We start from the raw sequence: 57671 nt of genomic DNA, 5'->3' as shown, positions 1-57671 counted from the left end.
TTATCATGGTGCCCCTTGCATAAAAACCATAGCCGAACTCCAGAAAGGAATGCCGTTCCACCAAACTAAAGGTCTGATCCACAAAGCCGACTTCCAGCTTCTTATCCTTTGCGGAAGAATTCCAGGCATATTCTGCACCTCTCCCGAACATCGACATCTCCATGACTTTACTGATGTTGCCTACGGTATACTCATTATTGGTATTGCGATACGTAACATATGTATTGGTAATCACAGGCTCCCCCTGACCGTTCAGAGTATAGATATTCCCTCTCATAAAAAGATATCCCGAAAGCAGATTAACACTTCCGGCTCCTCTAAGCTGGTACATGTTTAGATTTTCTCCTACTCTTCGGTAGGATGCCGTAATGCTGTTTTTTTTATAATCTGACAACACTATATCCTGAGGATCATGGTAACGTTGTGAAGAAGCGACATTCTGCACGGATACCGATGCGTTTCCGAAAATTTCTTTTTCAGGATTCCTGAATCCGGCAATACTAACACTGAACTGGGAAGTCCTTGCCAATGGGCTTGAAGGCATGAACCTGAAGATAAATACCGAATCTTTCTGCATTGCAACGCTGCCTGTTTTCTCAACGAAAATATTCTCTTGGGTAATTTCCGGAATCTTAAATACCACTGTAATATTCTGCCGGGTATTACCGAGATTGGAAACCCTGGCCCTGACTTCTAACGAATCTTTCATGTTATTGATATACAGCACAGGATTTTCCGCAAGTATTCTCAGTGATGTATTTTCAGCAACTTTAAAAGTGGTGGATTTCTCCGACACTGTATTGTCCTGAAGATCGCTGAGACTCAGGGCAATTGTTTTCTCTCCGGCAACCGCATTATTACTGACAATAATTTTTACCGGCAGAAACACCGTTTCTCCTGCAGTGAGCTCGGCTGGAATTCCATTGGCGGCAGCAACCCGGATGCCCTCCGGAGCATGGATATTAATTTTACCTTTAAAAGGAAACTGTTCTTTATTTTTCAGGACAACCGTAAGATCGATAATATTATGTCCTTCGGTACCCGATTCACTCCTGATCTCCATATCCACAGCAGGAATGCGCTGTGCTGAAACCGTTATAAAGGTAAGCAGTATCAAAAAAACGAACGTTATTTTTCTGAAAAGGACGTTAGGCATTACGAATATTACTGTGGGGTTATCTCAAACTGCAATGTGGTAGAATAGTCTGCTGCTTTTGCATTAATAAACCGCTGATCATTGGCATCGGTTGAATAATTCATATTGTAATATACATCGGAACCCTGGGTGTAAGCTCCTTTTGCCACAAGCTGCGACCAGGAAGCCAATGAAATGGGATATACCGCTGCATTGTTTCCGTTAACCGGAGCCAGCGAAAATTTTACGGCATCCAGGGGAAGTGTGTGTCCGGCAGCAGAAGTAAAATTATTCTGCAACGACCGTATTTTAATCTGGTAATTGATATTGCTGCGTACTGTAAGGGCGCTTTGATAAGAAGTACTCACCCCATTATTATAATCGTTCGTGCTGTTAAATTCCAGTAATCCGTTCACGGCATTTGCGGAAAACTTCAGAGACATTTCCGGAGTGTCCGGAGGATTTCCCGAAAGCGTACCGATCTGGAACTGGAATACATGATCCATTCTCCCTATAACGTTATTATAACGGTCATAAGCAGTAAACTGCATAGGTGCCGAAAAGGTAGTCCACGCAGGATAATTGCCGAGGTAGGCACCGCCGGCCAGCATAAGGCTGTATTTAAGCTGAAGATTATAGTAGTATCCGAAAAATAAAAAAGGAAAATTATAGAGCGCCGCATTAGACTGAGGAACCAGAAATACCTCCTGCCCTTGCTGCATGATTACATTAAGCGGCATACCGATCTGTGAAATCGTAGGAACGGCATACGGATAAGCATTTCCGGAAGAAGATACCGGACTGAAGGAAATCTTGTTGGCAGGCAGCGTATAATTTCCGTCTGCAGAAGTTACAGGCTGTTTCAGTTTTACAGATAATCTCCAATACGGAACATTCAGGTAGCCATTTGCCGAAAAATTGGCTGTGTAAGCATCCGGTATGGTATTGCCACCATAAGAACTTACTGACATATAACCGTTGATCCAGGAATTATATGCTACCTGGGCCGGACCATAGATCCAGCACAACAGCAATATTATCAACAGAAACTTTTTCTTATTACTCATACGTAAAATTTAATTCGCCTAATTCCAGATTATCCCGGTCACCGTAATCTATGATTACCGAAGCCGTATATTTCCCTTTTTCCAGACCGGAAGGAAGCGGGATGCCAAGTTCTCTTTTATTGCCCGGCATCGTATAAAAAACAATGGTTTCCAATGTTGTTTTCTTACCGTTTTTGGTATTTACAAGCTCTGCAGATATTTTACCGTCTGCCCACACATCTCCCACATTATCAAAGGTAAGGTCCAGCATTCCTTTAGATTTCCCGTACGATAAATTCTGTATTTCCAGCTTTTTATTTTTGGCTGCCGGAAGCCTGTGAAATATCTTAATACCCGATCGGATGCTTACTTTAATATTGGCGCCCTGGCTGTCTACATCATCTACAGGGTTCATCTGGCTCACATACAGTACTGCGGTATGGGTAAATAACTTATCCGGCAGCGTTCCCGGAACGGTAAGCGTTACATCAATATCCTTTTTCTGCCCCGGGGCAAGGGTAAAGTAATTGTCTTCCTTTTTTACGGAAATCCAGGCCGCACAGGAGCCGGGAAAGGTATTGGCTGCGGCCATTATATTTTCACCTTTTTCGTTGTACTGCCAATCTCCAAGACTTACGGCAAGATCCAGAGAATTCTTGGTACTCACATTGGTTACCGTTACTTTCTGGCTGCTGCTGTTCCCAAGGCCCGACTCAAAGTAGACCCTCGGCGGAGACACAGAAACCCCGGTCTGGGCATTCAGATGATAAAAAAAACAGGCGAATAAATATAGAAAGCTAATACAGAGTTTTTTCATTACTTAGATTTAATACTAAAATACATAAAAAGTGTTACAATGGATGTTGTAACACTTTTATATTTAGTATTTCAGTAAGTATTTTCCAATTAGTGAGAAATAATAGTATAAGTAAGTTCTGCAGTATATACCGATGGATTCTGACCTGCCACGTAGTTATCAAGGTAAGCATTTGCTCCTGATCCTTTATAGTCTACGCTGATTTTTTTATCCACCCCCCCTACTGACGAAGTTACCAAAGTGGTTTCAGTATTTGAAAGCGGTGCCATTGCTGCATACTGTGCTCCGTTTACAGGATCCGTTCCGGCACTTGCTTTTACCTGGATGCTACTTGCCTGGATGGTTTTGGCGCCGTTCTGCAAAGCAGCATTTCCGCTTTTTACTTTTACCTCGAATCCTCCGGTACTATAAATGGTCAAATGATCTGCATTTGCCGAAGTAACTCCATTTGCATAATCATCTCTTGTGGTATAGTCTAAATTAACAGTTTTTTGTGCCGTATTTACGATAAGAGTCTGAATCGGCTTTAATCTTACGTTTAAAGTAACAGTCTGTGCGCTTAATACACTAAATCCAACCAGCGATAAAGCAGTAAAAATGAATTTTTTCATGAGGGGGAATGATGTTTTATTTCTTATTAGTTGATTAATTAAATCTCTAATTGCAAAGTTACATACATCATCACGAAGCCCATTTGTAAAAAAATGCGCAAAATTTGCAAATATGGTTTTGGTAAAAATAATGAAAAAATTATTGCATAATCTGAAAAAATGCAAAAAGTAGAATTACATAATTAATAAAAATTACAAATATCACAAAAAAATTAATTATATATTAACAATAAATTAATTCTTAACCTCTATTTAACAAAGAAAAAAGTGTTTTTTTCATGTTCAGGACATAATTAAACACCTTATTTTTCATTAAAAATTTTATTGAGAAATTAGAGTTAAGATCAAATCGGCTGGTTTTAGGGATGCGTCTGCATACATTTCCCTGGTTCTGTTATTTGTATTATAATCAATAACGAAATCTCTGTAAACAGTTCCTTTGTTACTGTTAATTATGCTACGGTTTCCAAATTCACTCGCTCTGCGGTGTATACTGATTTCAAAGCCGGTGGTACTGGACACAGTAACATATTTCTGCTCTGCATAGCCCGCAGATTCACGGCCCGTATCTCCTCTACCGACTGAGAGTATCTGTACAGGATATAAATTCATCCTGAGATGAACCCCATCCATCTGACCTGAAATTCTTAAAAAAGAAAACAGCAAAATACCTAATAAAAAAAATCTGCCCCCCATAGCAATTTATTTTTCACCGACAGGTTACTTAGGTAAATGTACAATATTTTTTCTTATCTATTTCATTTCTGACGGATTTTTTCCGGTATGTTTTTTAACAAAATTACTGAAGTTTCCTTCGTCACTGAAACCCAGGTCAAAAGAGATCTCAGAAATGGTAGAATTGGTGAAAGCCAGAGTTCTTTTGAATTCGGTGATAATTTTTTCGATAATAATATTCTTTGCTGTTTTTCCCAAAACATATTCAGTCATCTCTGTCAGCCTTCTAGACGTAATATTGAGCTCACTTGCATAATGGGATACTTTTTTTTCTTTTTTATAATCCCGCTGAAGTAGAATCTTAAACCGGTTTACATAATGTAGATAATCGAATTTTACATCTTTCTTGATTTCTTCGTTGGGAATATACAGAAAAGCATCCAGAATCAGTCGTTCAATTGCATTATGTGCTGCCGATACATACAGGTTTTCATCTTTCTGCCGGAAAGCATCCATCCGTTCCATGAAAATCACCCGCATATGTTCGGTATTCGAGAAAGGAGCAATAAAAAAATCGGTGTGGTAATTAAAGAAAAGCTGGGAATGGAGAAAAAGACTGTCTTTGGAAGATCTTTCATAGAAACTTGCTGAAAATGCAATGCACAGGATATTCGATGCGCTGGCCTTTCCAAAAATAATCTGTTTCTGAGGACCTAAAAAAGCGATGTGGCCTGCTCTTATAGAATAAGGTATATTTTCCACTTCGACCTCTATGTTTTCGAGAAATATATAGATACAATAATATTCAAGAGTACTGAATTGGCGGGTAAAATTATTCCTTTCAATAAGATGATCCATACGGTTCAAACTGACACCTAAATTTCTTAACTGATCCGTTATGACATACATAATACAACAATAAAATTTTTACATATTCGATTAAAAAAAATGTTTTTTTAATTATAAAAACATCAGCGAATAGATTATATCAATAATATTTGTAAATAATTAAATATATTTATAAGTGTTGCGAATATACTTTAAACAATTAATCAGTGCAAAACTCGATTGCAGAAAATATTAATTTAAAGTTTCCGGCACACTAAATTTTGATCACGATCTCTTATCATACTAAAGTCATCACTTAATGGTTCGGAAAATTCTGTCCGGCTTCTGTATTATATTTATATAAATTATTGATATTTATCTTTCGGCTATTGATATGCAATTAGATAGCCACACTGTTGTATTTTTAATGATTTATAAAAATCTAAATGAATTTCTGCCTGCAGCTGAATATCCGATCCTTTAAGTGTCCTGTAATGGCCATAAATAATTTATTCCATAAAATAGTTGAATTCTTTTCTGTATTGTGACGGGCTTTTCTTGATATATTCCTTAAAAGTCTTATTGAAATAACTGAAATTGTTAAAACCCGATTCAAAACAGACTTCCGTAATACTTAAAGGCTGTTCCGCCAACAGTTTCAGAGAATGGGTTATGCGGTACTCATTGACGAAATGGGTAAAGGTCTTATTGGTGATCTTTTTAAAATAACGGCAGAAAGAAGGTACTTTCATATTGGCAAGGCCTGCCACTTCTTCCAGGGTAATCTGCTCTCTGAAATGATCTTTTACATAATTAAAGATGATATTAATTCTTTCATTATCCTCTACCTGGGTCTGAAGATAGTATTTTCCGGCATTCAGAATCCGGTAGTCCTGTGTAGTGGCCAGATCTTCAAGAATCTCCAGAAAACAGATCAGCCTTCTGAAAGATACCGCTTCATGCATGGCTGCAATTTTTTCCCCGATCTCTTTTTTTACCTTTTCACCGAATACAATCCCCGCCTTGGATTTTTCCAGGAGACTGGTAATTTTCTGCATTTCCGGAGTTTCCCACACAGGTTTGCCTAAAAAATCAGGTTTGAATTGCAACACCATCTCATAGTCGTTGTTGGTATTTTCATTGGTCATCCCGCAATGCGGAAGATTGCTGCCGATTAGTACAAGATCACCGTCCGAAAAATACGAAATGTTACTTCCGATCTGTCTCTTCCCCGAGCCTTTACAAACAAAAATGAGCTCAATTTCAGGATGATAGTGCCAGACATGGGATTTGATATTTTCGTTTTTCAGAAATTTCAGACTCGTAAAACTGCTTCCGATATTAGGCTTCACCGCTTCAAATGCCGGATTTGAATGTTTCATATATTACCATTTAACTATACAAAATTAACAATTAATATTCAATTAATACGAAGCTAATGTTAAAATAGAACATACATGTGAAAATTATATTGTAGAATCCAACCGATAACTGCTGTAGATTTGCAGTATAAAATTATTGGTAACAAAAACTTATCTCTATGACTACATTATTAAAATCCGGTTTTCTTGCAGGTTTCTTATTGATCTCTTCAAGTCTGATGAGTAAAGACAAAGACTTTTCTATTTCGGTAGGAAATGTAACGGCAAAAACGTTGAACTTCGAAATTGCCAATGCAAAAAATGTTTCCCTATTCGTATACAACGATATCGATGGTGAACTTTTTTCTGAAAAACTTGATGCTGAAAATCTAGTGATAAAGTCATATAACCTACAGGATCTTGCTTCAGGAACTTATTACCTGGTAGCGGAATCCGATACGAAGGTTGAAAAATACAGAATAAGCATCAACAACCTGAACGGAATGGAGGTTGAAAAGGCCCCGGTAAGTTCGGTAAGCAAACCCGAATACAGCATTTCCGGAAATATGGTGCAGCTTCACCTGACGGATGTAAAAAACCCGGTGAATGTTTCGGTATATGATTTTGCCAATAACCTGTTTTATACGGCCAACAAAAATGCTGAAGACGGTGAGCTGAACATGACGTTCGATCTAGATCCCAAAACGTCATCCAATTACATCATCAGGGTTGAAGAAAACGGAAACGTTTTTAATAAGATTATTCCCCTGAAATAAATCTGAAATATATTTTCACATATATACTATTTTTATATAGACGTTCCGGATCATACCGGGATAAAATTTTACGTACAGTTATTTTTTTGAGGCATCTCTTTTTTGTAATCGCGAAAAATAGGTGCCTCATTTTTTTCAGGTTCAAGGTTCAAGATTCAAAATTTGACTCTATCTGCTTCAATTTGAGTAGATTAAAAAAAATCTTATCGATAAGCTGCTGATTAAAAAAAGGGTAAGCTTCAGTAATTCTCACTTCCTTTCCTTCATTGCAGCAAATTCTCATCGTCCTTTTAAGTATTTTTTGCAGCGCAGCGGAGAAATGTATCGAGAAGTGCTGATTAAAAAGCCAGGGCTGATCTGTCGCAGATTCCTGATACCTTCCCGCGCCATGGTAAAAGCCTTCGGGGTTCAGTACTTAAATATTCAATAGCAACTTTTGAATAAATCCATATAAAAAAGCATCGTCAGTTGACGATGCTGTATCATTTATTTTTTGCTTCAGATTATGATCCTTTCGCTTTTTCATCGGTGAAAAACATCAAGCCTTCCTTCGGGCGGATCAGCTGCAAAGGGTAAAGCTGAGGATTATATTCTCCATTTACCACTTCGTTCAGTGCATGCTTTTTAGATTCCCCGAATGCTACTACAAGGATATGTTCCGCTTTGCTGATGATCGGCGCCGTCAGCGTAATCCTGAACATTTCCTGAGGCTTTAGGTAATAAGCATCCACCCACCTTTCTTTTTCCTCCAAAACTTTTTCTCCGGGGAATAAGGACGCGGTGTGACCATCATCCCCCATTCCCAAAAGGATAAAATCGAAAATCCCTTCTTCGCCCAGAACATTCCGGATCTGCTGTTCATATTTCTTTGCATAATCTTCCGGCTCTATTCCGGCTTTATACATCGGGAAAATCTGGTCACCGTTCACAGGAACCCTGTGCAAAAGGGTTTCAAAAGTCATTTTGGCATTGCTCTTTTCATCATCCAAAGGCACCCAGCGTTCATCCACCCAGAAAAAATAAACTTTATTCCATTCTACTTTCTGCGAATATTCCTCCGTGGCCAGAAGGCTGAAAATTGCTCTCGGGGAAGAGCCTCCGCTTAATGCGACCGCAAAACGGTTTCTTTCAGCAATTGATTTTCCGGCAAGCTCCACGAAAGTATCGGCTGCTTTTTTATATAAAATATCTAAATCGTTAAATACGGTAATCTCCATTTCTTTTTATTTAAATCATTATTTTACACCCAGCTGTGCCCCTGTCTTGCAACCAGGGTAAAGCTGTCTTTCGGACCCCAGGTTCCGGCCTCGTAATTCGGGAAAAATACGTCTTTGTTGTTTTCCCAGGCTTCCTGTATGGTTTTTACCACATCCCACGCCTCTTCTACCTGGTCGGAACGCATGAATAACGTAAGGTCACCCATCAGCGCGTCCAGCAATAAGGTTTCATATGCTTCCGGAGTATCTTCTTGGCAGGCAAAATTATCGAAGATCATTTCCACAGGTTTCAGCACAAGAGATAGTCCCGGCTTTTTCGTCATAAACTGCAGCCTGATATCCATCAGAGGCTGGATGTTGATGATCAGCCTGTTGGCAGACAGATGCTGTTGGCTGTCCGAAAACGTAGAATGCGGAAGCGGCTTAAACTGGATGGTAATGTAGGAATGCTTTTCTTTCATTCTCTTTCCGGTACGTACATAAAACGGAACACCCTGCCATCTTTCGTTATCCAGGTAGAATTTTACTGCGGCAAACGTTTCCGTATTGGAGTTCGGTGCAATACCTTCTTCCTGCCGGTATCCTTTCACTTCCACCCCATTTAGGGCTCCTTTTCCGTATTGTCCTCTTACCGCATAATGGTCCACTTTATCAGGAGTGATCCGGCGGATGGATTTCAGCACATCCACTTTACGGTCCCTAATCTCTCCGGCTTCCAGCGAAACCGGCGGTTCCATAGCCACCATACAGAGGATCTGCAACAGGTGGTTCTGGATCATGTCCCTTAAAGCTCCCGTCTGTTCATAAAAACTTCCCCGTGTCTCCACACCTACTTCTTCAGCAACCGTAATCTGTATCGATTCAATATGTTTGTAGTCCCATAAAGGTTCAAAGATAGAATTCCCGAATCTGAAAGCGAGAATATTCTGTACCGTCTCTTTCCCCAGATAATGGTCGATGCGGTAGATCTGCTCTTCCTCAAAGGTTTCGGCCAGAAGACTGTTCAGCTCAATCGCCGACTGCTTATCATGTCCAAAAGGTTTCTCGATGATGATGCGATCTTTTTGAGGATCCGGTGCCAGTGATGAGTTCTTGATGTGGTTTGAAATCGTGGCCACAAAATTCGGGCCGATGGACAGGTAGAAAAGCCGGTTTCCTCTCATTCCATATATTTCATCCAGGCTGTTGAGCTTTTGCTGAAGACTCTGATAAGAGCTTTCCTGGTCGAGCTGATGCTGGAAATAAGTAATATGGGCCTGGAAGCCTGCCCAATCCTGCGAAGTTACTTTTTTTCTTGAAAAGTTTTCCAGGTTTTCCTTGATATAGCTTTTAAAATTTTCGTCGGTATTTTCCGATCTTCCCAAGGCTACGATATTGAAGCCTTTCGGCATTCTTCCGTCGATATACAAATTATAAAATGCAGGAAAAAGTTTTCTCTTGGCCAGATCTCCCGTAGCACCGAAAATGATAATGGTGGTTGGCTGCAAATTTTTATTGTCGTTCATTTCTGTTACCTGAATTTTAATTATTTACACTTCCCCATGAAGTATGGAAAATACCTTCCCGGTCGATTCTCTGATAGGTATGTGCCCCGAAATAATCCCTTTGCGCCTGGATCAGGTTTACCGGAAGCGATTCCGTGGTATAGGCATCAAAATATCCTAAAGCCGTCTGGATGCCCAGGCTTGAAATGCCGTTGGAAATGGCATAAGCTGCTGTATTTCGTAAAGCCCTGGTCTTTGATTTTACGATTTGTGAAATTTCATCATCCAGCAGGATATTGCTTAAACTTTCATTTTTTGTATAAGCCGAATAGAATTTCTCCAACAGGACAGAACGGATAATACATCCGCCTCTCCATATCTTTACGACATCATTCAGAGGAATATTAAAACGGTATTCTTCGGAAGCCTTTACCAGCAGGGCAAGTCCTTGTGCATAGCTGATCAGGGTAGCAAGATATAGAGCATCACCGACTTCTTTAATAAACAATTCCTTGTTTTCGGGTGTACTGATTTCTTTGTCCGTATACAACTGGGAAGCCTTGATCCTTTCGTCTTTATAGGCCGATAAAATCCTTGATGTAACGGCAATATCGATGGTCGGGATTGAAACACCGATTTCCATGGCCTGCTCGGAAGTCCATTTTCCGGTTCCTTTTGCACCGGCTTTATCCAGGATATGATCTACCAGGTAACCATCTGCCAGAGAATCTTTCTGTTGGAAAATATCTCTTGTAATTTCGATCAGGAAAGAATTCATTTCTCCGTTATTCCAATTTCTGAAAACTTCATAGAGCTGATCGTTGTTCAGGCCGGCTCCTTTTTTAAGAAGGTCATATGCTTCACTGATCAGCTGCATAATTGCATACTCGATTCCGTTGTGAACCATTTTTACATAGTTTCCGGCAGAGCTTTTCCCCATATACGCCGTGCAGGCTTCTCCGTCGACTTTTGCAGCGATGGATTCCAGCATCGGCTTAATAAGGTTAAAGGCTTCAAGATCACCCCCCGGCATAATGCTCGGCCCTTTTCTCGCACCTTTTTCACCTCCTGAAACACCCATTCCCATAAAATGAAGATTTTTGGATGCCAGATCAGCAATACGTCTTTCGGTATCCCTGAAGTAGGAGTTTCCTGCATCAATCACGATATCCCCTTCGCTCAGGAGCGGCGTAATATTTTCCAGTACGGCGTCTACCGGTTTTCCGGCAGGAACCATTAAAATAATTTTTCTTGGGGTTTCCAGTGCGGCTGTGAAATCTTCAAGAGATCCGATTCCTTTAAGTTGCATTTCCGGAGTTGCCCCTTCATGCAGCTCGCGCACCTTTTCTGTATCAAGATCGAATCCTGCGATTGAAAAACCGTTCTCTGCGATGTTGTAAAGAAGGTTTCTTCCCATCACTCCGAGTCCGATCATCCCGTAATTATATCTTTCCATTTTATCGTTATTTATATGAATTCTATTATACGGAGTATAAAATTACGCAAATGCTGTTTAGTAAAAAAATAAATTGGATTAAAAATTACTTACCCTGAATGTTTAGCACTCGTTTACAGGAGGATATATTATCCCCACTTAACAGCCTTATCATATTTTACACAGCAGAAAAATTCATTTTTTCACAGGATTTTTCGAGCGTTTATTATAGAATGCTGCCAGCTATATAATGCAGTTCACATCCCGGCATTAAATTTTTCACTACCTTTAAAACAGCAAACTTCATCAATTGCGGTACAGCAAAATTTCATAGTCTTAATTAAAACTGATTATCTTATTATCCCTCAAATAATGACGGCAAGGCATATTTTTTTCATTAAGGTAATTTTCTAATTAAATAAAAAAATGAACCGAAAACTGAAGCATTCATACTACCGGAATCATGATGTCGAATTTCTAGCCAAAGACCTGTTGGGAAAGGTGCTGTATACTAATAAAAATGGCCAGCTTACTGCAGGACTCATTACGGAAACGGAAGCTTATTTCGGTGGGGACGACAAAGCTTCACATGCCTTCGGAAAGCGCCGGACTGCAAGAACGGAAATTATGTACGGACCCGGAGGTTTTACCTATGTCTATCTCTGCTATGGCATCCATTACCTTCTGAATGTTGTGGTATCGGACAGCGATGATCCTAAATGCGTACTGATACGAGCCGTTGAACCGTATGCCGGCAAGGAAATCATTGAAGAACGGAGAAAAATGCCTGTTACTAATGCAGCTGTTTCTTCCGGTCCGGGATCCCTTTCAAAAGCACTCGGCATCGATGGTTCATTCAATAAAAAAGACCTTAATGAAGATGAGATCTGGGTTGAAGATATCGGAAACCGCTATGCTCCGGAAGAAATTGCCGCTGTCCCGCGGGTCGGAATTGATTACGCCAAAGAACATGCACTGCTGCCGTTGCGGTTTTACATAAAGGATAACAAATTCGTCAGTAAAAAGGTGAAATTCCTTTAAACTTATTTAAATTTTAAATGGTATCGATTTTTCAGCTCAAGCAGATTCAGCAGATCACGAGGATTTATTTGCTATGTAAAATTATATTCAAGGTTAAATTTATCCTGAGTTCGATAACATTTAATTTAAAACTTCCAGCCTTCAGTATCCCTCTTTTAACCTGATTTCTCCTTAAGTCAAAGTTAAATTGTTCCAGCCATTAAAATCAAAAAATCCTGACACGAGATCAGGATTTTGCCAGATTAATTAAATCCCATTGTATTTAATTTATCTTCAGCTGATTATCAAAATGAAAGGTGATAATTTAGTTTGATGTGGCAGGCTTTTAAATTGATTTCCTATTTATATGATAATGAACGATTTCATTTGATAATTAATACCTGTGAAAGTAATATTTGTCAATATTACTTCCAGCTTCCAGCATCCAGCTTTCCTCTTCCAGCCCGTCAATCTGATTTCCAGTTCATCTTATATTACTTAACGTTACTTCTGGCAGATTTAAAAAACTGTATCGGGAAGCTTCTGATTTCAACTTTAAATCGTCTTCAGATACAATTCCTGGAGTTCCGATGCGGAAAAGTCCCGGGAAGGAAGATGCTGAACAAGTTCCCCCTGCTTCATGATCCCGATATTGGTAGCTACGCTCACGGCATTGAAAATATCGTGCGTCGCCATAAAGACTGTGCGACCTTCCTGTCCCAGCTGCCGTACGATTTCCGTGAATTCCGCTGTAGCAATGGGATCCAGCCCGCTGGTCGGTTCGTCGAGCAAAAGGACTTTTGCATCTTTTGCCAGGGCGATAGCTATTCCCACTTTCTGGCGCATGCCTTTGGAATATCCGCCCAGCGCTTTATGATGGGCTGTTTCCTGGAGGCCGGTACGTTTCAGAAATGCAGACAGTTCATCCCGGTTGTAGGAAAAACCGGCGATTTGTGAGAAGAAGTCCAGGTTTTCAATTCCGGTAATGTTCGGATAAAGCAGTACGGTCTCCGGAATATAAGCCAAATGCTTTTTAATGTCCTGCGGATTATCTTTTACGGAAATATGATTGATGAAAGCATCGCCGGAAGTGGCTTTGATGAGTCCCAGCAGGATATTGATCGTCGTACTTTTCCCCGCTCCGTTCTGTCCCAGCAAAGCGAATATCTCTCCTTTCCCGACTTCCAGGTTAAGGGATTGAAGTGCCGTGAAATCATTGTATTTTTTATGAAGGTTGATGGTCTTTAGCATAATTTTCTGAATTTAATTTGTGAAAGAATAAGAAGAATGGTTATCATCAGGAGATAAGGTAAAAACAAGGCAGCCGGATCCGCAGAAATATTTTCACGGAATGCCTTTACCGTTTGCCGGTTCCAGTCGAGAGCTTCCGGATGTTGACCGGAAAAAATCAGCGGATAGAAGAACAGCCGTTTTTCTTCATGAAACTTCTTTAAGCCGGCACCGAAATTGAGATGGTTATCCATCCCTGTTTCCGCCAGCCGGCTGCCCTCGAGCTGCGTATGGATATTCGGAAGGAAATACCCTAATATTTGCGCTGCCTGATTCCGTTTTGCCATTTTTTCATTGTATTGCCGGGAAGAAAGGGAAGCTTCCATATCGCCCATGTGCTGCATCGCATAATACCAGGTCCATGAGAAGCTGTCATCTTCCTTTACCGTAAACCTGGAAAACTGAGGATAAGCCTTATAAAACTTCTCCATGGTCGGCTGTTTCGGCTCATCCCATTTGTTGTGATAGCCTTCACGCTGCTGCATCACCGCCTTTAAGGATTCCTGAACAGGATAAAATTTCTGGATCAGGATATTGCTGCTCATCGGAATGATGAAATTGATTCCTACCCAGACGATCAGAAGAATCAGTGCATTCTGGGCAGATGATTTCCTGAATGAAATAATCCAACGGCAAAGCACAAACCAGAATACGATATAAAGCCATCCGGCTATGATGAAAGCCAGGAAATTCATATCCAAAGGAACAGAAATCCAGAGAAAGGCAATAAAAATCAACAAAAAATATACCGCACTGACCGCCAGAAAACGGATGAGCAGTTTCATATCAAGAAGCTTCCCCAGATCACGGCTCTGCACCGAAAGCAGTTTCCACCGGCCGCTCTCCTCTTCTTCGGAAATGATGTTGTAGCAGAAAGCCACAATAATTAAAGGGAAAAGGAAAACCAGAACAAAACTGAAATCGAAATTCCCTGCCGCCGCACTGGCCGGATTATAGAAATCTGCATTATAACGCTGCTCTTCAAGGTTCCGTATCGTTACCCCCTGAACGGACGGATTAACGTCCCGCATTCCGATATTCATGGCAGCAAGTTTGGGCGTTTCATTAATCAGATTGAATTTGACGTAATATAAAATCAGCCCCAGATCATCCTGATGGTAATTTACATTTTTCCTGATGCTCTCTTTCTGGAACTGCTCACTGCTGGCAATAATATCCTGGTTCCTGTCGAGGAATTTTTTCCCGGTATAGATGGCCATAATTCCTGCCAACACCAGGAAAATCAAAGCGGAAATATAGGCCTTATTGCGGTAAAACTGTTTATATAGGTAATTTTTCATTTAAATTAATTTTAAGTTTCGTCCTGCTGTTTCGGTCATCACCAGGCAGATGGCCAGCCAGAATACCAATGCAGCCGCCGGAATCCACTGTTCGGCAAAGCTTTCCCGGAAAGAGACATACCGGTAACTGAAATCAGGAAACTTTTTCCAGTTTCCCGCATCTATAATGGCTGCCGGACCGCCCTTTTCCGGCTTGATATTGCTGATCTTTTCAATCTGCAGGTCATTCATTTTCTGCGCCAGGCGGTAGCGGTATTCTTCAGCCTGTTTCTGAAAGCGGGTGTATGAGAAATAATCCGTTCCGGAAGCCGTCATGGAAACATGTTTAACGGCCATTACCGGATCGATGAAAGCACTCAGTTCCGAAAAACGCTGCTGGCTGGCAAAGGTTTCTTCCAGCTCTTTCTGATGCCTGATGTAAATCTGTGAACTGATTCTTTCCCCTTCCTTCATCACGAAACCGCTGTAATTGAACGGGAGCTCGTTGGTGGACCTCACCTTGTAGCGCGCCAGAAGGGAATCTTTCATTTTATTGAAGTGCGGGTCGTCCGGATTATGGCTGTCCCCTGCTTTCAGGATATCCTTTTCCAGCGCGGTTTCAAAAGCAATTCTGGAAGGCACAGGATACAGATTCTGTGCGGCAAACTGAATGCCTTTCGGCAGAAAAACCACCAGGAGGAGCCAGCTGCCAATCAGGCCGACCAATGCCAGTGACGAACTCCTGCTGACTGCTGAAACCAGGACCGTTAAGGTGCAGATAAATAAATAATATACCATATATCCCAACAGAATAACCAGCAGCCGGACGGTAATATCCGCCCATCCGGACATTACTGACATGATGGCTGCCGTCAGGACGACCGGTAAAACCGGCAGCAGGAACAGCAGTGAAAATTGCCAGAGACCCAGGATTTTCCCACGGACAATCGTAGTACCTGAGGCACCCTGGGTGGTCAGGATTTTCAATGTGGCATTTTCGCGTTCCTGGGCAATCAGGCCGAATCCTGAAAATAAAATGATCAGAGGAACAATACACTGCAGGATGAAAGCACTGCTGAACGTTCCGAAACGGACCAGAATTCCGGAGCTTCCCGCTTCCGAAAGATTGGCGGAATTCTGCTTGTGGGCTTCAAGAAAGATCACATTTCCCAGGTAGTCGTCCAGTCCGGTATCGAAAATACTCAGCGGATGAGCCATCCTGAAAACAAGATAACCGTAATGGGCCATCCGGTGCGGATGTTTGGCGGGCCGGTGCTCCCACTGTTCGCGCACCTGTTTCCTGTATTCCCTTACCTGTGCATTGGTCTCGGTATATTTTGTAAACCCGACCCCTATACTTAATAAGCAGAATAAAAGGACGGTAATGCAAATCAGCAGGTTTTGTTTTTCTTTCATCAGGTCCTGCCGTGTTTTCCTAATGATCAGCTGTAATGTGGATGTTTTCATAATTAAAATTTATAGGCAGCGGTGAATAAAAAATTTCTCGGGGCTGCCGGAAACAGCCGCAGGTAATTCTGGGCACCGATCCAGTATGCCTTATTGGTTATATTATTGATATTCAAAGCCAGTTGAAGTTTTGATCTGAAAAGTGAGTAATACAATGCGGCGTCCAGAGTAGTATACGCAGGAAGCTCAAAACTACGCGTGAACCAAGGAACTTTTGAACTCTGATATAAAATGCCGACCCCTAGCCCAAAATCTTTCAGAAAAGAAGTCCTCGAAAAATTGTAACGGCTCCCGAGGTTCACTGAATTTTTTGAAGTATTCTCTTTTCTCTGCCCGATCAGCTCAGAATTGGCGTCATTTACTATTTTTGCATCAATATAGCTGTATCCTCCATAAAGATGCCAGTTGGGTAAGAGATACCCGGTAAATTCGGTTTCAAAGCCCCGGCTGCGGTCGGCACCGCGCTGTACCAGCCCATCGGGTTCCGCAGGATTGTTGGCATTGATTAAAATATTTCTCTGGTTGATTTCGTACACTGCCAGACTCAGAGAGAATTTTTTGAACAGGCGGCTTTTGATCCCGAGCTCTTTTAGGTCTGAAGTTAAAGGCCTGAACCTCGCTGCAGATACGGAGCCGGTAAAACTTCCCGTATTGGGCATCAGCGATACGGTATTGGATTGCGGCTGATAGCCCGTAAGATAGGTTCCATATACATTGATATTATCCGTAAGGCTGTAGGTAATCCCGATTCTGTACAGCATCCTGGAATTATCGAATGAAGTCCGGTTATCTTTTTTAAAATTGGTGATATCGCGGAACCATTCCTGGCGGAGACCGGCCAGTACCTTAAACTTATTCCAGGTCAGAAGGTGCTGGATATATGCCGCATGGGTTGTGGTAAGCGCCGGTGGCAAAGGATTGATGACATTCAAAACATAAGAATCGGTTCCCTGATGGTTCTGCGCTCCCGGACTAAGGTCAAAAGGGGAAACATTAGGCTTCGGCAGCACCATTCCCTGATAGTCGATGGTCTGATAGAGTGCCGCTTTCGCAGGATCATAGGAGGCGGAAACCGTTCCGTCCTTCAGCAGGAATCCCCGGGCTGCATCCTGCCGGCCGCCGTCATGCTTTTCCCAGAGCTGGCTGTCATAGCCGATCAGGGTCTGGTGGAGAAAGCTCCCGGTTTTATAGCTGAAATTAAAGTAAGCATTTATATTATCCACTTCCCATTTCTGTTTCCGCCGGACAAACTGCATCATGGCCAGACTGGATACGGGATGGTTGTCGATGTCGGGAACAAAAGCATTGGTAGTGCGGTGCTCCTCAAGGTTTTCCTGCCAGAACTGTTTCATATACGAAGCATTGAAACTGATCTGCCTCGTAAAGTGATGGGCCAGCGAACCCATAATGATGAGCTCCTTGGTCTTGAAGAAATCGTCCGGAGCTCCAAGGTTCAGGCTTCTCGGCGTACTGTTCAGGTCTGTTTTTCCGGCTACAGCTCCGAAAATCGGCTGTCCGCGGTCCAGATTTCCATGGAGGTCACTGTAAATCAGTTCAATATTCACAGACGTTTTTTCGTTGGGAATAAAAGTGAAAGATGGTGAAATCAGGATGCCGTTGTTTTTCACATGATCCCTGAAAGAACCTGCTTCCTGGTAAGCACCATTGAAACGGTACAGCAGGGTTTTGCTTTTATTCAGCGGGCCGCTAAGATCAGTGCTCGCCCGGTAGGTACCGAAACTTCCTCCGGACAGGCTGATTTCGCGCCGGGGGTTCGGCAGGGGCTTTTTTGTAACCATATTGATGGTTCCGCCGGGATCCACACTGGACATGGTGATGCTGGCAGGACCTTTAAATACTTCCACCCGCTCGATATTCGAGGTCATCGGCTGCAGGAAATAGTTCTGCCGGGTCCGCATCCCGTTGATGATCTGCCCTTCTTCATTCTGGCTGATTCCCCGGATGTTGTACTGGTTGTAGTAACTGGAAGGGGAAACCCCGCTGACGTTTTTCATTACTTCTCCCAACTGAAAGGCCTGCCGGTCATTCATCAGTTCTTTGGTAACGGTGTTGAGCGTTAAAGGAAGATCTTTGTTCTTCATGGCAATCTTGGTTGCCGCAAAAGAATAATCCGAAATATAATCTTTGGATTTCCGTCCGATCACCTCAACGGTCTGGATAGTTGTCGAAACCGAATCGACCTTTTTTTCCTGTGCAGTAAAAAGAACGGATGAAAAACATAAAACAGCTACAGAAAACCCCTGTTTTATGCCGGGAATACCCAGCCGGATTTCCCAATCGTAATTCGTATTGATGTTCATTAAAAAATTAGCGTAATCCTGACGTTATTCCGCCAGATGTTATTGAAAGAACTTCCCTATCGTTTTATGATACGGAAATTCACAGATATTGCCTTGCAGACCTGAAAATCTGCACTGTATGGCGGCTGATAATAAAATATTATACTGCCAAAGAAGAATGCGGCGGTGCCCTTGAACTGAAATAATCGAGCAGGCAATAATAAGCAATAGCCTTAGGATGCGGCATTTCACCGGAAACCGAACTACCGGCCGGCAGTTCCAGAGCAAAGAGATCAGGAAGCAGCACATGGTGCATCTGCAGGTGAAGCGCACACTGGCATTCATCATCCTGTGAAACAGAAGCTCCTTTTTCGGTTTTGGAATGCTTTAATTTCGCAGCAAAACTTTTAGCGTGCCCGGCATGATCAAAACAAACGCTGATCCCGCTGACGTTGTAAACAAACACCGTCAGTAAGGAAAAAACAAAAAAAGTTTTCAGGATCTTCTGCATATCGAAGGCACAAAAATACGACATAATTTTTTTTACGGCGTGCTCCGGGCCAATATATTGATAAAATTTAATGTAACTCCCTCATCAAAAAGGAGAAATATTTTTTAAGATTAAATTTTGCGGACGTTCAAATTAAATTAACGTGAGCCCGAACCGGAAATCGGATTAACGGGCTGGAAGAGAGATGCCGGTCGCTGGAAGTTTATCTTTGTCAACAGTACTTTCAAGGTATTCATTATCAGAAATAAGATCGTTTGTTATTATCTGAGTAGAAAATCTGTTTAAATCCTGACTTACTAATCTAATCCCAATCTTTAATTTCCATAATAAACCGGAAATAAATTGAATATGGTCGAACCTACGTTATCTCATATTCCCAGTTAACTTAAAAGTATATGAATCACCCTGCCTATGTGCTGCTCTTTTATTTATAGCTATACAACGGGACTGATTTCCGGAAAATATTTCCCGGGATTGTGTATTTCAATTGGCGGAAATTTGTTAATTTAGGCAGGAACCAAATCTTATGTTTATGGAAAATTTAAAAAAAGTCAACAGACAGGCAATGAAGGCCATTACCGGAGGAATTACCTGCCCGGGCGGCCAGTTATGTTTTATCAATGGTAAATGGCAATGCAGGCCGTACGATGGTTGCGGCGGCGGAAACCAACCTTAGTTATGTTTAAACCCAATTCCTTTATTATGAAAAATTATAAAAAAATTTCAAGAGACCAGCTGAAAAACATCAGCGGCGGAGCTTTAAGCTGTTCTGAAGCATGCTGTCCTCCTCCGGGAATCAAAAGATGCCCTTGGGTAATCTGCATTATTGCCTGTCCGGTAACAAGTTAACATTTTAACATTTAATTAAAATAAAATCCTGCAGAACTATTTCTTCTGCAGGATTTTATTTTTATCTGAAGTGATGTGAATCTGAAATGAAGTTACCTTAAAAGATTTAAATACTTCCGCCTATTTACCAAAAAGGCTCCTGAAAAAACCTCCTTTTTTATTGATATGGCTTCGCGCCGTATTCAGGTTGGTCCGGGTATGTGGCAAATCGTTCAGCTGTAACGACTGTTGCAGGTTTTTCACGGCTTCATCATAATTTCCAAGATCGAGCTGCGCGCTGCCGATGTGTTCGTAGATTTCCGCTGCCACATCATCGGTGACGCCTTCCTGTACAGGCATTACAGAGAGGGCCCATGTTCCGTAATTCACCGTTTTCTCATTTTCCAGCAGGTGATAAGCCGTGTGAGCGGCCCAATAAAAACACCAGAAATCCCGGTTGCCGTAATGCATGCTCTGCTCAAAGCTTTCAAGGGCAGCAGCGCTGTTTTTAAGATGTACTTCCAGAATGTACCCCTGGTTGTAAAATGCCACCTGCACAGACCGCTCTCTATTCTGCTCAAGGCCGAAATGAATTGCCTGGTCATAGCAATCCAGGGCTTTCTCCCATTTGCCTTCTTTTACAAAAGCGTCGGCCCTGCTGATCATCAGGCTTGGATTATCCGGCATGTTTTCCAGTAAGTAATCAGCCTCTACAGCGTTATTGGTCGTATCCGTTTCCACACCCAGCGCAGCGGAAGCTTCTGCCTTGAAGATAAAAAAGTTAGTGACACAGCGGGTCACGTCTTCGTGCTGAAGGATCGTATCGGCTGGGTCTGTTTCATAATAAAGCTGCAGGCCTTCATCTGCCCAGTACAAAGCCTCTTCATACTGCTTAAGGTCCGAATGAGAGAAAGCAAGACAATCGATCACACTGATTAAGGTTATGAAGTCCATTTCATCAGCATACTCTTCCAGAAGCAGCTTCGCATCGGACATGGCTTTTTCCGGCATTCGGGCATGAGAATAGCTGTCCATTCGGTTGAGCAGGATAAACATGAATCTGCTCTGCGCTATTCCTTCGCTTGCTACGGCAATTGCTTCCTGATAGGCTCCCCGGATGGTCAGTTCCCGGGCAAGGTTGTTGCAGCTCATGGCAAACGTATGCGGATCATGGTTTAGCTCATCACCATTCCCTCCCGTAATCGCATTTTTGTATAATTGATAGGAACGCTCATATAATTCAATTTTCAGTTGGGTCAGGCGCTGCTTTTCTGCTTCCGCCATATCCGGATTTTGGGCCAGAATCCTGTTGATTTCCACACCCGCATTGTAGGCTTCCATTCCGGAATTTGTATCTGTTGAAATTTTAAGCTCAGAAAAGTCGGGATGTTTCTGATTTCTGTGACGGATATTAAAAATACGGATCTGCAATACCGGCGAAGAACGTAGCTGGTTGCTGATCTCATAATACCTCAATGCGCCCTTCCAGTCATTCAGCCAGTAGAGGGCCGAGCCCGCATTCCGGCTGCAATGGTAATGCTCCGGATCAATCCCTGCACCGTTTATGCTCCAGTCCAGGCATTTCGTGAGGGCATTCTCGCGGTTCGGGTCGAAGATTTCGTTATGGTCCAGGGCTATTAATCCGAGTATGGCATAAAGATCAGGGTGCGGTGCTTCCTCATTAAGGGCAGTGATGTGCCGGAATATTTTTTTCAGCTCGGCCAGGCTGTCCGGAAGCGCATATCCGTCCAGCCAGTTTCTTGCCGCTAAGGCGTAATTTCCGGCGTTGAGCGCTTCCCACGCTTTCTGGTGAAGAATCTCTTTCATAATAATGATTTTTAAAGGATGAATAAACAAGATAAATATGAGACCGAAAGACCGTACAGATCAACTGGCATTTACAGCAGCGTATTTTTAAATAGAGAACAGCATGGCTCATCTGGCTGCTCAATTTAATCCGATTAAATAATGAACTCCCGCAGATCCGACAGATTCAGCAGATTTTTTTCTTTTATCTGTCGGAGATTGCATTTTTTATTAAGATTTACCAGATTTTAACTTTTAAATCTGATCAGCCTTTTTTATTTATCAATTATTTATTTAAAAGCTCGTACAGCCTGTTCAGGATTTCTTTTTCGTAATCGATTTCTTTTGCTGACTTTTCTTTGCTGTCTTTAAAGTCTCCACTGATCCGGTAGCTTTTAACCAGATGGCTTTTTTTTGCGCCGACGCGGTAATGCCAGTAGCGGCAGGCCCTGCTTGTAAAGATCACTATCTCATCAGAAGACATCAGTTTTTTTTTCGGGAACAATGGCATTTTCCGGTACAGCATCCTGGATTCCCTGTTGAATACATAGCTTATTTTCGACCGTATCAGGATGTCATACAGACTTTGAAGAATCAGGTAGGGAGCAAGGACAGCAAACAAAACCTGCGCTCCCTGGTTGACCCTGTCAAAATAAGCAATCAACAGAACCGTTAGTACCAAAATGATTATAAGCACCCCAACCGACAGGCGGATGCTGTACCGGTTGGGCCTGAAGCTGAAAATTTTCCCGTTATCCGTAATTTCATACCTGCTCTGTAACATAAGGCGCTGTAATTTCCTCAATATCGTTAAGAATACGCTGCATGGCACTTTTTGAGAATCCCTGAGCAACGATGGCAACTTTTTCTTTTCCTGAAGATAAGTACCATACATTCAGTGCCGTATTTACCGGAATAAAAATATAGATCAGCCGGCTCATCTCATAATTGGTAATTTGGGAGAAAGGGATTCGGATTTCAGGCTTGATGAGTCCTTTTTTGATCAGCAATACCTTTTCATCCAGATCAATCACCGTCTTTTCTGTAAAAACAGACAGCAGGCAAAGAATTGCCAGAATCCCAAAAATCCACATCATGGCTTTATTATCCGAGTTAAAGCCGATCCACGTCATGATGGCAAGACCGATAACGATCACGAAGGTAAATCCGTACTGTCTTTTCATGATATACCGGTTTCCTTCTTTTCTGAAATTTCCAATTGCTGTTTCCATTTTCATTTTTATTTAAGTTTTACGTCATTTACATTAATTTCCCTGCACCAAAGATAGATGTATACATTGGCATCATCGGCAGAGCTTTGGGAGGAGACATTGTCCAGCGTGGCACCGGAAAATTCAATTTTCTGAATGGTGCTGCGGTCTTTCCCCGTCACTTTCAGTTCACCCGAAAACTCGGCATTATAATCGGTAATTAATTTTAATAGAGCTGTATCCATCGTATCGAAATCAATGGCAATGAAGTATTTTTTGGCTTTGGCAGGATCTTCCGAAGGCGGAAAAGCGGCTGAGATCCCTTTGGAAGGATTGCCGAATGCCAATGAGAGGGAACGGGCAGGGTATTTTAAGACCCCTTCCTTTGTTTTTACGGACAGTTCGATCCTGTTGGTAGTTTTTTCCTTAGCCTGCGCATGGCAGTATACGGAAAAAAATAATAGTAAAGCGAACACCATTTGCCGGATCATTCCGGTATATCCCTGAAAATTCATAATAATATAATTTGGTAAAAACTTTTGAGAACAATATTATCACTATAATTTATCTTAGCCTGTTTGCAATTTGCATTCTGCAACAACCGTTTTTTATTTAGCGAATATCGTAAGGCATACGGTATTATGCGCTGAAATATCATTTTTAATTAAAGAAAACAAAGACGTGAAATCCTACCACATTTCATTACATTTGTATGAATTTGTGAATGATTATGAAAAATATTCATCTTCTGCGGATGTCTTTCTGCCGGTTTGCCATTGTTCTGATGATGTGGCCGGTATTAGGGATGAAGGCACAATCTTCCCCATCGGAAAAGATGGCCAACCTCGGTTACACCTATCGGTTTACAGATACGGTAAAGAGCAAAAAGCTTCTGGCGGATGCACTTGCCCTGGCAAAATCTACCGGATCCAAAAGGGATGAAGTGGTTGCCCTTGCCCTGTCAGCGTTTGCCTACCGGAAAATGCATCAGGTAAAAAAATTCAGTTCGTATGCTGAGCAGGCTTATAAAATTTCCTCTGTGACCGATGATGAATATGCAAAAGCTTACGGCTATATGGCAATCGGTGGCTTTAAAGCCTATTTTGACGATAAAGCAGAAGCGCTGAATTACCGTCTGCAGGCTTACACACTGTTTAAAAAACTTCATCAGTATGCCCAATGTGCCCAGATAGGCTCGGACATCTCCTACCTTTTTTCACAGGGCTCGAACAAAAAGATAAGAAAATATGCTTACGAGGCTTTGTATTATGCAGAAAAATCGCGTGATCCTGAAAGCATTCTTCATGCGCGTCTGGCTGTCGGTTCCTATCTTAGCCAAATAGCAGACAAAAACCGAGGTAACGATAAACTCTGGAAAGATGCGGTAAAGTTTCAGGAGCAGACCGCGGCATATGCTGGTGCAAACCATACGAAAATTAGCAGCAAAAGCAATTTAGCCATTTCCCATATCAATCTTGCTTCCTTATACATCCGCCGCAGCAGGCTGATGGACAGAGAACTATTGCTGAAAGAACTGGATTCTGCGGAGTCCATCAGTAAAAAGTACAGTGTAAAAATTACCTATGGAAACAGTGTGGGAATTCGGGGGCAATATTTTATGCTGAACGGTGAGTATGAAAAAGCAAGGGCTATGTTTCTTGAAGGAATCGCTTATCAGCACAGCCTTCCCTATCCTGATGATGAAATGCAGTCCAACCTTTACCAGTCGCTGAAGGAAATAGCTGCCGCCCAAAAGGACTATGCTTCTTATTACCTTTACGATCAGAGCTTCGGGAAGTACAACCGCATAAACTATAATAAAAACCTGCAGACCAACATGCAGAATGCCGAAATTAAATTTGAATCAGAAAAAAACATGCTCAGGATCCGGCAGCTGGAAAACGAAACAAAGCTTCAGAAAAAGAACAAACAGTTGGGTTATATTATTTCGGCTATCCTTTTCCTGATCACCGTTTTTATTTATATTTCCTTTTACTACCGGAAAAGATATTACCGGAAGCAGGCAGAAAACCTGAAACAGCAGCAGATCAATAATGAGCTTAAGCTCGACCTTCTGGAAAAAGATACCCTGGAGCACCTTTTGGAAAAGCTTTCCCTGGAAAGAAGATTTCTCCGGTCGCAGATGGATCCGCATTTTATATTCAATGCTCTGGGTAATATCCAAAGTGTTATTCTGCAGGGAGATAAGACAAAAGCCGTCCGGTATCTGAGTAAATTCGCAAAGCTTACGAGAGACATTCTCGATCATTCCCGTAAAGAATCCGTTACTCTGGAAGAAGAGATTGAAACCCTCGCCAGTTATATCGGGCTTCAGCAGCTCCGGCTTCATGATTCGTTCGACTATGAATTTATTTTCAGGGATGGGATCAGCATGCACGAACAGATTCCTCCGCTGCTTATTCAGCCACTTGTTGAAAACGCTATAGAACACGGCCTGAAGCCATTGGAAAACCGCAGGGGAAAACTGAAGGTGACTTTTGAAAAAGCGTCTGAAGATACACTGACCTGCATTGTTGAAGATAACGGGATCGGCATAGAAGCATCTAAAAAACGCCAGAAGATCAGCAGCCACCTGCCACTTGCTACCGAAATCACCCACGAACGGCTTGCGCTGTATCCGGGAATAGAAAAAGATCCTGCCATTTCCTGCTTTCATATAGAGAGTAACGAAAACGGCTGTACCGTAACCATTAACATCCCTTTATTATAAAAAAATATGTACAAAGCTGTCATCATTGAAGACGAATACCATTTAAGAGAAGCACTTTCCCTATTGCTCGAAATGACGGTCCCCGACCAGATCCAGATTACAGGCTACGCTGAAGGGCTGCCTGACGCCGTTACCCTGATCGACAGATTGAAACCGGATGTGGTATTTATGGACATCAAACTGAAAAACGGAACCGGTTTTGAGGTACTGAACAAGATCGTATATAAGGACTTTCATCTGGTCTTTACGACCGCTTATGAAGAATATGCCGTACGGGCCTTTAAATTTAATGCCATCGATTACCTCCTGAAACCCATTGATCCCGAAGAACTGAAAAGCACGATTGACCGTATTGAGAACAACAGACGGAAATATGTAGATTTTGATTCCCTGCTGCCACTGACTGAAGAATCGGGAAATGCTCCTGAAAGAATTGTCCTCCCGACTCAGGAAGCCATGCACGTTGTGAAACTGAAAAGTATCATCCGTTGTAAAACCTCCGGTTCGTATACCACATTTTTTCTGGAAAATGATAAAAAAATCATGGTCTCTAAGCCTTTGAAGCATTATGAAGAAATGCTCGGCCCTCCAGGCTTCATGAGGGTTCACCAGTCCCATCTGATCAATGTAGATTTTATTGCCAGCTATTCCAAAGACGGAATGATCACCTTACAGGATAAAAGCACGGTCCCCGTCTCGCGGGCCAACCGGGAATCCTTTTTCAGGCTGCTGAAGAACGAACAGGAATAATTGACCGGATACAAACCCAAACTGTACAAATGCAAACCGGAGTTTCCCGATAGGCAAGTCCGGATCTTTATTATTCCAATGCTCTCTTACTTTTGTATAAAAATTATTTTAGTATGACCAACAAGGTATTGGCGATTCTATCCTATATTACCATCATCGGATGGCTGATCGCTTATTTTAAAAATAAGGACAACAAGCCCAAAAGCGAGGTCGTTACCTACCATCTTGAACAGGGGCTCGGTCTTTTCATCGTATCGGTAGTGCTGAACGTTGTTTTATCAGTGATTACTTCCATCTTCCCTTCCCTGTATTTCATCAATTTCATCGGCATTGTGCTGCTGATTATCTGGATTATCGGTATCGTCCATGCGGCCAATGAAGAAAAGAAGCCGCTTCCGCTGATCGGGAAAATGTTCGAAGGGCAATTCGGATTTCTTCACGGGTAGCTGAATACTTGCCCTGTCCCCTCTCTATAAAACAAACTGTTATTTTCGTATATTATGAAGAAACTCTATACCATAGCGATAATGGGCTTACCCGTTATCGCTTTTTCCCAGGTAGGAATCAATACCACCAATCCCCTGGGCATTTTACACATCGACGGAGCAAAAGACAATCCTGCTACCGGAACTCCTAACGTCAGCCAGCAGGCCAATGACATTGTAGCCACTGCAGACGGCAGGCTAGGTATCGGAACCCTGACGCCTACTGCAAGACTGGAGCTGAACAGCGGGACGGTCAACGGTGCCCTTAAAATCACCGACGGTACGCAGGGGATCGGAAAAGTGCTGACTTCAGACGCCTCCGGACTTGCCATCTGGCAAATCATTCCGGCCTGGGGAACGTCAGGTACCGGCAACTCGGACGCTACTGCCCTCAATGCTTTAGGAACTAAGTTTATCGGAACTACCGATGCGCATTCGTTGGTTATTAAAACCAACAACAACCTGGCAGGTTATATCGGTACATCAATGAACGATAACCTTACTTTTGGGGTTGATGCCGGAAAAGCCTCCACATCCGGAAACCTGAATGTTTTTGTCGGAAACAATGCAGGTGCTTCCAATACCGCAGGAAGCTCAAATGTATTTGTCGGGCCTTATTCAGGAACAGCTAATACTACAGGCAACTCCAATGTTTTTATGGGGTATAATTCGGGCAGCAGCAGTACGGCGGGCGATGCCAATACTTTTCTAGGAACCTGGGCCGGCAACATCAATACTACCGGCGGTTACAATGCTTTTTTAGGATATCAGGCAGGGAACAGCAATACGACAGGGAACGACAATACGTTTTTGGGCTACAGTGCCGGTAAAAACAATACCACAGCAAACAATAACGTTGCTGTAGGAACCCTGGCAGGGCAGAACATTACTACAGGCGGCAACAATACGTTTATAGGAACGGGCGCAGATGCGGATTCCAATAATCTTACCAATGCTACCGCTATCGGATACGGAGCCAAAGTAAGCAGCAGCAACAGCCTGGTGTTGGGAGGCGCAGGATCCAACGCAGTAAACGTAGGAATAGGAACTACATCACCTGCTTCCAGACTTGAGGTTGATGGGGCATCCACCAATAAATCGGCGTACAATGCCGGAGCTTCCACTACCATTGATTTTTCTAAAAGCAATCTCGCTTACACGACGGCAAATGCAACAGCTTTTACCCTGAGTAACATCAAAGACGGCGGAAGCTATACCCTGAGCGTAAGGGGTACGGTGAGTGGAACTTCTACGTTTACGGCAGCAGGTTTTACGTTTAGATACGTAAATAATAACCCAAGTATTGCCAATACCCATACCCTATATACTTTCGTTGTTATAGGAACTGTAGTATATGTATCTTGTGTAAGAGGATTATAATACCAGTAGTGATGAGAAATATAACAATATATAATGTAATAGTTACTACTCTACTCATTTTGTGCTGGATCCAGCCAAAGGCACAGGTAGCCGGGACCCCCGTAATATCACTCAAAGAAAACAGGAATGTATTGGGCGGAACCTCCAATGATGTAGCTTTATCTGCTGCATATACTACAAATGGGGGATATGCCCTAGCCGGACTTAGCAATTCAAATGATGGCGATGTGTCCGGAAATCATGGGTATTTTGATTTATGGGTAATAAAACTCAGCAGTACAGGAGCTTTGCAGTGGCAGAAATCATTAGGCGGATCGGGCCTGGAAAGTGCACAATCCATAGTTCGGACTACAGACGGAGGATATGCCGTAGCCGGATATACCCGTTCTAATGATGGAGATGTATCCGGAAATAACGGGAAGGCCGATATTTGGGTGGTCAAACTCAGCAGCATAGGAACTTTGGAATGGCAGAAAGCTTTAGGCGGAACAGAAGATGAAATAGCATATTCAATTGTACAGACTACGGATGGAGGGTATGCAGTTGCAGGATATTCTAATTCGAATAATGGAAACGTATCAGGAAATCATGGCGGGTACGATTGGTGGGTGGTTAAACTCAGCAGTACAGGAACTTTACAGTGGCAGAAAGCTTTAGGCGGAGCGGGTACGGAAAGTGCGCAGTCAATCATCCAGACTACGGATGGAGGTTACGCCATATCCGGATACAGCGATTCAAATGATGGCAACGTGTCAGGAAACCATGGCCAGCAGGACATTGTGGTTATGAAATTAGATAGTACAGGAAATCTGCAGTGGCAGAAAGCTTTAGGCGGTACAAATACAGATCTAGGCAATTCTATTGTCCAGTCTGCTGACGGAGGATATGTCATAGGAGGATACACCCGTTCTAACGATGGAGACGTTACGGGAAACCATGGCGATTATGATTTTTGGGTAATAAAACTCAGCAGTACAGGAGCTTTAGAGTGGCAGAAAACTTTAGGAGGAACCGGTTATGAGAAATTACTTTCTCTTAATAAAAGTACAGACGGAGGATTTGTGGCAGCTGGAGAATCCAGTTCTAATGACGGAGATGTATCCGGGAACTATGGTGGTACCGACATATGGATAGTAAAGGTAAGTAATACGGGAAATCTGGTATGGCAGAAAACGACGGGTGGAACAGGTTATGATTCTGCAAACATTGTGCTCCCTATCCAGAATGGTTATGTAACAGCAGGGATAAGCAATTCAAACGATGGAGATATATCAGGACCATTACAGGGTGGGAATGATGCATTCATCATAAAACTTGATACAAATGGTAAGGTGAACTATTTTTTCGATGACACTGTGCAGCAGTAAAATCTTCATCTGTACTTGGAATTTATCTAAAAAAAAAACGAAATGATAAATTTGAGAACATTCCTATAAAATCCTTACTGAAAAAATGACTTGTAGTATCTGCTTTCAGATATGTAAACAACAATGAAAATATATCCAATGATCGTCATAGACTTTTCGGCAGAGAACGCATTCAATTCCGGGAACCAGGCAGAAACCGATAAACAGGAAGGATTCGACTTTTGGGTAATTAAAACAGACCGGAACGGCAACATCGGTATCATGAGGTAATACCTTTTGTTGTCTTAATGATGCAGGATTATTACCATTAAATCATCTTCTTACAAGGCCATCCGGAATTTCCGGATGGCCATTTTTTATCCACAGAGAGCAGAGATTTCACGGATGATGGCGCTGTGTCAATGTCAGTTCAGGTGTTTTTTTGCATTAGATCGGAGAGCAATATATCCACAACCTGCAAAGTAAAGTAAGACCTTTGGTTGGTGGTTCAGCAACTTCTCAATATATTTTTTTCAAAATCTACTTGAGGTACGGATCCAGCATCTCTCTCCCGGCACATTTCTCAGCATCTGAAAAAATATTTTCAATATCAAGTCGGTTGATTGTGACCTTAACTGAAAAAAACTTCAAGCTTCCAGCCTCCCTCTTCCAGCCCATTCCTCAGCAACTGAAAAATATTCCTGATACTTAGTTGGCTGGTCGTGACTTTAACCGAAAAAACTTCCGGCATCCATCTTCCATCTTCCAGCCTATTCATTAATATTATAAACCCATTTTATTTTTTCAAGGAATCTGAAACAGCCTTCAAAATTATAATATTTGGTTTTCAGGATTTCGGCCTGGAATTTCAGAGGAAGGTACAGGCCCCATTTGGAAAGGTTGATCAGCGCAGGATTCTTTTTCAAAGTTTCACATAAGGCTCCTGTGATCTGATCCTCTGTAAGACGAATGGTTGCGAGGTTTATAAACGGCGGCTGTTCCGGCGGCCTGCAAATAAATACGGTTGAATGGTCGTCGTGGCTATATTCGGCACCGGCCTGATCAAGCAGAAAGCAGATGGTCTTATTGATTTTGCTGCCGGCGAAGGAATAAAATTTAGTCTGTTCATTACTACAAAGCAAAGGCCTTTCATCATTTAAATTCGTAATGGGGAATACCGAAAATTCCTTACGCATTTCTTTCAGTATCTGCATTCCTTCTTTATCCAGAAAATCATACTCCTCATCCGAATACAGAATTTCCATCATCTTTTCCCTGATGCGGTGGGCCGTATCTGCAGCATCGCCGAAAAACAATGGCTTTTTCCCGTCCTTTGCCGGGACTACTTCTATTTTGGAAGCTTCATAATCAACATATTTTATCTTCCAGATTTTTGCCGAAAGGTAGACATTCTCATCTTCCATGATCTGCGGGCTCAGCGGAAGTTCCCCGATTTTCACCCCCTGGCTGGATACTTTAAAGAAAACGGGCGTATGGAACAGACTGTAAAAATCTTTATTGTTTACTACTTTTTCGCCCTCTACGCCGATAATATATTCGTGGCCTAATTTTTCAAGAAAATCGATTTCCTGCAAGTGACCGACGATCTCTTTTGTTTCTTCTTCGCTGATGTTTTCAAAAGTGGGATTATCATTTATTTTAGCTAAAAGTTCATGAAGGTATAATCCCGAGCTTCCTTTGATGATGGAAAGGATCTGATGCAACAAAACGTCGTACGGTTTTGTGATGACTTCAATAGGCTCGATGTATTGTTCCGAATAAAGCAACCAGCAGGCAAGAGACTGCAAAAGGCTCCACCGGTCGGTTGAGTACAGATAAAGATTGCTGGCCCGGCCTTCCCTTCTCCCGCTTCTCCCTACCCGCTGGATTAAGGAAGCAATGCTGTTGGTGGCATCAATCTGTACGACCTCATCCACATTTCCTATATCGATCCCAAGTTCCAGTGTTGAGGTACAGGAAATACAGAAATTCTGCACACCGGCATTCTTTGCGAAAAATTCCACGTATTCCCTTACTTCCTTATCGACTGATGAATGATGGGAAAAATAATTCTTATGCCCGCCAACCCTTTCCGAAAGCCTTTTAAGTTTTACCGCCACTTCCTCTACCCGGCCTCTCGCATTGGGAAACACGAGCACTTTGGAATCACGGGTCCTTACATAAAGATCTTTCAGTAAGCCGATCGGCAGTTCCTGCGGATCTCCGGAGAAATACCTGAAAACGGCATTGATGGGCTTGGGTGTATGGTCCCGGATGATTTTTGTATTTTCAGCATGGCCCAAAAATTCTTTAAGCTCGGCATAGAGATTCACATCGCTTACAGTAGCCGAAAGTCCTACAATGCTGAAGCGGTCCCGATTAATCTGCTGCAGCCGGCTGAGCAGCGATTTTAACTGCACGCCGCGGTCCGAACCCAGAAAGGAATGGATTTCGTCGATCACAACATAATCCAGGGAAGCGAAGAGATGGCTGACGGTGTACGGCTTATTCACAAACATGGCTTCCAGGGATTCCGGCGTAATGAGGACAATGCCTTCCGGATCTTTCAGAAGCTGGTCTTTCCTGCCTTTTGAAGCTTCGCCGTGCCATTTGGTTACCCTTACGTCCAGATGTTCGCAGAGTTTTTCCACCCTGGTAAACTGATCGTTGATCAGGGCAATCAGCGGCGAGATGTATAAAACCTTCACACCCTTTTCCCGGAAATTGACTTTGGAAAGAATGGGAAGAAAAGCGGCTTCCGTTTTACCGGAAGCGGTTCTGGAAATAAGGACATAGTTGAGGTCCGTGCTCATAATACGCGGAATGGCCGCTTCCTGTATTTTTCTCAGGCTTTCCCACCGCTGCTCCCGGATGTACTTCCTGATGGGCTCTGACAATAGATCGAAGGCACTCATATTTCTTCAATACTGTCCAGTACGGCAAGATCATTCGGCCTTTCGTCTGAAATTTCTATTTCTCCGAAGAGCCGCGCTTTATCCACTTTAGGATTCTGGCGGATAATGTTTAGGATATTCAGGAAATCCCGGATCACTTCACGCGGCGTAAGGAACTCGGAAGCACCGGGCTTGTTGAACATCTCTTCCATAAAGGCGGAAATCTCATCATCGGTAATACCAAGCTCAGTTTTATAATTAAAATCAAAAATTAATTTCAGTTTTTTCAGCAAAACAAAAATTTCATTGTGATCCAGCGGCTGCAACTTGATGACGGGCTGGGCATAATCCCGGATCCCCTGGCTTTCGAATTTGTTGCTTTCCAGACGTGATTTTAAGGCCTGATAGCTGAACAATCCGCGCCTTTCGTTTTCAAGGAATTCCCTGGTGCCGGCGAAATTGATGAACAGGTTCGCTACTTTCCCTTGGAAACAATCGTTGTAGATCGACAGTATTTTTTCGTAATTTTTCTCACGGGCTGCAGAGGTGGAAATTTTATACAGGTTGATTGCCTCATCCAGGTTGATCATAAAACCGCTGTAGCCCATATTCACAAACAGCTTGCAGAAGTTTTTGAGCATATCGTAATAGTTGCCGTCATTAATGATCTCACGGATTCCCAGATCCTGCCTTGCTTCAGTCTTTGTAGTGTATTCGCCTTTCAGCCATTTCAAAGCATTCCTTCTCAAAAGCTCGTCATGGTTGATGTAGCCTTCGTAATATTTTACGATCACAGAACCGAAATCGAAGCCGCCGGTTTCCGTAATCTCATTGACGGTTTTCATGATGGCATTCCCGATCAGGCTTTTGTACTGGTCGTTCCGGATTTCCATCAATGATATATTGTTTTCTTCGGCGGTCTTACCGATCACCTGCTCGATCCACTTTTCCAAAAGGACGGGCAATGCGCCGCCTTCAGGTTTGGTCTGTATCGCGATATTATCCATGATGGCCGAATATAAAATGACGCTTTTGCCATCGTTGGCATACAGCCGGTTATCAGGCGTAAAATCGGCATTGGCCACGACAAATTTCTGTTTCATGGCTACGGTATTCAGCAGGTGAAGCATAAAGGACTTTCCGCTTCCGAAATCACCGATCCAGAATTTGGCGATGCTGTGTCCGTTTTTCACTTCTTCCAGAGCATTGATGGCGGCATGTACTTCTTCAGAACGGCCGACAGCGATGTGCTGCACGCCTATTTTAGGGACCACCCCGCCGGTAAGCGAATTGATAATGGAGGTGGCTTCTTTCGGTTTAATGTTATTGATCATTGTTTAAAAGTTTTTTATAATATTCGGGATTGATGGTTAAATATTCATCCTCTTCTTCAATCAGGATATCGTCCAGCGTATCAAAAAGGTGATCGTTGACGGATTCGATGGCTGCATTTATAAAAAGGTGGCGCGACCGTAGGTATTCTTCAAGGTCGGATTTCAGGATTGTGAGGCTGCTTTTTTCGAAATACTCCAGAAGATCCATCTGGGTATCACTCAGGTTGAGTTCCGGCAGATATTTCTTAACTCCGACAGGATCTTCGGTAGCAATCACTTTAAATTCAATATCAGCCGTATTTCCTGCATCTATTGGATGCTGTTCTTCAGGCTGTTCTTCTTCATCAGCCAGCAGGTCTCCCAGAATCTTCGAGGTCTGCGAATCCAGCTGCTGTACCCGGTCGATAGCATTCCGGTCGATCACAATTCTTTTCCGCTTCGGCAGATAAAGGGTATCCAGCTTTGTGACTGCTGACTGGAAGTCCCGGGTCAGGACAAATTCATTAACGATCTCCTCAAACTCCGCAAACTGTTCCGGCGTAGAGAACAGGTTTTTCTGAATGCTTTTGGTGAGATGTTTCCGGTCGAATCTTTTGCTTTGCAGATCTTTATCCAGGTAATGCAGATACAGCCTCAGGGCAGCATTCCGGTCGTAGGTACTGACGAATTTTGATGCTTCCAGATAGATATCATCAAGAGAAGGGTTTTTTATATTCACTTCCGCCAGCCTCCCGATTTCTCTTTCAAATGAGACAGCATTGGTGTAATCCGATGTAATCATCCCGAACTTATCTTTCCAGCGGTTCGTATTGGTCTCATTCAAAATCAGATTCGTCCTGTAGTCGGCATCCAGAACCAGATGCTGATGCTGGCTCAGAAAGGATTCAACCGGCGCAACGATCTTTTTATGGAACCGGCCTGTGATTTCGGGATGGGTATATTTAAAATCGGTATTGATTTTTCTTTTAATGCCATAACAATCCCTTATGCTGTTTTCGCACAGCTTCAGGACATGGTTGAAGATCTCGGATTTTATGGAATCAATGGTATACTGATAGTTAAGGCTCTCTTTCCGGTAATTGTATTCCAGGACAATAATGATTTCCGAAACCTCATCGACAACCGTAGGATAGGTTTTATTAACGGGAATGCAGTTTTTTTCCAGATAATCCGTAGTACGGAGAAATTGCTTCAGAATCTGGATCCTGCAATAATCGATTTCGTTGAACACATTCGTGCTGAAACTCAATGTATTCACCAGCTCCGCCTGCTTCCCGTCCAGTCCGAGTTTTTTTCTGTATCTTTCACCGGTACTCTGAAAAACCGGTCCGGTGTTATTTTCCTGTGCCACCCCGTAGGTGATCGGAATTTCTGCCGTACCGGAAACATCAATAATAAAATCTGACGGGTCCTTATTTACCCGGTTCATTTCTATTTCCATGATTATTCATATTATCGCATCGCTGTTAAATAGTTTTAACCGCATGATGCCTGTCAACCATTATTCAGCTATCAATAGACTAAGATATAAAAATTCATTGTAGATTGAATTAAAAAAGTGAATTTTACATTGAAGGTGGAAAGTGAATGGTCAATTTTAATTGTGGATCTTGTTGGAACAACGCAGAGGCGCGAAAGGTTTTCAATGCTTTGTGTTGTAAGGTGCAAAAATTTTATCTGATAAAATTGAATGCCGCTGATTTCTAAAGCATAAAATTTCAGAGATTGGTATTAGCGGTATGAAAATTTGACAGCGTCAAATTCTTTGTGCCTTAAAACGTCTGGTTTTTCAGAAATTTTGCGCCTTTGCGCTTGCCAATCTTTTCAACATATTTTATTTGTGTCGGATCTTTATCAATAAGAAAAAAATAAAAATCAGTAATTTAGCACTACTAAACTGCATTTATCATATATGCAAAACGGAAAATCCTCTGAATATGCAACCGACATTAGATTTCAAGCTCATCCAGCCTGAGGATTCCCTCAGGGATTTTATCTATTGCTTTTCCTCAATGCGCTATTTTTCCGGTATTCAGCAGGCGGTAGTGATTCCCAACGGAAGGATCGACCTGATCTTTTCAAAAACGGGAGACGGCCGAATCAGGGTTGCGTTGCTGGGTCTTGAAACCATGCCGAAATATCCGGATCAGGAATTCTCGGATTTCTGTTCGGTCAGCTTCAATCCGCTGGCTACCGAATATGTTTTCGGATTTCCGGTAGCCGGGCTGATCAACACCGGAATGTTGATGCCGGACGATTTCTGGGGGTTTACATCCGGCGACCTGGATGATTTTGAAGGATTCTGCCGTAAGATGTCCGAAAAAATAAAATCACTGATCCCCGAGAACGTAGATTTACGGAAACGAAAGTTGTTCGAGCTGATTTTTGCCTCAAACGGAGAAATTCCCGTTGCCGAACTCGCGGAAAAAATTTCGTGGAGCCCGCGCCAGATCAACCGGTATTTCAATACCCGGTTTGGACTTCCGCTAAAAAGCTATTGCAAGATCCTCCGCTTCCAGGCCTCATTGTCACACATCAAAGACGGAAACCTGTATCCGCAGCTTAATTTTACTGATCAATCCCATTTCATCAAAGAAATCACCAAACTTTCCGGGGTCTCTCCCAAAGAACTCCATAAAAATGAAAACGGCCGATTTTTACAATTTTTAGTCTATGGCGAAAACTAACTTTGCCATCTAAATCTAAAATATGATCTTAAAGAATAAGAAAGTAGCCATCATCGGCGGCGGACCCGGCGGACTGACCCTGGCGCGGCTTTTACAAATGGGGGATACAGACGTTACCGTCTATGAAAGGGATTTTGACCGTACCGCTAGGGTGCAGGGTTCGCCACTCGACCTGCATGAAAATTCCGGACTGGCTGCAATATGCAAAGCGGGACTGCTGGAAATCTTTAAAAAGAATTATATGCCGGGAGCCGACCGGACCACCATTACCGATCCGCAGGCAGAGGTGGTCTTCAGTGACCATGACACCCATAAAAATGAAGATTTCGGAGCTGAATATTTCCGCCCTGAAATCGACCGCGGAACATTGCGCAGCATTTTACTGGACTCCCTGCGACCCGGAACGGTGGTCTGGGACAGCCATTTCCTCTCCATGGAACCGCAGGGCGAAGGCTGGCTGATGCATTTCAAAGACCGTCCGGGAATCTATGCCGACCTAGTGATCGGTGCAGACGGAGCCCGTTCGAAAATCAGACCGTACATCACCGGTATCACAGCATTTTATTCGGGTATCACCATGCTGGAAGGAGATATTCCTGATGCTGAAAAACAGGTGCCTGAAATTACCGGTTTGCTGCGCGGCGGCAAGCTAATGGCCTTCGGTAATGGGAAAAACATCCTGATGGGACAGAAAACCGATGGGGAAATCGGCTTTTATGCCAGCTTTAAAACCGGGGAAAACCGGATCACGGAAAGCGGGCTTAATTTTTCCGACAATAAGAAGGCATTGGAGTGGTTTAAAAATGAATATACGGAATGGAGCGACATCTGGCACCCTCTGTTTGAAAACACTTCCCTCCCTTTTATTCCAAGGCCGATCTACTGTATGCCTCTGGATCAGGACTGGGAAGCGCTACCGAACGCCACCATCATCGGCGATGCAGCACACGTCATGCCTCCGTTTGCAGGAGAAGGCGTCAATATGGCTATGCGCGATGCCCTGGAATTAAGTGAAAAGCTGACCGGCAACAGCCATCTTTGCATGCAGGAAGCCATTGCGTCTTATGAGAAGACTATGCTGAAAAGGGCTTCCGCAGCAGCAAAGGAATCGCTGGAAAACGGTGAAACGATGCACAGTGAAAATGCTTTGGAGGCTATGACCCGATTTTTCAGCGGACTGTAAGGTGTTGGCAGATATTGTAATAACACAGATTTAGCAGGTTTTTGGACTTCACATTCTGGCAATCAAAAAAATTCTTTGAGCAGCTTATCTGGTCATAAACAATATTCATCAGGCTTTTGACACATGAGAAACATTAGATTTTATTTTTTCCGGTGGCTGAACGGAACCGAAGCCATTATCTGTGTAAATCTAAAGGTAAATCCGTGGTTAATAAAATTTTTATATGCCTAGACTGACTAATCTTAATAAGCTCTTATATTTCCTTTAAATACAAAAACAAAAGCACGGATTCTGTAAATCGGTGCCTTTGTCCTGAAATGACCTGAGCATTTTCAGGCATTCAATTATAATTTGAAGTTCAAAAACTTTATAGATGATAGGGAAATAAACTTCCTGCATCCAGCTTATTCAGCATCACATCTCCGGTTCCTGCCCTTTCCAGGTATTGGCGGCAGCAAGGCCGTTGATCTTTACGGGTTTGCCTTCTTTAGCCGACCGGTAGATCGCTTCCATGATGATATGGTCCTGCAGGCCTTCTTCACCCGGGGTAAACGGTTTTTTATTGTTCATGATACAGTCTGAAAAGTGATCCATTTCCGCAGCAAACTGGTTGTTTTCCGCAAGACCGATTTCTTCGGTGCGTTTCATCATGCCGTCTGCCTTTGAGGTGGTGAGCTTCTGGCCTTTGTACGCATAGGCCTGATCGATATTCATCCATCCTGTTTTACAGTTCACCCGGTACCGGCGGCTTTCGTGTACATCGTAATCGGTCGCACAGTTGGCGATAACGCCACTGGGAAAACGCATCTGCCAGCTTACCAGTTCTTCGATTTCTTTAAACAGGGGATTTCCGGGGGTGCTGTACTGATAGGCAAAAACCTCAACCGGTTCTTCGCCGAGGATAAACCGGGTCGTGTTCAGGCAGTATAGTCCGATATCAGGCAACGCTCCGCCGCCCGCCAAGGCTTTCTTGTGGCGCCAATGCTCGACGTTGGCGGTACTCTGCGAGTTATGGGCTTCTACGAATTTTGCCACGCCGAATTCTTTTTTCTGAATCATTTCCCGCAGCTTGCGGTTGTGCGGCTGGTAATGGATCCGGTAAGCGACCATGAGCTTTACGCCTGCCTTGCTGCACACAGCCAGCATTTCCCTGCATTCCGCGGAAGTATTTGCCATGGGCTTTTCGCATAAGATGTGCTTGCCTGCCTGTGCGCCGCGGATCACATACTCTTTATGGAGCCCATTCGGCAGGACGATGTAAATAACGTCTACTTCTTTATTGTTCTTAATCTGGTCATACGTCTGATAGCTGTAGCAGTTTTCCGGAGCAATGCCGTACTGAGCTGCTACTTTCTTCAGTTTTTCAGGACTGCCGCTGACCAATGCCGTCAGCTTTGATTTCTTACAGTTGTTAAGTGCCGGCAGGATTTCTTCAAGCGCCAGGTGGCCCAGTCCGACCACGGCATAACCGATGCGGCGGGATGGAGGAAGAGGCGTTGGCGTAGGGGCCGACTGCTGGTCGGCTTCAGACTTCCATTTTTCAAGGACGATCGGTTCTCCAACATCAGCCGGGATTTTAGCCGGCGGCGAAAGGGCTGCTTTCCGGTCCTGGCCATACACGTTGTTTGAAATAACGGCACCCAAAGCGAAAGTGCCGGCGGCTCCGGCCAGCGATTTGCCGGTAAGGTTCAGAAATTCTTTGCGGGATAAACCGGATTTTACAGGAGGTTGATCAGAGGGTTCCATAAGATTTATTTTTGTGATTTGATTTTGGTGTTGTAAGAAAAGCTGGTGTTTTCCGGCCCTTCAGGTCTTTCTCAGAGATTCAATAAAAATGCCAATAGTATTTTGTTCAGATTACTATCTTATATACTACGCGGCGTTCTTTTGACGCAAAGTTTTATGTTTCTGTGCGTGTTTAAAGGAAACAAAGAGGTGATCAGCAGACTGATCTGATGAAGCGGACGGTAGCTTAACCCAGACATAAACTTATCTTTGATTTTAGCCGGTTTAATGAATTTCGGTTTACCGCAAGGCCGGATAAAGTTTTTATGTTATGCCGTTGATTTTAAGGCAAACAAAGCCGCTGGGCTTAGCCGTGACATGCAGAAGGAAAATAATCCTGTTTTCAGATGAATACAAATCAGGACAGAAGCGTACTGCCCTGTCCTGATCAGATCATTTATTTGGGAAGCGGCATCAGCCGGGCATGCTGTATGGCAAATTTCTGCGAGGGAACTGAGGTGCTGTTGGTAAGCTCTGAGAATTTGGCATTCATCACCCAGAACTTATCACCGGCTTTCGTTACCGTAGACGGATACGTAAAACGGTCGGCTGCCAGGGTGGAAGCCGAGAGCTTCGCCGAAGACCAGTTGTCATCAGACATCAGCTCATAGATTTTATCACTGCCTCCGTTCTGGACAACAAGGAGTTTCCATTCGCCGTTCAGCAGGAGGCCGTCGCCGTTGATGAAGAACTGTTCGGTAGCTACCTTGGAAACCTTTCGCGGATCGGCAAGGTCTATTTTGTAGACCGCTCCGGTACCGCTGCTTACGGAAAGCAGGTAGCCGGCAGGATGATAAACGATGCCGTTCAGCCCGATGCCTTCGGTTTTGAAAAGAGGGCTGTCTGCAAATACGGAAGCCTTTCCATCCGGTGTTACTTTATAGATCACATTCGCAAAGCTGTCGGTAATATAGGCATTCTGCCGGCTGTCGAAGGTAAGATCATTGGGAAAATGCTTTCCGGGTACCAGTCCCGAAAGGTCGATATCATCCGTTTTCCTGCCGGTCATTTTATCGATGCCTATGAGGCGGGCCAGCTTTTTACGGGTTTCAGGGGAGGTGAACTTGCTGTAATTGGCATCGCCGATACATGCAAAAAGACGCTTTCCGTCCGGATGAACCTTCAATCCATAACTCGATTTGAATGCCGGATCGCTGATGAGTGCCGTGTATGCTCCGGCCGGTGTTACTTTTCCGATGCTTCCCAGCCTTGCCGAAGAGACAAAATAAGTATTGGAAATGCTGTCATATGCAATTCCTTCAGGATAGGTTTCCGGTGCGCTGAATTCTATTCTTGCGGTCGGCTGATCCGGCAGGGCTGCAGCACAGCTTGCAAAAAGGGCACAGAATATTATTTTTTTCATATTATTTTATTTAGGTTGAACACTGTAAATAACGCCGTTGGCATCATCTGAAATAAACACTTTACCGGATGATGCGATGGCAACGCCGGCGGGCCTGCCGAAACGGGTTTTCCCTTTCAGGAAGCCGGAAAGGAAATCTTCAGCCGATACCGGTCTCCCGTTGGCGAAATGAATCTTCTGGACCTTGAATCCTACAGGCTTGCTCCGGTTCCACGAGCCATGCCAGTTCACGAGGGCATCACCGCTGAAAGGCGCACCTGAAGGGAAAAACCGGAATCCGATTGGCGCCATATGCGCCTGGAACTCCATGACCGAGGGTTCCGTATTCATCACCCATTTTTCCTTGCTGTCCCCTGCCGGGTCTTCCCTGCTTTTGTCGACTTCCCTTTTTGCATAGGCAAACGGATAGCCGTAGTTTTTACCTTCTTTGATCTGGTTAAGCTCTTCCGGTGGCCAGTCGTCCCCTTTTGTATCGCCGCCGTTGTCCACGCCCCAGAGCTCGGAAGTCTGCGGATGCCAGCCGAAACCGATCATGTTGCGTAGGCCGGAGGCATAGATTTTCCTTTCCCAGGTCAGCGGGTCTACCTGTACCATGGTTGCGGCTTCGCGGTCGCTTTCCTTACAGTCGTTGCAGAGGGTGCCGATGGAGATGTAGAGTTTTCCGTCCGGTCCGAAATCCAGGGTACGGTTCGGATGCTGCCCGGCACTCGGCATATCATTGAACAGCATCTCTTTGGCCGACAGGGTTCCGTCCGTATTGGTTTTGTAGCGGCGCAGCTCATTGTTGTTGCACACATACAGGAAGCCGTCTTTCATCGTAATGCCATGCACGCCTTTAAACTCGGCAAGCACCGTTTTTACGTCATCGAATTTCCCGTCGCGGTTCTGGTCTTTCAGGAGAAGCACATCGCCGGCATCCCTTCTCGTAACGTAAAGATGGCCTTCGGGAGTCAGGTAAAGCATTCGGGGCTTGCCCAGGCCTGAGGCCGCTACGGAAACCGTCCAGCCATCAGGAACTTTAAGCATCCCGACCATTTCGGGGATAAAATCCAGGTGCTCCGGATAATTTGTGGTGTGGGTGACGGTAACGACCTCTTTCGGCGGGGTTCCCCGCTGGGCCGATAGTCCCTGAACGGCACATACAGCCGTAAACGCTGCGATACTCAGTAAAGTTGTTTTTTTCATAAGTGATAGTGGTGTTTAAAGGAAACCGGGCTGCAGGGCAGCCCGGTTCATGATTTTATTTTTCCTGATCTTCATCAGCCGCTTCAAAATTGATGGAATGATAAGCCGAATCGGTAAGCAATGCGTCGGCCTGCTTTTCTTCCGCCAGCGTCTCTTCCAGCAGCGAGGCGATTTCCTCTTCTCCCAGGGTTTTTGCAAAAGCAGCCAGTGTACCGTAGGAGGCTATCTCGTAATGCTCGATCTTCTGGGAAGCAGAAATAATCCCGGCATCCCTTACCGGGCCGGCTTCAGTTTCTTCCATGATGCTCTCCCCTTCTTTGATCAGCCCTTCCATAGCGTCGCATTTCTTTCCGCGGTTCGATTCCCCGAGTAGTTCGAAGATCTTTTCCAGCCGCTGCACCTGGCCTTCCGTTACGGCTACGTGCTCTTCAATGGCTGCCACCAGCTTGGGCTCCGTTGCATTACGGGCCATTTTCGGCAACGATTTTACCAGTGCCCTTTCGGCATAAACGATGTCTTTAAGCTCGTCGATAAACAATTCTCTCAGTCCTTCGGCAGCCGAAGATTTTGCAGCCACCTTTCCGGAGGCTCCCCCGTTTTTGGTTTCTTTTGATTTCATATTGATGTATTGTAAATGGTTTGTACCTCCGTAATACAAATACCAGACCCTTGAATATCTTTCAAATACCACACTTTCAATTACATACCACAAAAAGCTCCTTATAATGGTAAAAACGTTTTTCTAGTTGATCTGTTCGGGTGATAGAACAGCACAGAGGGAAGATACGGATCAGAGGGTTTATTGCATGTATTAAACGGCCGAACCGGGCGGTAAGCCGCAAAACCGTAAGGATAAATTTCAGTAAACTTGCGGTAAGACCAGGAATTGCCGAAGTTGAATTTTACGCCCCTGTTAATATGGGATACCAAATTTTTTTTAAATAAAAAGTTTTATATTTTCGTGAGAAGGCAAAAAAGGGGCCGGCAAACTGATCTGATCAGGCGGCCCGCCGGCTTACATAGAAGTTATCATTTTACCGTATTAACTATCCAGGTAGATAAGATGGGGTTATTTTAATTTTGTTTCAAGCCAGACAAAGGATTTTATGTCATGCTGTTGATTTGAAGATAAATAAAGCTGCTCTATTGGGTAAGGGTACTCACAAACTATTAAAAGAACTTTATTCAAAATTCTGATTTTCTACCTTTTTTATTATACGGTGTGAAAATCCCTCTAATACTCTTACAGTGGCAGTCAGGCCTCATCTTTGCTGTCTGAAATCTATGGTGCTTAACCTGCAGAAATTATCGTTCGGCTGAAATAACCAATTAAAAATTAAACGACATGAACAACAAAGAAATTTTACAAACAGCCAATGACTGTATCACCCGGGGAGATTATGAAGGATTTCTGAACTATTGTACGGAAGATACCGAATGGATTTTCGTCGGAGACCGGACGGTTACCGGAAAAGAGAAAGTCCGGGAATACATGCGGGAAGCCTATGCTGAGCCACCTGTTTTTAATGTGGAAACCATCATCGGAGAAGGAAATTTCGTAAGTGTCCTGGGTGAAATCACCCTGAAAAATTCATCCGGGACCGATAAACATTATTCATACTGCGACAACTGGCGGTTTGAAAACGGAAAGATGGCTGCGTTAAAAGCTTATGTCATCAAAACGGACAAACCTTCTTCCGAATAGCTTAGAAGCCATTTCTTTTTTTAACGCAGCTTTCTTGCCGCTCCTGTCAGGAACTCGATTCCATACTGTTGTTCTTCAATCACGCCGCGGTAAATAGCCATCAGATGAAGATTGGATTCATAATAAGCCTTCAATCGACGGTTTTTGAAATGAAGCTGCCGGGTGAGCCTGGCAATATACCAGAAAAGGACAATGCCGATAAACAGCAGGGCCCTTACGGTCCATAGCACGTAGAAAAACAGGTTATTAATGATTTTTTCCTGAATATCAGCCCGTACTTTCTCAGCATAGATGACTTCTATGCTTTCCTTTGCAGTTGCACTGGATCCGGAAGCTTTAATTGAATATTGGGTCCCGAGAGTATCATTGATCAGGGAAGAAACAGGGCCGTCAAACTATTCATGAAAAAGCTTTGCATCATCATCATCCTGACGGATGAAAGTACTGATCAGAACTATAGCAGAAACAATTACAAGAGTCAGCAGGACCGTCCGTATCGAAAATAAAAATTCAGCCTGTAAAATTACCTTGTTGGATTAGGGTTTGTATTCCAACTCATCATGAACGATTTAAAATCATGCGATGACGAATGAAAAGAACAACACCAGCGATCATCTGGCTAATGAACGGACCTTCCTGGCCTGGCTGAGGACCTCTGTTGCACTGATGGGTTTCGGGTTTATATTGGTGAAATTTTCCCTGTTCCTGAACAGATTGCCCTGCTGAATACGGAACAGCATCTTGTGCATTACCAGAAAGAATATTCCGGAGTAACCGGCCTGGTGCTCGTAGCGGCCGGCGTGGTAATCCTGCTCCTCTCCTACCTGAATTACAGGAAGACCCGGAAAAGGATCATAGAAAATGTTTTTGTCGGAAACAATTCGTTAATCCTGATTGTGACGGTCCTGATCATGTCCATCAGCATCTTTCTTATCGGCTACCTGTTCAGCAGCCTGTGATATGATCAGCTGAAACCGTGATGACCTGCACGGATACGCTGGCATACATTTAGCAAAGCTTAACTTTTACAGGACATCCTGAGCATTTCCATTTGATGACAACCCATGGCCAATAACCGCAAATCCATTTACAGTGCCCTCGCCGCCAATCTGCTGATCGCGATCACCAAGTTTGTAGCAGGGGGTTTTACCAACAGTTCTTCCATGATTTCGGAAGGGATCCACTCTACTGTTGATACCACCAACCAGATCCTGCTTTTGTACGGAATCAAAAGGAGCAGGAAAGCACCTGACGAATCGCATCCCTTCGGCTATGGCAAGGAACTGTATTTCTGGTCCTTTGTGGTTTCTATCCTGATATTCGGCCTCGGCGGTGCACTATCCGTTTACCAGGGAATCCTTCACATCATCGAGCCCGAAGTGATGAAAGACCCGTTCTGGAACTATATTGTCCTGATCCTTTCCCTGATTTTTGAGGGCACCTCGCTGATTATCTCCGTTAAAGAATTCAACAAGACCCGCAAGGGCGTAAGATGGTGGGATGCGATCATCAGAAGCAAGGACCCGTCAAGCTTTCTGGTTGTTTTCGAAGACGGCGCGGCGGTGGCCGGTCTTACAGTTGTGATGATCCTGATGGGAATCAGCCATTCATTCGGAATTCCGGAACTGGACGGCGTGGCATCGATTATCGTAGGGCTGATCCTTGTCTTTGTATCGTTGATCCTGGCCCGGGAAAGCAGAAGCCTTCTGATGGGTGAAGGGATAGCTCCTGAAACCCGGGAAAAGATCAGCAGACTGGCAGAACAGGATGATGCGGTAGTAAAGACAAAAAATATACTATCCACCTACCAGTCACCGGAAGAGATTGTGCTGGTACTGATTATTGATTTCAAAGACCATCTCGATACGGAAGAAATTACCGAAGCCGTCCAGCGCATTCGCCAAACGGTAAAACGCGCATTCCCATTGGTCCGGTATGTGATCATTCAGCCGGAATGATAATAAAAGCGGCCATAGACTTCATTTTTAAACATTCAGGGTTTAATTCATAAACAATTTTTTTTAAAAGCCGTTGAATTTTATCTATTGAAATCTAGAGCCATAGCCGGATGGCAAAGGTTTTTCAAAAATATGTCTTGCCGGTATTAAAAAATAATCCTATATTTGCACCACTGAAAACGAGAAATCGTAATAAGTAAGGAGAGTTGGCAGAGTGGTCGATTGCGGCAGTCTTGAAAACTGTTGACTGTAACAGGTCCGGGGGTTCGAATCCCTCACTCTCCGCCAGTTAGATATTAGGAGTCCGCTCCTATTTTTATTATAAAGCCTAGAGCCTGCATTTTGTTAAAATGCAGGCTTTTTATTTTGCCAGATATTTGCATAATTATCAAAAGTGCTCATAATTATTGTGGCAGAATCGCAGCACTTTTATATAGTAGAAAAAGTGCCACAAATTCCGATTTAACCAACTGTAAATTAACCGATAAATTACATTAACGGCTTAATTTGATATCGCTATTGTACGATATTATAAACCATAATTTTAAAATTATGTTAGAATCAAAATTTTGGACAAATATTCTTTTTAAGGGTACCTTAAGCTATTCTCCCGCTTTGGAATGAATCAGGAATTGAAGTATATTTTGAATCCTTAACCAGCATTAACTTTTCTTTCAATCAGATCCCATAAATTACCGTATAAATCAGTAAATACAGCCACGGTCCCGTAGGTTTCAACAACCGGCTCACGGACAAATACAATTCCGTTTGCCAGCATGGCATCATAGATTTTATCAAAGTTGTCTGTTTCGAGAAACAGGAAGACTCTGCCACCGCTCTGATTTCCAACGGCTAAAAGCTGTTGTTCATTCGCTGCCTGAGCTAACAGAAGACAGCATCCGGAGGAACCGGGAGGCTTAACTAGTACCCATCGTTTGGTTTCTGATAGACGGGTATCTTCCACAAGATCAAATCCTAATTTCTGGAGGTAAAAATCAAGGGCTTCATCGTAGTCCCTGACCAGAAGTGAAATATGAATGATGGACTGTTTCATTCTTTATATATGTGATGGTTTTGTGCTGCACTACCGGAAAATTTTCATTTCCCTATGCTTTTGAATAACTGATTTTTTCGAATTATGACAAATAACAGTAAGAGCGACCGACAGGCAATTACTTGTTTAAATACTTGACAGAAATGCCCAGCTGGCCCATATGGTAGAGATCATGATGAATAAGTCCCTGCAAGAAATACCGGAAGTCTTTCCCATAATCGGCTGAAATGGTATCGAGATAGGTATCGTCTTTACCGTTCAGGATATCAATAATCTCCTGCTTGCTTTGGTACAGTTCTTTTTTGAGCGCTTCCCATCCGGCAGGGCGTAATTCATCATTGGTTTTCCAATTGGAAGGATCATCGAGTTCCAGCCGAACCACTGCACCCTTCAGCCGGCCCATAACTGCCCTGCGCCAAACAACAAGATGTGAGATCAGTTCCGCAGGACTGTGCAGATCAGGAAGCGGCCGGGTAAATGCATCCGTTTCATTAATCTGTTCAAATTTTTTTGCAAAAGTTTCATCCAGCCATACCTCACCATCATGCAGATCATTGAGCTGCTTTATAATATCTTCAATCAGGATTCTTGCCATAATTTTATTATTATCCGTTTATAAATTACGAAAAATTTCCGGATATCCACCTGAATCCAAAAACTTATTTTAAAAGCAAAAAGTGTGCTGTCATTTTAATAGCAAGTACTCTTCACCGGCATCACCACCTTTTTTTAATTTTCCAATAATTAAACTCATAATAAAATATTTATGAATACAAGCTTAGTGATGTATATAAACATTAAGGATTGATAAATGACATTGCCGCTTAAGCGATTACGAAAAACAGTCCGGCTGCTTAAAATAGTTATTTAAGATATTATTAATCAATAAATTAAAAAATTAAATCGATTGCTTAAATTATGGCAGGTCCGGGGCAATTGTACTACTTAAGCAAGGTGGTAGAAGGGCATTTCATACGGTTAGTTCGAATCCCTCGCTCTCCGCCAGGTAAAATGTGAATTTGAAACGTCCATTTTTGAAATAATCTAAAGGTTGTGGCAAAGCATGGCATTTTAAACTCCAAAAATTGAAAAGTCAATGTTCAGAATATAATTAGCGTATCGGTTCGAATCCTTCACGCTCCGCAGAAAAAATAAGTCCTGTACGGTAGCCTGAAGGATTTTTATTTTAAAGATCATCGTTCCGGATCTTTTTATCTTCAAAACTTTTATTACATTTGATGCCGGGGACTGATACGCAAATTATCTTTAAATAATTATGAAACTGCCAACCGATATCGAAGACCGATACCTTAACGATGTTCTTGCCAACCCATCTCTGGAAGATCTTCCCGGTGAAGAATGGAAACCGATTGAAGATTTCGAGAACTATGCCATTTCCAATTACGGCCGGATCAAGAGTCTGGAACGTTGTGTGATCAATTCAATGGGCGGAATACGTCATATGAAAGATATTATTAAGAAGCCTCATGTTTATAAATATTTCAACAAATTCCTGAACACTGATTTTTATACGGTCCGAGGTAAGCTAAGTTTGGACGGAAAACGTTTCGGAGTGTCGATACCCCGTCTGGTCTATTACCATTTTGTCGAAAAATTTAATATGGAAGACCGGTTGTGCTTCATTTCATTCAAAGATAATAACCAGTTTCACATCCATGCCGATAACCTGGAAAAACTATCCATCAGTGAACTGCGCTCTAAAACCATGAAACTCGGAAGGGGCAAAAAAGGGGATTTTAACCGGCCCGTAGACCAGTATACGGTGGAGGGTGATTTTGTTGCTTCCTATGAAAATATGGATTCCGCCGCAGAGAGCCTGGGGATCAGCCGGATCAATATTATGTCTGTTGTAGAAAAGGAACATCTGACTGCCGGTGAGTTCCGGTGGTTTTTAAAAAACGATGTTCCCACAAAAGATGATTTTGTACCGGTAGACAAGAAAAAAACGGATAAAATACTGAATACCTCCCTCTGGAAAAAGCTCGGCCAGCCAAACATTGATGAGAATAACCCACCGGCCTGCATAAACCTTTCCCTCGAAGATCTTCCGGATGAGATATGGAAGCCGATTCCCGGTATGGAGGACCAGCTCCGTATTTCCAGTAAAGGTAGAATAAAACGCTTAAACAGCTGGACTCTTAACAAACGGAAAAGATTTATGAGCGAGCATATAATGTCACTTTACGTTGATTTTCATTCCGATGAATTCTATTATTTATACAGTGATATCAATTATAAAGGCAAACGCGTTCAGATAAGGGTTAACAAATACCTTTATTATTGTTTTATAGAAGAATTTGATCTTAAAAACCGCACAAATGTCGTTATCAATGAAAGCAAGCCGTTGTGGAATATCGATCTGGCCAATCTTTCTTTACGTCATATTTCTTCGCATCTCAACAAAAAGAAAACAGAATAAACAGATGGTTTTCGGTATTTGGTTTCCTGCTGAAGATCTTTCCTGAATAAAAGAAAGTTAATCAGCATTAACTTCAGAGTGCCGGAAAGATTAGCTATTACGACTAAATTTCAGATGATCCTATTTAAAACTCATCGGTTTTCAAAAACCCGCGAGATGTATTTACTTTAATATTTCTGCTGTGAATCTGACTATGTTAATCTATATTCAGTAGCTTATCGAAACAGAAAGTAAAAATTAAGTTTCTCTTCTTATAGCTATTTAATCTGAACTCTGCTTGAGGTTCACGTTATTTCTTCCACTGCTCTGCGGAAACCCGGAAAAACCGCTCTCCAAATATCCCTACCTTTAAAATTATTAACCGAAAACAATTTAAGATTATGGGATGGAGTTACAGAAAAAGAGTGAAGCTGATGCCGGGTGTTCACCTGAATATCAGCCAGAAAGGCGTGAATACTACCATCGGCATACGGGGTGCCAGTGTCAATTTCAATTCACGCGGCACGCGGGTCAACAATAAATGGGTCAGCCTTTTCAAGAAACTGTTTTGATTGTTGTTTGATTTAAAGAAAGGCCGTTTCAAATCTGATAACGGCCTTTTAATAATTCTATATGAATACCAGAAAAGAGTTCTGATAAAAAATTTAATTTCCGTGAATTTCAATTTCCAGTAATATTTCCCTTTTTTCTTTCAGGTGCCGGAAGATATTTAGATCGGTCTTAAAAGATCCTGTTTTTTGGAAAAGATCTTCATAATAGTCAATTCCTTTCAGCAGGTTTTCTTTAAAGGCATTCCACTTTTTAATCTGGGAATTCGTTAAGGTTCCTGAAAAGTCTCTGACCTCTTTTGCAAGGTGATCAATATACATTTTAAGCTCATTGACAAACATATTCGGCCTTTCGGTAGTGCCCAGAACATCGTCATTCCCATAAATATGCCCTATCATTCTGCAAAGGGAAACCTCTTTATCAAAATACGCAAGATTAGGTCCCGGGCAGATCACCACGCCTTGTTTTTCCCCTTTGATGTCCAGACCATTTTCCAGGTAGGCCGCATTCACCAGTCCTACACAAAGGCAGGCCTTTTCGGTAATAGCCTCTTTTCTCTTTTCATAAATTCTACCCGGAATTTCCGCCTTTATCTCCTCCAGTTCAGCAAATTTAATGTCCTGGTATTTTTTTGAAGCGGTACACATTCCTCCCGGTGAATATTCTCTGCTTAAGGCCAGCAGCTTCTTCGGGCACGAACTTCCGAAACGGTTTCTTTTTTGCTTTTCCCGTCGGATCCGTTCGTTAGAAGTCCCTTTTACCGTATTGAAAGGTACACCCAGCGGAGAAAGATTGCTGAGGTAAAAATCTTTTTCTTCCGAAACGGCCAGCAGTTTCCTCGTTTCTTCATCTACTGAAGTGGCTTCCGGAACCAGCAGGAAAGGTGACCCCCAGCCCACACTGTCTACATTATACTGTTTAAGCAGGAAGCCGTGTTCCTCGGCGGTTCCTACCCCGCCCTGAACCGTAATCACCATTTCCAGTGGATGCACAACCGTATTTTTACCCTTTTCTTCCAGGGCTTTAATCATCAGGGCATGGGCAGACGTTATAAGTTCTGTTTTCTTCTGTTTAAATTCTTCCATAATCGGACCCAGCAGCAAGCCTTCGGTTGCAAAAGCGTGACCACCACAGTTGAGCCCGGATTCCACTCTGTATTCCGATACCCACAGCCCTTTTTTAGCCAGGAAATTGCCCTGGATCATAGCCGACCGGAAATCACTTACTTTCAGGATAATTTTCTTTTTCAGTTTTCCGTTTTTATTCGGGAAAAAATCGTCAAATTCTTCGAGATAGCTGTACAAACGCGGATTCATCCCGGCCGAGAGAACCACCGATGATGATAATTTACTATTGGCAAAACCCCTTAATGACGCATGGGCATCATTATAAATAACCGGAAGCGGCTCCTGGCCGTGAAAATTTTCCTTATCGACCTTCGTCATGATATTGACATCGATACTGCCCCTAAGGAAATGCTCATCGATAAAAGTTTTAAGCGATGAGGAAATACGTTCTTTACAGTTCAGGAATGGCTGCAGGCCTTCTTTCAGTTCGGAAGTATTGGGAAGCATTTCCATGAAATTCTTTAGAGCGATTTTGTTTCTGGAAATTTCTTCCTTAAAGGCTTCAAACTTCTGATTCACAATATCATCCATCATATCCAGATAACCGGTAATCCTTTTTGCCCGGTAATCATCCGTCTTTGCTGAAATACGAGGGTAATTCAGATGGAATTTTTTGCTGTAAAAATTTTTCATTTTTTCTATGATCTCATCATCGATGATAGAAACTACGGATGAAATACCGTATTGCGCCACACGGATAGGGCTGTCTATCGTGTAAGCCAATCCCATCACGGGAATATGGAAATTGTGTAAAGGTTTGTTGTTCATTATTACATGAATTAAATAATTACGTACCTCTGAATTCCCATCAACTGATTCACTGCAAAAGTACCGGTTTCCGGCCAATTATGCAGTAAATAACAAATATTTCTTTTGAAATAAAGATAAAAGTCATTCAGCACCGGGCAAATTCTGCTGTACAACAGATGAATTTTAACAGATCAGAAAAATTAAGTTTAAGAATGTATTTTCCACTAATCTTAAAAATCTCAAAAACCATCTGTCAATTGCTAAAAGGAATGATTCAAAATAAATTATTATGTGAATCTTTATTAATTTTATTTAAACTGTATGAAAAAATATAATTTCCGTTTTATTATCATTACATTTACGGATTATTGACATTTTAGCGCAAAAAATTACAAATGTATGACCAGTAAAATCATCGGTACCGGCAATTATATTCCTTCAGAAACCATTACCAATCTGTTCTTCAATCAGCATGTGTTCATGAGCGAGGACGGAACCCTTCTCAAAGAGGACAACGCCTCTATTACCAGCAAATTGCAAAAGATTACCGGTATTGAAGAAAGACGGTATGCAGGCAGCGGACAGGTGACCTCAGACCTGGGATTGATCGCTGCACAGGCCGCTATAGAAGATGCAGGCATAGATCCGGAAACCCTCGATTATATTATATTTGCCCATAATTTCGGTGATGTAAAAGCCGGAACGGTTCAGTCGGATGCCGTTCCCAGCCTTGCTGCACGGGTAAAACACCTTCTGAAAATAAAAAATAATTTCTGCGTGGCTTATGACGTCCTGTTCGGCTGCCCGGGATGGATTGAAGGAGTGATCCAGGCCAATGCCTTCATCAAATCCGGAATTGCCAAAAAGTGCCTGGTCATCGGAGCCGAAACGCTTTCCCGTGTGGTAGACATTCATGACCGTGACAGTATGATCTACGCCGATGGGGCCGGTGCCGTAGTCCTTGAAAACAGTGAAGACGGATCGGGAATATTGTCCCATCTTTCAGCTTCCCATACCTTTAAAGAAAAAGATTTTCTATATTTCGGAAAATCCTATAACAACGAAAGCTGTCCCGATACCCGGTACATTAAAATGGACGGAAGGAAGATCTATGAATTTGCTTTGGTTCATGTTCCCGAAGCAATGAAACAATGCCTGGACAAAAGCGGGTATTCCATCGATCAGCTGGATAAAATTATCATTCACCAGGCCAACGAAAAGATGGATGAAGCCATTGTACAACGTTTTTATCAGCTGTATGATGCTCCGGTTCCTGCTGATATCATGCCCATGGTCATCAATAAGCTTGGAAACAGCAGTGTGGCCACTATTCCTACTTTATTAACAATGATCCTGAAAAGTGAACTGGAAAACCATACCATCGGAAAAGGTGATGTTGTTCTTTTTGCATCCGTAGGAGCAGGCATGAACATCAATGCCATTGCTTATAAATTTTAAAAGATAAACCCGGGATCAATTTAATTGGTTCCGGGTTACATTTTATATTTAAATCCTATATAAAAATTTCAAATAAGTTCTTTCAGCTGATCTGATTTTTTCCGGAATTTCTGGATTTTAAAAACAGATACGTCAATCCTAAACCAAGACCGGTTAATAAAGCAATTTTCGTTTTTTTGGAAGGAACGGGAAGAATGGTTTCTCCATAGATGCGGTGAGGCGAAGGCGAAGGCTTAAGAACATTTCCTGGATCTGAAGGGGCTTTTTTCAGTTTCATCATCAGCCTCATGCCGGCAGAAGCGGTATTGATGACCGGCTTTGGGAAAAACTTATACATCCCGGTAAGCACCCTGGACATCACATCCGGAAACATTTCTTTTCTCGGATTCTTGGCCAGCTCCACCATTTTTGCAGCTGTATCCCGCGGATCAGCAGCAAAAGGCGGAATTTTAAAATCGAGCCCCGAATATTTTGCAGAATGCATATTCCCCGTAGAACGCTGGATCTGAGGATACATATTGCAGATATAGACTTCCGGGAAATCGGAAATTTCACCGTGAAGGCATTCCATCATACCGCGGATCCCGAATTTTGTTGCCGAGTATACCGCACTGTAAGGGGCCGGCATAAGTCCGCCGATGGAGATATTGTTGATTAAAATTCCGTCATTCTGTTTTTTAAAAATCGGCAACACACTGTAGGCACCGTGCATATAACCGAAAAGATTGGTTTTGATTACCTGCTCATTCAGGTCCATCGGAATATCTTCAAATTTCCCGCTGGCCATCACTCCTGCATTGTTGATCCAGATATCAATTCTTCCGTTAAACTGAAGGGCTTTGTTGGCCAGGTTCTGAACATCGCTGGCAATAGAGACATCCATAGGTACTGCCAATGCGGAAACTTCAAGGTCATGGCATAAAGCCACGACTTCTTCCAGAGCTTCTTTGCCTCTGGCAGCGACTACAATATTACAGCCTTCAAGGGCAAATGCTTCTGCGGCAGCGCGCCCGACACCACTGCTTCCTCCGGTAATAACAACGGTTTTTCCCCTGAGACTTTGTTCTGATGGGTCTTTTAATTCCATTTTGTGATTGGTTTTTTTTGATTAATGACATAAAACCACCTATTTTTATGCCAACGGCCCATTGAAGCAGACTTCAAGTTTCTAATTTCTCCCAGAGATTTCATTGATTTTCACAATAATGGTATGGCTTCTGTTCAGCTCAGCTACCGGAACTGCCTTTACTTAGTCACAGGGCATAAAATCTCTGATTTGTCTCATTGTTATTTATATTATCAAAGAAATTCGCAAACCTCTTCGAGGTTTTTAACTTTTGTGTGCTTACTTTAATATCGAGCATTAAACTTTATTATGCAGTATTAATACCTTTGCCTTTTTTGCGGTTAACCACCAGAAGGTTATGACCGGGAATTCAGGAGCTTAGCCATCTTACAGGAATAAAGTTGAACATACACAAAAAATCTTTGATTTTAATCTAATGTGTTCTAAAGTATGCGCAATAAATTCCTCTTTAATCACATGTAAATCATGTATTTAATTATTAACTTATCAAGCCCCGTTACAAATAAAAAAGCTGCTTCATGAAAGAAACAGCTTGGTATACTAATTAAAATTTAAAGTTCTAGTGTCCGGATTTGGCATCAGCTTCCTGCTTGACATGGCCAAGATATTTGGTACAGTATGCCCCGAAAATCAGGATGACCACATAGCAGAACACCGGAATGATAAACGAGTGCTGAACCCCGAAATGATCTGCCAGAAAACCCTGGAAAATAGGAACAATTGCACCGCCCAGAATCGCCATCACCACCAATGAAGAGCCCTGGCTGGTATATTTACCCAATCCTGAAATGGCCAGCGTATAAATATTAGAAAACATAATCGAGTTGAAAATCCCTATTCCCAAAATGCTGTACATGGCCAATGCACCGTGATTCAGCATGGCAGAAATTAACAGCAGTACATTTACTGCGGCAAAGATGGAAAGCGTTCTTGCCGGAGCCGATTTTCCGATGAAGAATGCGATAAAATTTAAAGCAATAAATACAAGGAAAAAGCTGATCTGGGAAAAAGTAAGATCCACAATACTGAAAATTACCAGGAAAACCGCAGCGGCTGCACCCAGCATATACAAGGCTTTCTTCCCCTGGCTGATAGAATGATTCAGTGAAATGGCCCCCAGAAAACGCCCGATCATGGCACCGCCCCAATACAGGGAAAGATAATTTTTACTCACGACCTCAGAAAGATTCATCACCTGAGGCTGCTCAAGAAAGCTGATGATAAAGCTTCCTACCGCCACTTCCCCGCCAACATAACAGAACATTGCCAGTACCCCGAACTTCAGGTGGTTATGCTGCAGGGCACCGAAGCCTTTTACCACTTCTTCTCCTGCTACTTTAAAGTCCGGAAGCTTAACCCTTGAAATGATCAGAGCGACCAACAGCAGAATCCCGGCAAATATCAGGTAAGGAATTTTAGTTGCGGCTGCAGAAAACGAACCGTCAGGTGCGGAAAACAGCTCAAAAATCAGGTGCCCGCCCAAAACAGGGGCGATCGTTGTTCCGAAAGCATTGAAAGCCTGCGTCATATTCAGACGGCTTGAAGCGGAATCTTCAGGACCCAGAAGGGATACATAGGCATTCGCCGTAATCTGCAATACCGTAAACCCAAGTCCTAAAATAAACAGTGCTCCTAAAAACAAAGGATAAGAAGCCAGGCTGGCTGCCGGATAAAACAGCACACAACCCAACGCCGCAAGAAAAATCCCGAAAAGAATTCCTTTCTTGTACCCCACTTTATCAATCGGGTCTCCGCTGCTCGTTGAGATAAAAAAGTAAATCAGGGAGCCGATGAAATAAGCTCCGAAAAAACAGAACTGCACCAGCATTGATTCAAAGAATGTCAGGCTGAACAGCTGTTTCAGGTAAGGAATGAGGATATCGTTCATACACGTGATGAATCCCCACATAAAAAATAAAAGCGTAATGGTAATCAGCGGAACGGTATAGCTCCGGCCTTTGGTCTTCACTTCATTGATCATAACAGTCATTTTTTTTAAAGACGTTAAAGATAGTTCGTTTTACTGATAAAATCTCAATTTGAGACATCAAATCTTAAAGAGCTTATCATAATTTTTATCATAAAGCAATGGAACTGCAGACTGACTTCCACAGTCGTTTTCAGTCTGGTCCGATTTATCATTATATTTGCTGATCCGGATATATAGATAAGAATTAAATGTATGAAAACAAGCGCAGGAATTTTGTTGTTTAAAAGAGAAAATGAAAATTTTTTCTACTTCCTGGTACATCCGGGAGGCCCCTTCTGGAAAAATAAAGATCTGGGTGCATGGTCGGTTCCGAAAGGGGAAGCTTTGGAGAATGAAAGCCTCATAGAACGTGCTGTAACTGAATTTTATGAAGAAACGGGAAAGAAAGTCAGCGGAAATTTCATCGAACTGAAGCCTGTAAAACAGAAAGCAGGAAAAACAGTGTATGGATGGGCATTGGAAAGCGATCTGGAAATGGATGGGCTCAGCAGCAATACCATTCATATCAATTGGCCACCAAAATCCGGGAGAACACTGGAATTCCCGGAAGTTGACCGCTGGGAATGGTTTGAATCTGAGGAGGCTAAAAAGAAAATTAACCCCGCTCAGTGTAATTTTATTATTCAGTTGGAAGAAATGCTGAATTCTTAACAGCAGTGATCTTAACCTGGGTTTGATACCATTTAATTTATTTAAACCCGGTAAAAGTGATCGGGTAAAACAGTCAGTTAAGTGAATAAGGAGTTAAAGAAAGTTTTTAATAATAAAACTTCCAGCCTCCAGCTTTCCTTTTCCAGCCTGATTTCTGCTTCAGGTTTTCGTTAACCTTAATGATCACCTGTTTCTTTTTTAAAGCTTACCACTTCATAATTGCCATCGGAACTGTATTGCTTACAGCTTTCATCATTAAAAGACTCAGGGGATTTTAAAAAATCCTCGATAAATTTTGCGCTTTCATCCGTATTAGACGGTGTAATCACGATGTGAAAAAGTTTGGCCACGGATTCATCGGCATTTTGTTCAGATTCTTTTTTGTGTTTGAGGGCTTCCTGATAATTCATAATTTTAATTTTTACAATTTACTGGCGTAATGAATAAATTATGCCATCAGATTACTTTTACACCATGTGTGGTATCCGTACCATTTCAGTACAATTGCCATGGCTTGATTTTAGATAGCTGTAGAATATTTATGCTAAAATTAAAGGATTATGGAACGGTTTAAAAAAATATTGCTGAAAGTTCTGAAATGGGCAGGAATTTCGGTGGCTTCCCTTCTTTTTCTGATGTTTATTATTCCGATTTTATTTCCCGGAACCATTTCCGCACAGG

55 protein-coding genes and 1 tRNA gene (2 of these 56 running past the window's edge) are annotated in these 57671 nt (G+C 42.8%); 22 read left to right on the top strand and 34 right to left on the bottom strand.

The features are described from left to right. From FY557_RS04945 to FY557_RS04915, 7 genes are all read right to left on the bottom strand, one after another. Nucleotides 1–1117: the start of a hypothetical protein gene (locus FY557_RS04945; RefSeq protein WP_149246182.1), read on the bottom strand. It extends 1643 nt beyond the left edge of the window; the window shows 1117 of its 2760 coding nt (coding positions 1–1117); the start codon lies at nt 1115–1117; its stop codon lies beyond the left edge, outside the window. Between the two features lie 47 nt (nt 1118–1164). Continuing rightward, nucleotides 1165–2202, bottom strand: coding sequence for a hypothetical protein (locus tag FY557_RS04940; protein ID WP_149246181.1), 1038 nt, complete (start codon nt 2200–2202; stop codon nt 1165–1167). Beyond that, the gene (locus FY557_RS04935) at nt 2195–2998 is read right to left on the bottom strand and encodes a molecular chaperone (RefSeq protein WP_149246180.1); all 804 of its coding nucleotides are present in this window, start codon (nt 2996–2998) and stop codon (nt 2195–2197) included. The genes FY557_RS04940 and FY557_RS04935 overlap by 8 nt, the downstream gene beginning before the upstream one ends. A gap of 89 nt (nt 2999–3087) precedes the next feature. Next, on the bottom strand, nt 3088–3609 hold the full coding sequence (locus tag FY557_RS04930; protein ID WP_149246179.1) for a hypothetical protein: 522 nt from the start codon (nt 3607–3609) through the stop codon (nt 3088–3090). Between the two features lie 321 nt (nt 3610–3930). Further along, nucleotides 3931–4305 carry a hypothetical protein gene (locus FY557_RS04925; RefSeq protein WP_149246178.1) on the bottom strand — a complete coding sequence of 125 codons (375 nt, stop codon included), beginning with the start codon at nt 4303–4305 and terminating at the stop codon, nt 3931–3933. Between the two features lie 57 nt (nt 4306–4362). Beyond that, nucleotides 4363–5046 (bottom strand): helix-turn-helix domain-containing protein, encoded by a 684-nt coding sequence (locus FY557_RS04920; RefSeq protein WP_185151652.1) that lies wholly within the window; start codon nt 5044–5046, stop codon nt 4363–4365. A gap of 575 nt (nt 5047–5621) precedes the next feature. Next, nucleotides 5622–6494 carry an AraC family transcriptional regulator gene (locus tag FY557_RS04915; RefSeq protein ID WP_149246176.1) on the bottom strand — a complete coding sequence of 291 codons (873 nt, stop codon included), beginning with the start codon at nt 6492–6494 and terminating at the stop codon, nt 5622–5624. 158 nt (nt 6495–6652) lie between these two features. Between FY557_RS04915 and FY557_RS04910 the strand changes: the two genes are divergently transcribed. After that, nucleotides 6653–7249: a hypothetical protein gene (locus FY557_RS04910; protein WP_149246175.1), complete on the top strand. Its 597-nt coding sequence runs from the start codon at nt 6653–6655 to the stop codon at nt 7247–7249. 503 nt (nt 7250–7752) lie between these two features. Here the strand turns inward: FY557_RS04910 and pgl are convergent. From pgl to gndA, 3 genes are read right to left on the bottom strand one after another with little or no spacing between them, the layout of a single operon-like run. Then, complete coding sequence (gene pgl, locus FY557_RS04905; protein ID WP_149246174.1) at nt 7753–8466, bottom strand: 6-phosphogluconolactonase; 714 nt, start codon at nt 8464–8466, stop codon at nt 7753–7755. 23 nt (nt 8467–8489) lie between these two features. After that, nucleotides 8490–9971, bottom strand: a complete 1482-nt coding sequence (gene zwf / locus FY557_RS04900; protein WP_149246173.1) for a glucose-6-phosphate dehydrogenase — start codon at nt 9969–9971, stop codon at nt 8490–8492. A 16-nt stretch (nt 9972–9987) separates the two neighbouring features. Further along, nucleotides 9988–11406, bottom strand: coding sequence for an NADP-dependent phosphogluconate dehydrogenase (gene gndA, locus FY557_RS04895; protein WP_149246172.1), 1419 nt, complete (start codon nt 11404–11406; stop codon nt 9988–9990). Nucleotides 11407–11811: 405 nt separating this feature from the next. Here gndA and FY557_RS04890 point away from each other — a divergent pair, with 405 nt between their 5' ends. Next, a complete protein-coding gene (locus FY557_RS04890) occupies nt 11812–12426 on the top strand; it encodes a DNA-3-methyladenine glycosylase (protein WP_149246171.1) in 615 nt (204 codons plus the stop codon). A 534-nt stretch (nt 12427–12960) separates the two neighbouring features. Here the strand turns inward: FY557_RS04890 and FY557_RS04885 are convergent. From FY557_RS04885 to FY557_RS04865, 5 genes are all read right to left on the bottom strand, one after another. Continuing rightward, nucleotides 12961–13656 carry an ABC transporter ATP-binding protein gene (locus FY557_RS04885; RefSeq protein WP_149246170.1) on the bottom strand — a complete coding sequence of 232 codons (696 nt, stop codon included), beginning with the start codon at nt 13654–13656 and terminating at the stop codon, nt 12961–12963. Next, a complete protein-coding gene (locus FY557_RS04880) occupies nt 13650–14996 on the bottom strand; it encodes a DUF3526 domain-containing protein (protein WP_149246169.1) in 1347 nt (448 codons plus the stop codon). The genes FY557_RS04885 and FY557_RS04880 overlap by 7 nt, the downstream gene beginning before the upstream one ends. After that, nucleotides 14997–16442 carry an ABC transporter permease gene (locus FY557_RS04875; RefSeq protein WP_149246168.1) on the bottom strand — a complete coding sequence of 482 codons (1446 nt, stop codon included), beginning with the start codon at nt 16440–16442 and terminating at the stop codon, nt 14997–14999. A gap of 2 nt (nt 16443–16444) precedes the next feature. Then, complete coding sequence (locus FY557_RS04870; RefSeq protein WP_149246167.1) at nt 16445–18763, bottom strand: TonB-dependent siderophore receptor; 2319 nt, start codon at nt 18761–18763, stop codon at nt 16445–16447. Between the two features lie 139 nt (nt 18764–18902). Continuing rightward, the gene (locus FY557_RS04865) at nt 18903–19277 is read right to left on the bottom strand and encodes a hypothetical protein (protein ID WP_149246166.1); all 375 of its coding nucleotides are present in this window, start codon (nt 19275–19277) and stop codon (nt 18903–18905) included. A gap of 508 nt (nt 19278–19785) precedes the next feature. Here FY557_RS04865 and FY557_RS20050 point away from each other — a divergent pair. Beyond that, nucleotides 19786–19929, top strand: a complete 144-nt coding sequence (locus FY557_RS20050) for a bacteriocin-like protein (protein WP_170234657.1) — start codon at nt 19786–19788, stop codon at nt 19927–19929. A 26-nt stretch (nt 19930–19955) separates the two neighbouring features. After that, complete coding sequence (locus FY557_RS20045; protein WP_185151651.1) at nt 19956–20102, top strand: bacteriocin-like protein; 147 nt, start codon at nt 19956–19958, stop codon at nt 20100–20102. 120 nt (nt 20103–20222) lie between these two features. Here the strand turns inward: FY557_RS20045 and FY557_RS04860 are convergent, their stop codons facing one another. The 4 genes from FY557_RS04860 to FY557_RS04845 all read right to left on the bottom strand — a co-directional run bounded on the left by FY557_RS04860 (nt 20223) and on the right by FY557_RS04845 (nt 23613). Beyond that, nucleotides 20223–21908, bottom strand: a complete 1686-nt coding sequence (locus tag FY557_RS04860) for a tetratricopeptide repeat protein (protein WP_149246165.1) — start codon at nt 21906–21908, stop codon at nt 20223–20225. Nucleotides 21909–22173: 265 nt separating this feature from the next. Next, nucleotides 22174–22671, bottom strand: coding sequence for a hypothetical protein (locus FY557_RS04855; protein WP_149246164.1), 498 nt, complete (start codon nt 22669–22671; stop codon nt 22174–22176). Then, a complete protein-coding gene (locus FY557_RS04850; RefSeq protein ID WP_149246163.1) occupies nt 22652–23119 on the bottom strand; it encodes a hypothetical protein in 468 nt (155 codons plus the stop codon). Before FY557_RS04850 ends, FY557_RS04855 begins: the two co-directional genes overlap by 20 nt. Nucleotides 23120–23127: 8 nt before the next feature. After that, on the bottom strand, nt 23128–23613 hold the full coding sequence (locus tag FY557_RS04845) for a hypothetical protein (protein ID WP_149246162.1): 486 nt from the start codon (nt 23611–23613) through the stop codon (nt 23128–23130). A 215-nt stretch (nt 23614–23828) separates the two neighbouring features. On the opposite strand from FY557_RS04845, the gene FY557_RS04840 reads away from it, so the two are divergent. The 6 genes from FY557_RS04840 to FY557_RS20040 all read left to right on the top strand — a co-directional run bounded on the left by FY557_RS04840 (nt 23829) and on the right by FY557_RS20040 (nt 30081). Further along, complete coding sequence (locus tag FY557_RS04840; protein WP_185151650.1) at nt 23829–25829, top strand: sensor histidine kinase; 2001 nt, start codon at nt 23829–23831, stop codon at nt 25827–25829. 6 nt (nt 25830–25835) lie between these two features. Beyond that, nucleotides 25836–26579: a LytR/AlgR family response regulator transcription factor gene (locus FY557_RS04835; RefSeq protein ID WP_149246160.1), complete on the top strand. Its 744-nt coding sequence runs from the start codon at nt 25836–25838 to the stop codon at nt 26577–26579. Nucleotides 26580–26692: 113 nt separating this feature from the next. Beyond that, on the top strand, nt 26693–27025 hold the full coding sequence (locus tag FY557_RS04830; RefSeq protein WP_149246159.1) for a DUF4870 domain-containing protein: 333 nt from the start codon (nt 26693–26695) through the stop codon (nt 27023–27025). A 54-nt stretch (nt 27026–27079) separates the two neighbouring features. Further along, nucleotides 27080–28444, top strand: a complete 1365-nt coding sequence (locus tag FY557_RS04825; RefSeq protein ID WP_149246158.1) for a hypothetical protein — start codon at nt 27080–27082, stop codon at nt 28442–28444. Between the two features lie 11 nt (nt 28445–28455). Then, nucleotides 28456–29811, top strand: a complete 1356-nt coding sequence (locus FY557_RS04820; protein ID WP_149246157.1) for a hypothetical protein — start codon at nt 28456–28458, stop codon at nt 29809–29811. Nucleotides 29812–29934: 123 nt separating this feature from the next. Further along, nucleotides 29935–30081, top strand: a complete 147-nt coding sequence (locus FY557_RS20040) for a hypothetical protein (protein WP_185151649.1) — start codon at nt 29935–29937, stop codon at nt 30079–30081. Nucleotides 30082–30421: 340 nt separating this feature from the next. On the opposite strand, the gene FY557_RS20290 is transcribed toward FY557_RS20040, so the two are convergent. The 4 genes from FY557_RS20290 to FY557_RS04805 are packed head-to-tail and all read right to left on the bottom strand — an operon-like array spanning nt 30422 to nt 35459. Further along, the gene (locus tag FY557_RS20290) at nt 30422–30568 is read right to left on the bottom strand and encodes a hypothetical protein (protein ID WP_228451706.1); all 147 of its coding nucleotides are present in this window, start codon (nt 30566–30568) and stop codon (nt 30422–30424) included. After that, nucleotides 30561–32705: a DEAD/DEAH box helicase gene (locus FY557_RS04815; protein ID WP_149246156.1), complete on the bottom strand. Its 2145-nt coding sequence runs from the start codon at nt 32703–32705 to the stop codon at nt 30561–30563. Before FY557_RS04815 ends, FY557_RS20290 begins: the two co-directional genes overlap by 8 nt. Continuing rightward, nucleotides 32702–34018, bottom strand: coding sequence for an ATP-binding protein (locus FY557_RS04810; protein ID WP_149246155.1), 1317 nt, complete (start codon nt 34016–34018; stop codon nt 32702–32704). The genes FY557_RS04815 and FY557_RS04810 overlap by 4 nt, the downstream gene beginning before the upstream one ends. Next, nucleotides 34008–35459 carry a tellurite resistance TerB C-terminal domain-containing protein gene (locus FY557_RS04805; RefSeq protein WP_149246154.1) on the bottom strand — a complete coding sequence of 484 codons (1452 nt, stop codon included), beginning with the start codon at nt 35457–35459 and terminating at the stop codon, nt 34008–34010. Before FY557_RS04805 ends, FY557_RS04810 begins: the two co-directional genes overlap by 11 nt. Before the next feature lie 496 nt (nt 35460–35955). Here FY557_RS04805 and FY557_RS04800 point away from each other — a divergent pair, with 496 nt between their 5' ends. Beyond that, complete coding sequence (locus FY557_RS04800; RefSeq protein WP_149246153.1) at nt 35956–36705, top strand: helix-turn-helix domain-containing protein; 750 nt, start codon at nt 35956–35958, stop codon at nt 36703–36705. A 22-nt stretch (nt 36706–36727) separates the two neighbouring features. Next, complete coding sequence (locus FY557_RS04795; RefSeq protein WP_149246152.1) at nt 36728–37888, top strand: FAD-dependent oxidoreductase; 1161 nt, start codon at nt 36728–36730, stop codon at nt 37886–37888. Nucleotides 37889–38302: 414 nt separating this feature from the next. Here FY557_RS04795 and FY557_RS04790 read toward each other — a convergent pair whose 3' ends face one another. The 4 genes from FY557_RS04790 to FY557_RS04775 form a co-directional block, all read right to left on the bottom strand. Next, nucleotides 38303–39634: a Gfo/Idh/MocA family protein gene (locus FY557_RS04790; RefSeq protein WP_149246151.1), complete on the bottom strand. Its 1332-nt coding sequence runs from the start codon at nt 39632–39634 to the stop codon at nt 38303–38305. A gap of 436 nt (nt 39635–40070) precedes the next feature. Then, complete coding sequence (locus FY557_RS04785) at nt 40071–41036, bottom strand: gluconolaconase (RefSeq protein WP_149246150.1); 966 nt, start codon at nt 41034–41036, stop codon at nt 40071–40073. Nucleotides 41037–41042: 6 nt separating this feature from the next. Next, nucleotides 41043–42221, bottom strand: coding sequence for a PQQ-dependent sugar dehydrogenase (locus FY557_RS04780; protein ID WP_149246149.1), 1179 nt, complete (start codon nt 42219–42221; stop codon nt 41043–41045). A 55-nt stretch (nt 42222–42276) separates the two neighbouring features. Next, nucleotides 42277–42840 (bottom strand): ferritin-like domain-containing protein, encoded by a 564-nt coding sequence (locus tag FY557_RS04775; RefSeq protein ID WP_149246148.1) that lies wholly within the window; start codon nt 42838–42840, stop codon nt 42277–42279. Between the two features lie 726 nt (nt 42841–43566). Here FY557_RS04775 and FY557_RS04770 point away from each other — a divergent pair. Then, nucleotides 43567–43926: a nuclear transport factor 2 family protein gene (locus FY557_RS04770; protein ID WP_149246147.1), complete on the top strand. Its 360-nt coding sequence runs from the start codon at nt 43567–43569 to the stop codon at nt 43924–43926. Between the two features lie 20 nt (nt 43927–43946). Here FY557_RS04770 and FY557_RS04765 read toward each other — a convergent pair whose 3' ends face one another. Beyond that, on the bottom strand, nt 43947–44156 hold the full coding sequence (locus tag FY557_RS04765) for a hypothetical protein (RefSeq protein WP_149246146.1): 210 nt from the start codon (nt 44154–44156) through the stop codon (nt 43947–43949). A 352-nt stretch (nt 44157–44508) separates the two neighbouring features. Here FY557_RS04765 and FY557_RS04760 point away from each other — a divergent pair, with 352 nt between their 5' ends. The 4 genes from FY557_RS04760 to FY557_RS04745 all read left to right on the top strand — a co-directional run bounded on the left by FY557_RS04760 (nt 44509) and on the right by FY557_RS04745 (nt 46172). After that, the gene (locus tag FY557_RS04760) at nt 44509–44652 is read left to right on the top strand and encodes a YidH family protein (RefSeq protein ID WP_149246145.1); all 144 of its coding nucleotides are present in this window, start codon (nt 44509–44511) and stop codon (nt 44650–44652) included. 17 nt (nt 44653–44669) lie between these two features. Further along, entirely contained in the window at nt 44670–44885 is a 216-nt protein-coding gene (locus tag FY557_RS04755) for a hypothetical protein (protein ID WP_149246144.1), read from the top strand. A gap of 105 nt (nt 44886–44990) precedes the next feature. Beyond that, on the top strand, nt 44991–45884 hold the full coding sequence (locus FY557_RS04750; protein ID WP_149246143.1) for a cation diffusion facilitator family transporter: 894 nt from the start codon (nt 44991–44993) through the stop codon (nt 45882–45884). Nucleotides 45885–46084: 200 nt separating this feature from the next. Further along, nucleotides 46085–46172, top strand: a tRNA-Ser gene (locus FY557_RS04745). Nucleotides 46173–46536: 364 nt separating this feature from the next. Here FY557_RS04745 and FY557_RS04740 read toward each other — a convergent pair. Both FY557_RS04740 and FY557_RS04735 read right to left on the bottom strand, forming a co-directional pair. Next, nucleotides 46537–46938: a VOC family protein gene (locus tag FY557_RS04740; protein WP_149246142.1), complete on the bottom strand. Its 402-nt coding sequence runs from the start codon at nt 46936–46938 to the stop codon at nt 46537–46539. 118 nt (nt 46939–47056) lie between these two features. After that, nucleotides 47057–47533, bottom strand: a complete 477-nt coding sequence (locus tag FY557_RS04735) for a DinB family protein (RefSeq protein WP_149246141.1) — start codon at nt 47531–47533, stop codon at nt 47057–47059. Nucleotides 47534–48214: 681 nt separating this feature from the next. Here FY557_RS04735 and FY557_RS04730 point away from each other — a divergent pair. Both FY557_RS04730 and FY557_RS04725 read left to right on the top strand, forming a co-directional pair. Beyond that, nucleotides 48215–49378 carry an NUMOD4 domain-containing protein gene (locus FY557_RS04730; RefSeq protein WP_149246140.1) on the top strand — a complete coding sequence of 388 codons (1164 nt, stop codon included), beginning with the start codon at nt 48215–48217 and terminating at the stop codon, nt 49376–49378. Between the two features lie 380 nt (nt 49379–49758). Continuing rightward, a complete protein-coding gene (locus FY557_RS04725) occupies nt 49759–49929 on the top strand; it encodes a DUF4236 domain-containing protein (protein WP_149246139.1) in 171 nt (56 codons plus the stop codon). A gap of 93 nt (nt 49930–50022) precedes the next feature. Here the strand turns inward: FY557_RS04725 and FY557_RS04720 are convergent, their stop codons facing one another. Then, nucleotides 50023–51822, bottom strand: coding sequence for a hypothetical protein (locus tag FY557_RS04720; protein WP_149246138.1), 1800 nt, complete (start codon nt 51820–51822; stop codon nt 50023–50025). Nucleotides 51823–52203: 381 nt separating this feature from the next. Here FY557_RS04720 and FY557_RS04715 point away from each other — a divergent pair, with 381 nt between their 5' ends. Beyond that, complete coding sequence (locus FY557_RS04715) at nt 52204–53262, top strand: 3-oxoacyl-ACP synthase III family protein (protein ID WP_149246137.1); 1059 nt, start codon at nt 52204–52206, stop codon at nt 53260–53262. 82 nt (nt 53263–53344) lie between these two features. On the opposite strand, the gene FY557_RS04710 is transcribed toward FY557_RS04715, so the two are convergent. Together FY557_RS04710 and FY557_RS04705 are read right to left on the bottom strand one after the other, a co-directional pair. After that, nucleotides 53345–54349: an SDR family NAD(P)-dependent oxidoreductase gene (locus FY557_RS04710; RefSeq protein WP_149246136.1), complete on the bottom strand. Its 1005-nt coding sequence runs from the start codon at nt 54347–54349 to the stop codon at nt 53345–53347. A gap of 559 nt (nt 54350–54908) precedes the next feature. Then, nucleotides 54909–56339 carry a sugar MFS transporter gene (locus FY557_RS04705; protein WP_149246135.1) on the bottom strand — a complete coding sequence of 477 codons (1431 nt, stop codon included), beginning with the start codon at nt 56337–56339 and terminating at the stop codon, nt 54909–54911. Between the two features lie 192 nt (nt 56340–56531). On the opposite strand from FY557_RS04705, the gene FY557_RS04700 reads away from it, so the two are divergent. Beyond that, nucleotides 56532–56990 carry an NUDIX hydrolase gene (locus FY557_RS04700; protein ID WP_149246134.1) on the top strand — a complete coding sequence of 153 codons (459 nt, stop codon included), beginning with the start codon at nt 56532–56534 and terminating at the stop codon, nt 56988–56990. A gap of 176 nt (nt 56991–57166) precedes the next feature. Here FY557_RS04700 and FY557_RS04695 read toward each other — a convergent pair whose 3' ends face one another. Next, entirely contained in the window at nt 57167–57400 is a 234-nt protein-coding gene (locus tag FY557_RS04695) for a hypothetical protein (RefSeq protein WP_149246133.1), read from the bottom strand. A 150-nt stretch (nt 57401–57550) separates the two neighbouring features. On the opposite strand from FY557_RS04695, the gene FY557_RS04690 reads away from it, so the two are divergent. Next, nucleotides 57551–57671: the start of an AsmA-like C-terminal region-containing protein gene (locus tag FY557_RS04690; protein ID WP_149246132.1), read on the top strand. It continues 2771 nt past the right edge of the window; the window shows 121 of its 2892 coding nt (coding positions 1–121); the start codon lies at nt 57551–57553; its stop codon lies off the right edge, out of view.

The sequence above is a fragment of the Chryseobacterium sp. SN22 genome, from assembly GCF_008329705.1.
GTDB lineage: Bacteria > Bacteroidota > Bacteroidia > Flavobacteriales > Weeksellaceae > Chryseobacterium.
The sequence above is the reverse complement of the archived record's forward strand: the minus strand, read 5'-3'. Positions and strand labels throughout refer to the sequence as shown.

Bases quoted from the DNA above. Each gene is read 5' to 3' on its own strand.
- FY557_RS04775 (WP_149246148.1), bottom strand. From the start codon at position 42,840: ATGAAATCAAAAGAAACCAAAAACGGGGGAGCCTCCGGAAAGGTGGCT.
- FY557_RS04750 (WP_149246143.1), top strand. From the start codon at position 44,991: ATGGCCAATAACCGCAAATCCATTTACAGTGCCCTCGCCGCCAATCTG.
- FY557_RS04850 (WP_149246163.1), bottom strand. From the start codon at position 23,119: ATGGAAACAGCAATTGGAAATTTCAGAAAAGAAGGAAACCGGTATATC.
- FY557_RS04770 (WP_149246147.1), top strand. From the start codon at position 43,567: ATGAACAACAAAGAAATTTTACAAACAGCCAATGACTGTATCACCCGG.
- FY557_RS04855 (WP_149246164.1), bottom strand. From the start codon at position 22,671: ATGTTACAGAGCAGGTATGAAATTACGGATAACGGGAAAATTTTCAGC.
- FY557_RS04840 (WP_185151650.1), top strand. From the start codon at position 23,829: ATGAAAAATATTCATCTTCTGCGGATGTCTTTCTGCCGGTTTGCCATT.
- FY557_RS04915 (WP_149246176.1), bottom strand. From the start codon at position 6,494: ATGAAACATTCAAATCCGGCATTTGAAGCGGTGAAGCCTAATATCGGA.
- FY557_RS04695 (WP_149246133.1), bottom strand. From the start codon at position 57,400: ATGAATTATCAGGAAGCCCTCAAACACAAAAAAGAATCTGAACAAAAT.
- FY557_RS04825 (WP_149246158.1), top strand. From the start codon at position 27,080: ATGAAGAAACTCTATACCATAGCGATAATGGGCTTACCCGTTATCGCT.
- FY557_RS04860 (WP_149246165.1), bottom strand. From the start codon at position 21,908: ATGAAAGAGATTCTTCACCAGAAAGCGTGGGAAGCGCTCAACGCCGGA.
- FY557_RS04715 (WP_149246137.1), top strand. From the start codon at position 52,204: ATGACCAGTAAAATCATCGGTACCGGCAATTATATTCCTTCAGAAACC.
- FY557_RS04885 (WP_149246170.1), bottom strand. From the start codon at position 13,656: ATGCTAAAGACCATCAACCTTCATAAAAAATACAATGATTTCACGGCA.
- FY557_RS04800 (WP_149246153.1), top strand. From the start codon at position 35,956: ATGCAACCGACATTAGATTTCAAGCTCATCCAGCCTGAGGATTCCCTC.
- FY557_RS20290 (WP_228451706.1), bottom strand. From the start codon at position 30,568: ATGAATAGGCTGGAAGATGGAAGATGGATGCCGGAAGTTTTTTCGGTT.
- FY557_RS04785 (WP_149246150.1), bottom strand. From the start codon at position 41,036: ATGAAAAAAATAATATTCTGTGCCCTTTTTGCAAGCTGTGCTGCAGCC.
- FY557_RS04925 (WP_149246178.1), bottom strand. From the start codon at position 4,305: ATGGGGGGCAGATTTTTTTTATTAGGTATTTTGCTGTTTTCTTTTTTA.
- FY557_RS04930 (WP_149246179.1), bottom strand. From the start codon at position 3,609: ATGAAAAAATTCATTTTTACTGCTTTATCGCTGGTTGGATTTAGTGTA.
- pgl (WP_149246174.1), bottom strand. From the start codon at position 8,466: ATGGAGATTACCGTATTTAACGATTTAGATATTTTATATAAAAAAGCA.
- FY557_RS04845 (WP_149246162.1), bottom strand. From the start codon at position 23,613: ATGAATTTTCAGGGATATACCGGAATGATCCGGCAAATGGTGTTCGCT.
- FY557_RS20050 (WP_170234657.1), top strand. From the start codon at position 19,786: ATGGAAAATTTAAAAAAAGTCAACAGACAGGCAATGAAGGCCATTACC.
- FY557_RS04870 (WP_149246167.1), bottom strand. From the start codon at position 18,763: ATGAACATCAATACGAATTACGATTGGGAAATCCGGCTGGGTATTCCC.
- FY557_RS04720 (WP_149246138.1), bottom strand. From the start codon at position 51,822: ATGAACAACAAACCTTTACACAATTTCCATATTCCCGTGATGGGATTG.
- FY557_RS04730 (WP_149246140.1), top strand. From the start codon at position 48,215: ATGAAACTGCCAACCGATATCGAAGACCGATACCTTAACGATGTTCTT.
- FY557_RS04810 (WP_149246155.1), bottom strand. From the start codon at position 34,018: ATGATCAATAACATTAAACCGAAAGAAGCCACCTCCATTATCAATTCG.
- FY557_RS04820 (WP_149246157.1), top strand. From the start codon at position 28,456: ATGAGAAATATAACAATATATAATGTAATAGTTACTACTCTACTCATT.
- FY557_RS04795 (WP_149246152.1), top strand. From the start codon at position 36,728: ATGATCTTAAAGAATAAGAAAGTAGCCATCATCGGCGGCGGACCCGGC.
- FY557_RS04875 (WP_149246168.1), bottom strand. From the start codon at position 16,442: ATGAAAACATCCACATTACAGCTGATCATTAGGAAAACACGGCAGGAC.
- gndA (WP_149246172.1), bottom strand. From the start codon at position 11,406: ATGGAAAGATATAATTACGGGATGATCGGACTCGGAGTGATGGGAAGA.
- FY557_RS04830 (WP_149246159.1), top strand. From the start codon at position 26,693: ATGACCAACAAGGTATTGGCGATTCTATCCTATATTACCATCATCGGA.
- FY557_RS04780 (WP_149246149.1), bottom strand. From the start codon at position 42,221: ATGAAAAAAACAACTTTACTGAGTATCGCAGCGTTTACGGCTGTATGT.
- FY557_RS04710 (WP_149246136.1), bottom strand. From the start codon at position 54,349: ATGGAATTAAAAGACCCATCAGAACAAAGTCTCAGGGGAAAAACCGTT.
- FY557_RS04705 (WP_149246135.1), bottom strand. From the start codon at position 56,339: ATGACTGTTATGATCAATGAAGTGAAGACCAAAGGCCGGAGCTATACC.
- FY557_RS04835 (WP_149246160.1), top strand. From the start codon at position 25,836: ATGTACAAAGCTGTCATCATTGAAGACGAATACCATTTAAGAGAAGCA.
- FY557_RS04910 (WP_149246175.1), top strand. From the start codon at position 6,653: ATGACTACATTATTAAAATCCGGTTTTCTTGCAGGTTTCTTATTGATC.
- FY557_RS20040 (WP_185151649.1), top strand. From the start codon at position 29,935: ATGAAAATATATCCAATGATCGTCATAGACTTTTCGGCAGAGAACGCA.
- FY557_RS04935 (WP_149246180.1), bottom strand. From the start codon at position 2,998: ATGAAAAAACTCTGTATTAGCTTTCTATATTTATTCGCCTGTTTTTTT.
- FY557_RS04890 (WP_149246171.1), top strand. From the start codon at position 11,812: ATGAACCGAAAACTGAAGCATTCATACTACCGGAATCATGATGTCGAA.
- FY557_RS04815 (WP_149246156.1), bottom strand. From the start codon at position 32,705: ATGAGTGCCTTCGATCTATTGTCAGAGCCCATCAGGAAGTACATCCGG.
- FY557_RS04740 (WP_149246142.1), bottom strand. From the start codon at position 46,938: ATGAAACAGTCCATCATTCATATTTCACTTCTGGTCAGGGACTACGAT.
- FY557_RS04735 (WP_149246141.1), bottom strand. From the start codon at position 47,533: ATGGCAAGAATCCTGATTGAAGATATTATAAAGCAGCTCAATGATCTG.
- FY557_RS04805 (WP_149246154.1), bottom strand. From the start codon at position 35,459: ATGGAAATAGAAATGAACCGGGTAAATAAGGACCCGTCAGATTTTATT.
- FY557_RS04790 (WP_149246151.1), bottom strand. From the start codon at position 39,634: ATGGAACCCTCTGATCAACCTCCTGTAAAATCCGGTTTATCCCGCAAA.
- FY557_RS04940 (WP_149246181.1), bottom strand. From the start codon at position 2,202: ATGAGTAATAAGAAAAAGTTTCTGTTGATAATATTGCTGTTGTGCTGG.
- FY557_RS04700 (WP_149246134.1), top strand. From the start codon at position 56,532: ATGAAAACAAGCGCAGGAATTTTGTTGTTTAAAAGAGAAAATGAAAAT.
- FY557_RS04865 (WP_149246166.1), bottom strand. From the start codon at position 19,277: ATGTCGTATTTTTGTGCCTTCGATATGCAGAAGATCCTGAAAACTTTT.
- FY557_RS04760 (WP_149246145.1), top strand. From the start codon at position 44,509: ATGACGAATGAAAAGAACAACACCAGCGATCATCTGGCTAATGAACGG.
- zwf (WP_149246173.1), bottom strand. From the start codon at position 9,971: ATGAACGACAATAAAAATTTGCAGCCAACCACCATTATCATTTTCGGT.
- FY557_RS20045 (WP_185151651.1), top strand. From the start codon at position 19,956: ATGAAAAATTATAAAAAAATTTCAAGAGACCAGCTGAAAAACATCAGC.
- FY557_RS04880 (WP_149246169.1), bottom strand. From the start codon at position 14,996: ATGAAAAATTACCTATATAAACAGTTTTACCGCAATAAGGCCTATATT.
- FY557_RS04725 (WP_149246139.1), top strand. From the start codon at position 49,759: ATGGGATGGAGTTACAGAAAAAGAGTGAAGCTGATGCCGGGTGTTCAC.